Origin of the sequence: Micromonospora sp. NPDC047620, from assembly GCF_043205005.1 — a bacterium.
GTDB lineage: Bacteria > Actinomycetota > Actinomycetes > Mycobacteriales > Micromonosporaceae > Micromonospora.
Genome location: NZ_JBIDDG010000006.1, coordinates 112,825 through 170,495 on the forward strand (window position 1 = coordinate 112,825; position 57,671 = coordinate 170,495).

Annotated in this window: 47 protein-coding genes, 1 pseudogene and 1 riboswitch (2 of these 49 only partly in view); of the genes and pseudogenes, 22 read left to right on the forward strand and 26 right to left on the reverse strand. The window is 75.5% G+C overall.

Going from position 1 to position 57,671, the window contains the following annotated elements; all coding sequences use genetic code 11:
• Both ACGF5C_RS09150 and ACGF5C_RS09155 read right to left on the reverse strand, forming a co-directional pair.
• On the reverse strand, positions 1-991 hold the 5' portion of the coding sequence (locus ACGF5C_RS09150) for a restriction endonuclease (RefSeq protein WP_393298661.1). It extends 275 nt beyond the left edge of the window; 991 of the gene's 1,266 nt are visible here — the first part of the coding sequence; the start codon lies at positions 989-991; the stop codon falls past the left edge of the window.
• Positions 946-2,934 carry a DUF262 domain-containing protein gene (locus tag ACGF5C_RS09155; RefSeq protein WP_393298664.1) on the reverse strand — a complete coding sequence of 663 codons (1,989 nt, stop codon included), beginning with the start codon at positions 2,932-2,934 and terminating at the stop codon, positions 946-948. Before ACGF5C_RS09155 ends, ACGF5C_RS09150 begins: the two co-directional genes overlap by 46 nt.
• Before the next feature lie 307 nt (positions 2,935-3,241).
• Between ACGF5C_RS09155 and ACGF5C_RS09160 the strand changes: the two genes are divergently transcribed.
• From ACGF5C_RS09160 to ACGF5C_RS09175, 4 genes are read left to right on the forward strand one after another with little or no spacing between them, the layout of a single operon-like run.
• Positions 3,242-6,991 (forward strand): hypothetical protein, encoded by a 3,750-nt coding sequence (locus tag ACGF5C_RS09160; protein WP_393298667.1) that lies wholly within the window; start codon positions 3,242-3,244, stop codon positions 6,989-6,991.
• Positions 6,988-9,729, forward strand: coding sequence for a BREX-2 system phosphatase PglZ (pglZ, locus tag ACGF5C_RS09165; protein ID WP_393298670.1), 2,742 nt, complete (start codon positions 6,988-6,990; stop codon positions 9,727-9,729). The genes ACGF5C_RS09160 and pglZ overlap by 4 nt, the downstream gene beginning before the upstream one ends.
• Complete coding sequence (gene brxD / locus ACGF5C_RS09170) at positions 9,726-11,039, forward strand: BREX system ATP-binding protein BrxD (protein WP_393298673.1); 1,314 nt, start codon at positions 9,726-9,728, stop codon at positions 11,037-11,039. The genes pglZ and brxD overlap by 4 nt, the downstream gene beginning before the upstream one ends.
• Before the next feature lie 11 nt (positions 11,040-11,050).
• The gene (locus tag ACGF5C_RS09175) at positions 11,051-13,183 is read left to right on the forward strand and encodes a DEAD/DEAH box helicase (RefSeq protein WP_393298676.1); all 2,133 of its coding nucleotides are present in this window, start codon (positions 11,051-11,053) and stop codon (positions 13,181-13,183) included.
• Positions 13,184-13,211: 28 nt separating this feature from the next.
• Here the strand turns inward: ACGF5C_RS09175 and ACGF5C_RS09180 are convergent, their stop codons facing one another.
• From ACGF5C_RS09180 to ACGF5C_RS09275, 20 genes are all read right to left on the reverse strand, one after another.
• A complete protein-coding gene (locus ACGF5C_RS09180) occupies positions 13,212-13,940 on the reverse strand; it encodes an HD domain-containing protein (protein ID WP_393298679.1) in 729 nt (242 codons plus the stop codon).
• A gap of 88 nt (positions 13,941-14,028) precedes the next feature.
• Positions 14,029-14,802 carry a hypothetical protein gene (locus tag ACGF5C_RS09185; protein WP_393298682.1) on the reverse strand — a complete coding sequence of 258 codons (774 nt, stop codon included), beginning with the start codon at positions 14,800-14,802 and terminating at the stop codon, positions 14,029-14,031.
• A 16-nt stretch (positions 14,803-14,818) separates the two neighbouring features.
• The gene (locus ACGF5C_RS09190; protein ID WP_393298685.1) at positions 14,819-15,277 is read right to left on the reverse strand and encodes a hypothetical protein; all 459 of its coding nucleotides are present in this window, start codon (positions 15,275-15,277) and stop codon (positions 14,819-14,821) included.
• A gap of 76 nt (positions 15,278-15,353) precedes the next feature.
• Positions 15,354-16,283, reverse strand: coding sequence for a hypothetical protein (locus ACGF5C_RS09195; protein WP_393298688.1), 930 nt, complete (start codon positions 16,281-16,283; stop codon positions 15,354-15,356).
• Positions 16,280-16,795 carry a phage tail protein gene (locus ACGF5C_RS09200; RefSeq protein WP_393298691.1) on the reverse strand — a complete coding sequence of 172 codons (516 nt, stop codon included), beginning with the start codon at positions 16,793-16,795 and terminating at the stop codon, positions 16,280-16,282. Before ACGF5C_RS09200 ends, ACGF5C_RS09195 begins: the two co-directional genes overlap by 4 nt.
• Positions 16,776-19,466, reverse strand: coding sequence for a putative baseplate assembly protein (locus tag ACGF5C_RS09205; protein WP_393298694.1), 2,691 nt, complete (start codon positions 19,464-19,466; stop codon positions 16,776-16,778). The genes ACGF5C_RS09200 and ACGF5C_RS09205 overlap by 20 nt, the downstream gene beginning before the upstream one ends.
• Positions 19,463-19,963, reverse strand: coding sequence for a GPW/gp25 family protein (locus ACGF5C_RS09210; RefSeq protein WP_393298697.1), 501 nt, complete (start codon positions 19,961-19,963; stop codon positions 19,463-19,465). The genes ACGF5C_RS09205 and ACGF5C_RS09210 overlap by 4 nt, the downstream gene beginning before the upstream one ends.
• On the reverse strand, positions 19,960-20,298 hold the full coding sequence (locus ACGF5C_RS09215; protein WP_393298700.1) for a hypothetical protein: 339 nt from the start codon (positions 20,296-20,298) through the stop codon (positions 19,960-19,962). The genes ACGF5C_RS09210 and ACGF5C_RS09215 overlap by 4 nt, the downstream gene beginning before the upstream one ends.
• A complete protein-coding gene (locus ACGF5C_RS09220; protein ID WP_393298702.1) occupies positions 20,298-21,887 on the reverse strand; it encodes a contractile injection system protein, VgrG/Pvc8 family in 1,590 nt (529 codons plus the stop codon). The genes ACGF5C_RS09215 and ACGF5C_RS09220 overlap by 1 nt, the downstream gene beginning before the upstream one ends.
• Complete coding sequence (locus tag ACGF5C_RS09225; protein WP_393298705.1) at positions 21,884-22,627, reverse strand: hypothetical protein; 744 nt, start codon at positions 22,625-22,627, stop codon at positions 21,884-21,886. The genes ACGF5C_RS09220 and ACGF5C_RS09225 overlap by 4 nt, the downstream gene beginning before the upstream one ends.
• On the reverse strand, positions 22,627-22,926 hold the full coding sequence (locus ACGF5C_RS09230; protein ID WP_393298708.1) for a hypothetical protein: 300 nt from the start codon (positions 22,924-22,926) through the stop codon (positions 22,627-22,629). Before ACGF5C_RS09230 ends, ACGF5C_RS09225 begins: the two co-directional genes overlap by 1 nt.
• 1,492 nt (positions 22,927-24,418) lie before the next feature.
• Positions 24,419-24,901 (reverse strand): phage tail protein, encoded by a 483-nt coding sequence (locus tag ACGF5C_RS09235; RefSeq protein ID WP_350707380.1) that lies wholly within the window; start codon positions 24,899-24,901, stop codon positions 24,419-24,421.
• A gap of 1 nt (position 24,902) precedes the next feature.
• Positions 24,903-26,180 carry a phage tail sheath family protein gene (locus ACGF5C_RS09240; protein WP_393298711.1) on the reverse strand — a complete coding sequence of 426 codons (1,278 nt, stop codon included), beginning with the start codon at positions 26,178-26,180 and terminating at the stop codon, positions 24,903-24,905.
• Positions 26,181-26,235: 55 nt separating this feature from the next.
• Entirely contained in the window at positions 26,236-26,931 is a 696-nt protein-coding gene (locus ACGF5C_RS09245; protein ID WP_393298714.1) for a carboxypeptidase-like regulatory domain-containing protein, read from the reverse strand.
• On the reverse strand, positions 26,928-27,536 hold the full coding sequence (locus ACGF5C_RS09250) for a glycine zipper family protein (RefSeq protein WP_393298717.1): 609 nt from the start codon (positions 27,534-27,536) through the stop codon (positions 26,928-26,930). Before ACGF5C_RS09250 ends, ACGF5C_RS09245 begins: the two co-directional genes overlap by 4 nt.
• An 11-nt stretch (positions 27,537-27,547) precedes the next feature.
• Positions 27,548-27,892 (reverse strand): hypothetical protein, encoded by a 345-nt coding sequence (locus ACGF5C_RS09255; protein WP_393298720.1) that lies wholly within the window; start codon positions 27,890-27,892, stop codon positions 27,548-27,550.
• A 128-nt stretch (positions 27,893-28,020) separates the two neighbouring features.
• Positions 28,021-28,842 carry an LppM family (lipo)protein gene (locus ACGF5C_RS09260; RefSeq protein WP_393298723.1) on the reverse strand — a complete coding sequence of 274 codons (822 nt, stop codon included), beginning with the start codon at positions 28,840-28,842 and terminating at the stop codon, positions 28,021-28,023.
• Between the two features lie 145 nt (positions 28,843-28,987).
• The gene (locus ACGF5C_RS09265) at positions 28,988-29,917 is read right to left on the reverse strand and encodes an AraC family transcriptional regulator (RefSeq protein ID WP_393298725.1); all 930 of its coding nucleotides are present in this window, start codon (positions 29,915-29,917) and stop codon (positions 28,988-28,990) included.
• Positions 29,918-29,993: 76 nt separating this feature from the next.
• Entirely contained in the window at positions 29,994-30,698 is a 705-nt protein-coding gene (locus ACGF5C_RS09270) for an alpha/beta hydrolase (protein ID WP_393298728.1), read from the reverse strand.
• A 112-nt stretch (positions 30,699-30,810) separates the two neighbouring features.
• Positions 30,811-31,797 (reverse strand): LacI family DNA-binding transcriptional regulator, encoded by a 987-nt coding sequence (locus ACGF5C_RS09275; protein ID WP_393298731.1) that lies wholly within the window; start codon positions 31,795-31,797, stop codon positions 30,811-30,813.
• Positions 31,798-31,956: 159 nt separating this feature from the next.
• Between ACGF5C_RS09275 and ACGF5C_RS09280 the strand changes: the two genes are divergently transcribed.
• Entirely contained in the window at positions 31,957-33,162 is a 1,206-nt protein-coding gene (locus tag ACGF5C_RS09280; RefSeq protein WP_357460046.1) for an MFS transporter, read from the forward strand.
• A gap of 93 nt (positions 33,163-33,255) precedes the next feature.
• Positions 33,256-33,591, forward strand: coding sequence for a hypothetical protein (locus ACGF5C_RS09285; protein WP_357460044.1), 336 nt, complete (start codon positions 33,256-33,258; stop codon positions 33,589-33,591).
• A 19-nt stretch (positions 33,592-33,610) separates the two neighbouring features.
• On the opposite strand, the gene ACGF5C_RS09290 is transcribed toward ACGF5C_RS09285, so the two are convergent.
• Complete coding sequence (locus ACGF5C_RS09290; RefSeq protein WP_393298734.1) at positions 33,611-34,330, reverse strand: MBL fold metallo-hydrolase; 720 nt, start codon at positions 34,328-34,330, stop codon at positions 33,611-33,613.
• A gap of 187 nt (positions 34,331-34,517) precedes the next feature.
• Here ACGF5C_RS09290 and ACGF5C_RS09295 point away from each other — a divergent pair, with 187 nt between their 5' ends.
• Positions 34,518-35,768: an MFS transporter gene (locus ACGF5C_RS09295; protein WP_393298737.1), complete on the forward strand. Its 1,251-nt coding sequence runs from the start codon at positions 34,518-34,520 to the stop codon at positions 35,766-35,768.
• 90 nt (positions 35,769-35,858) lie between these two features.
• On the opposite strand, the gene ACGF5C_RS09300 is transcribed toward ACGF5C_RS09295, so the two are convergent.
• Complete coding sequence (locus tag ACGF5C_RS09300) at positions 35,859-37,307, reverse strand: serine hydrolase domain-containing protein (RefSeq protein WP_393298740.1); 1,449 nt, start codon at positions 37,305-37,307, stop codon at positions 35,859-35,861.
• A gap of 108 nt (positions 37,308-37,415) precedes the next feature.
• Here ACGF5C_RS09300 and ACGF5C_RS09305 point away from each other — a divergent pair, with 108 nt between their 5' ends.
• The 15 genes and pseudogenes from ACGF5C_RS09305 to cobA all read left to right on the forward strand — a co-directional run bounded on the left by ACGF5C_RS09305 (position 37,416) and on the right by cobA (position 57,289).
• Positions 37,416-38,567, forward strand: a complete 1,152-nt coding sequence (locus tag ACGF5C_RS09305; protein WP_393298743.1) for a sensor histidine kinase — start codon at positions 37,416-37,418, stop codon at positions 38,565-38,567.
• Positions 38,560-39,216 (forward strand): response regulator, encoded by a 657-nt coding sequence (locus ACGF5C_RS09310; protein ID WP_393298746.1) that lies wholly within the window; start codon positions 38,560-38,562, stop codon positions 39,214-39,216. The genes ACGF5C_RS09305 and ACGF5C_RS09310 overlap by 8 nt, the downstream gene beginning before the upstream one ends.
• 111 nt (positions 39,217-39,327) lie before the next feature.
• Positions 39,328-39,457: riboswitch (cobalamin riboswitch) on the forward strand.
• A gap of 366 nt (positions 39,458-39,823) precedes the next feature.
• Positions 39,824-43,492 (forward strand): cobaltochelatase subunit CobN, encoded by a 3,669-nt coding sequence (gene cobN, locus ACGF5C_RS09315; RefSeq protein ID WP_393298749.1) that lies wholly within the window; start codon positions 39,824-39,826, stop codon positions 43,490-43,492.
• A gap of 56 nt (positions 43,493-43,548) precedes the next feature.
• Positions 43,549-45,840, forward strand: a complete 2,292-nt coding sequence (locus ACGF5C_RS09320) for a VWA domain-containing protein (RefSeq protein WP_393298752.1) — start codon at positions 43,549-43,551, stop codon at positions 45,838-45,840.
• A complete protein-coding gene (gene cobO, locus ACGF5C_RS09325; protein ID WP_357460027.1) occupies positions 45,840-46,451 on the forward strand; it encodes a cob(I)yrinic acid a,c-diamide adenosyltransferase in 612 nt (203 codons plus the stop codon). Before ACGF5C_RS09320 ends, cobO begins: the two co-directional genes overlap by 1 nt.
• A complete protein-coding gene (locus tag ACGF5C_RS09330; RefSeq protein ID WP_393298756.1) occupies positions 46,448-47,815 on the forward strand; it encodes a cobyrinate a,c-diamide synthase in 1,368 nt (455 codons plus the stop codon). Before cobO ends, ACGF5C_RS09330 begins: the two co-directional genes overlap by 4 nt.
• Before the next feature lie 77 nt (positions 47,816-47,892).
• Entirely contained in the window at positions 47,893-48,678 is a 786-nt protein-coding gene (gene cobI, locus ACGF5C_RS09335; protein WP_393299149.1) for a precorrin-2 C(20)-methyltransferase, read from the forward strand.
• Positions 48,675-49,556 carry a precorrin-4 C(11)-methyltransferase gene (cobM, locus tag ACGF5C_RS09340; RefSeq protein WP_393298759.1) on the forward strand — a complete coding sequence of 294 codons (882 nt, stop codon included), beginning with the start codon at positions 48,675-48,677 and terminating at the stop codon, positions 49,554-49,556. The genes cobI and cobM overlap by 4 nt, the downstream gene beginning before the upstream one ends.
• Complete coding sequence (locus ACGF5C_RS09345) at positions 49,553-50,698, forward strand: cobalt-precorrin-5B (C(1))-methyltransferase (protein WP_393298762.1); 1,146 nt, start codon at positions 49,553-49,555, stop codon at positions 50,696-50,698. Before cobM ends, ACGF5C_RS09345 begins: the two co-directional genes overlap by 4 nt.
• Positions 50,695-51,927, forward strand: coding sequence for a precorrin-6y C5,15-methyltransferase (decarboxylating) subunit CbiE (gene cbiE / locus ACGF5C_RS09350; protein ID WP_393298764.1), 1,233 nt, complete (start codon positions 50,695-50,697; stop codon positions 51,925-51,927). Before ACGF5C_RS09345 ends, cbiE begins: the two co-directional genes overlap by 4 nt.
• Positions 51,924-53,726 (forward strand): precorrin-3B C(17)-methyltransferase, encoded by a 1,803-nt coding sequence (gene cobJ / locus ACGF5C_RS09355; protein ID WP_393298767.1) that lies wholly within the window; start codon positions 51,924-51,926, stop codon positions 53,724-53,726. The genes cbiE and cobJ overlap by 4 nt, the downstream gene beginning before the upstream one ends.
• Positions 53,714-53,937, forward strand: a pseudogene (locus ACGF5C_RS09360) (DUF362 domain-containing protein); the annotation flags it as partial. The gene cobJ and the pseudogene ACGF5C_RS09360, both read left to right, overlap by 13 nt.
• A 63-nt stretch (positions 53,938-54,000) precedes the next feature.
• The gene (locus ACGF5C_RS09365; protein WP_393299152.1) at positions 54,001-54,993 is read left to right on the forward strand and encodes a HoxN/HupN/NixA family nickel/cobalt transporter; all 993 of its coding nucleotides are present in this window, start codon (positions 54,001-54,003) and stop codon (positions 54,991-54,993) included.
• Entirely contained in the window at positions 54,990-55,583 is a 594-nt protein-coding gene (locus ACGF5C_RS09370; protein ID WP_393298770.1) for a precorrin-8X methylmutase, read from the forward strand. Before ACGF5C_RS09365 ends, ACGF5C_RS09370 begins: the two co-directional genes overlap by 4 nt.
• Positions 55,580-57,289 (forward strand): uroporphyrinogen-III C-methyltransferase, encoded by a 1,710-nt coding sequence (gene cobA, locus ACGF5C_RS09375; RefSeq protein ID WP_393298773.1) that lies wholly within the window; start codon positions 55,580-55,582, stop codon positions 57,287-57,289. The genes ACGF5C_RS09370 and cobA overlap by 4 nt, the downstream gene beginning before the upstream one ends.
• Here the strand turns inward: cobA and crcB are convergent.
• Both crcB and ACGF5C_RS09385 read right to left on the reverse strand, forming a co-directional pair.
• On the reverse strand, positions 57,259-57,621 hold the full coding sequence (gene crcB / locus ACGF5C_RS09380; protein ID WP_393298776.1) for a fluoride efflux transporter CrcB: 363 nt from the start codon (positions 57,619-57,621) through the stop codon (positions 57,259-57,261). The genes cobA and crcB overlap by 31 nt on opposite strands.
• Positions 57,618-57,671 carry the final stretch of a fluoride efflux transporter FluC gene (locus tag ACGF5C_RS09385; RefSeq protein WP_393298779.1) on the reverse strand. It continues 453 nt past the right edge of the window, so 54 of the gene's 507 nt are visible here — the last part of the coding sequence; its start codon lies off the right edge, out of view — the gene reads right to left on this strand; it ends in the stop codon at positions 57,618-57,620. The genes crcB and ACGF5C_RS09385 overlap by 4 nt, the downstream gene beginning before the upstream one ends.

The window sequence follows — 57,671 nt, forward strand, 5'->3', positions numbered from 1 at the left end:
GGACCAGACCGAATCCTTCGCGGATCTTGTCCGGGTTCTGGTAGACGAGGTGGCCCTGATCGCGCAACTGCTGATCGAGGGCTTCCACGAGCGTCTTCGTGCGGAGGTTAACCTGCTCGACCAGGCCGAGCGAGATCTGAAAAGCCATGAACGCTTTGGGCTTGTGGGCGGTGGGCTGCGCCACCAGCTTCAGCATCCGTGCCCGGATCTCCTGTCGGACCCAGTGGTCGAGGGCCGCGACGCTCTGCACCCAGGCTGCCCGGAACACGTCCGAGACCTCGAATGCCCCTACCTTGAGCTGGTCCAGGTGCTGGCCTGCGGTGGCGAGGCTACGTGCGTAGTCCAGGTTCCGGCGCAGGTTCGTGAACGGCCCGGAGCCGTCGTCGGAGCCGACTGGTGTGGCGGTGACGGGCTCGTCGGCGAGCACCGCCGCCGGTGTATTGAAGCCCAGAAGTCGCTCGAGTCGAGCAACGCTGTCGGCCTGGTTGATCCGGTAGACGGTCGTCAGCGACGGCAGGGCGAGTACCTCCCGCTCCACCGATGCCCGAGGGATGTCCGTGCGGGACCACCGGACCGACCGCGCGTGGCGAATTCCCGAGGGTAGGTCGGTCCGGTACTCGTAGGGTCCGGTCACCCGGCCGACAGCGACGTCAGGGCTGGTCCGTCGGAGGAAGAGCACGATGTCACCCTCGGACATCCTCGTTCGAAACGCGACCAGTTGGATGGCGTAGTTCTCCACCGCGCGTCGCTCGACCTCCGGGTAGGCGACCCGGACGCGTTCGCGGATCTCGGTGGCGGACGTGGCTCCCGTGAGATCTCCCGCAGCCGACCAGCCGACCGCGATAAGACTCTTGTCGAGGGCCAGTGCGTCGTAGCTGTCGTCCCGGCCGGCCCGTACAATCCATGCCTTCGTCATCAGATCTCCCGTTGAGAGGCGCGTGCCGGTCAGTCCGTGCTGGTGATGGGGAACTTGATCGGCTCCCCGTCCCACTGCTTCGCTTCGATCGAAGGCACCCCGGAGAGCGGCTGGGACGTCTCGAGCTCCCGGTCGAAGACGGTGCGCCACTCCTCAGGCGTTCCGGTGACCAGGAACGGGCCGATCTGCACCTGCAACGAATCCTCGATCATCTCGACCGGAACGGACTCACCGGCGATCGTCACGTCGCTGTCGATGCCCGCGACGCGCGCGGACTCGATGGCGCTGTCCAGCTCGGCCATGTTGGCCCAGCCCGCCCAGGAGATTCCGTCACCGGACGCCGTGAATACGATCCTGCCGCCGTCACGGAGGCTGCCATAGAGTGCCAGGTCAAGTGACAGCCCGGCGCTCGGGTCGGCGTTCTCGGACGGCCCCTCGTCGAGGAAGGACGGCCGGAAGCGGTCCAAGAGCGCGTTCATGGCGTCCGCGAGGAGTGCTCGGCGGTTGTTGAGGAACCGTTGGTAGCCGTCTGCGTTTCGCAACGACTCGTCGAGCGGCACGAGATGTGCCCGCAGCTCGTCCTCGCCCAGGGTGGGGAAGTACTCGGCCGGGCTCCGACCGTTGATCTTCTTGTTTGCCTGGGCGGAGATGAACACCAGGTTGGCGAGATCGTTGACCATGCCCTTGTCGAACCGACGATCGTCGAGGGTCGACGGCGGATGAACGTGGTGGTGCTCGAGCTTCGGCGCGTCCTCCGTGTCGGGCAGGATGTCGGAGCCGTACCACCAGTCGCGGGCACCACGAGCCATGGCCACGAGCAGGCTGAGGAAGAAGTAGGGACTCTCCTTCGTGCGCCCGCGCAGGGCACGCTCGGTCACTTCGGCGCGGGAGTTCTCGACGTTGAGGCCCTCGAGCAGCGCGCGGACCGGATCCGCCTGCCGGGCGGCACGAATGTCCTGGCTCAGCCGTGTGTCGGTGGAGCCGCTGTAGCGGGTCCGGATCGTGGCGAGCAGGAGCCAGTAGATGATTCCGTTCGAAGTCTCCTGGTCGACGGTGTCGTCGGTGCGCTCACCGAGAAGCACGACCAGCGGGATCAGCACGATCATCGAGGGCAACGGATCCGATCTGGTCAGCTTGAGGTGCGTCTGCAGCAGCGGAACCAGCCGGCGAAGACCGCGCTTGACCACCTCCCAGCCCCGTTCAAGCTCCGTGTCGCCGGTCTGCCGCAGCTTGCTGTGGGACCACACCGACAGGCCTCGGCCCAGGACAACACCCGCCAGCGCTCGGGACAGGAAGTTGACGTCGATGTGCCCGTAACCGTGGTGAAGCCAGTGCTCCGACTCGCTCTGCAGCTTGGTCAGCACCCCCGTCCACCGCGTCGACAGGGTCGCCATTGCCAGGTCGAGGGTGCCGAGACGACGGCCGCCGCTGTTGACCCGGACGAAGATCTCCGCAACCTCCTCGTACGGGAAGCCCTTGAGAACCTCCATGACGAACCGCCGGTTGCGCAGCTCCTTGATCTTGCTGAGCCGATCCTCGATCTCGTGGTCCTCAAGGGTGGAGCCCGCGTCGAGCAGCCGCTGGGTCAGGCGCAGCATGCTGGCTTTCGGATCGAGCACGTCCGCCACCTTGACCCATTTCGGGTCGCGCTGGGTGGCTGCGCTCTGGTTCTGGAACTTCTGGTTCTCCACGTGGAAGACGACCTGCGCCTCGGGGTGATCGGTGAACACCCGGTGCAGTGACGTGAGGCGTTGCTGGCCGTCGAGAAGAAACAGCGGCGGCTTCGACGGGGTCGGGTCCGGCCCGTTGACGGACATCTCCCGGGTCTCGGGGGCTTCGTCGGTTTCCCAGAACAGGAGTGAGCCGAACGGGTAGCCCCGGTATATGGAGTCCATCAGCTTGGCGACCTGTGTCGGCTTCCAGACATATTCACGCTGAATCTCGGGAAGCAGGATCTCGGCATCTGAGATCTCGTCGATCAGTTTCCCAATGGAACGTTCGATCCTGTCGACGTGCATCAACCAACCTCTTCGTTGCCGCTGGTGTCCGGGAATGCCGAGCAGGGCCCACACGTAGAAGGGCGGGGGTGACGCACGCTTCGACCCCTGCCGGGGGGCGAGGGATGGGTGCGACGCGGGTGGGCCCGACTGATGTCCTACCGCGTGGCGTATGGGCCTGTCCACCCCATGATCGGCTGTTCCTGTCTGCCATGCGCTGACTGAGTGCTTTATCCGGTTACACCGCACCCGGCCAAGGGGTCGAGCCTCTTGCTCAGGGTGCGCGCCTGCTCCAACGTGGCCGGCGCCGATCGGTACGGTAAGCAACATGTCTTCGCCCAGCCTCGCGCCGCTACTCCGGGAGTTCATCGACATCCCGGAGCGCACGAGCACGAGCGACTTCGTGCTCAAGCTCGCCGACAGCGTCGCTGACGCCGATGCCACCCTTCGTGACTACGTCGTCACGGATCGGCTGCTCGGCAACTTCGACGAGGCGCTCGGGCTGATCCGCTCCGCGGTCGAGGGGCACGCGTCGAAGGCCGCCTACTTGCACGGCTCCTTCGGCTCTGGTAAGTCGCACTTCATGGCAGTGCTGCACGCGTTGCTGCGCGGCGAGTCAGCCGCCCGGGGGCGGGACGAGTTCGCGCCGCTGGTCGCCAAGCACAGCGTCTGGCTGGACGGCCGCAAGTTCCTGCTGGTGCCCTACCACCTGCTAGACGCCCGCTCCCTGGAGCAGCGCGTGCTCGGCGGCTACGTCGACCGGGTCCGCGCGCTGCACCCCGGCGCGCCCATCCCGGCGGTGCACCGCACCGACGCGCTGCTGGACCAGGCCGCCTCGCTGCGGGAGAAGATCGGCGACAAGCAGTTCATCGACGGTCTGCCCGGCGGGGACGTCGAGGACGAGTGGGGCGAGAGCGAGACCTTCTGGACGCCCGAGCGGCTCGACCGGGCGTTCGCCGGCGCGTACAACGACGAGCTGCGCCGCAAGCTGGTCAACGACCTGCTGACCAGCTGGAACAAGGGCTTCTTCAGCAACGCGCGCGAGGACGCGGAGGCGTTCGTCTCGCTCGACTGGGGCCTGACCGAGATCAGCCGGCACGCCAAGGAGCTCGGCTACCACGGCCTGATCCTCTTCCTCGACGAGCTGATCCTCTGGCTGGCCAACTCGATCGGCGACCAGCAGTTCGTCTCCCGCGAGATCCAGAAGATCACCAACTTCGTGGAGGGCGGCGACACCCGCCGGCCCATTCCGGTGATCAGCTTCATCGCCCGGCAGCGCGATCTGCGCGAACTCGTCGGCGAGGAGGTGACGGGCGCCAACGAGCTGAGCTACCAGGACACCCTCAACCTGGCCAGCGGCCGGTTCGACGTGATCAAGCTGGAGGACCGCAACCTCCCGGAGATCGCCCGCCGCCGGCTGCTCAAACCCCGCGACACCACGGCCGGCGAGGCCATCGCCCGGGCCTTCGACGCCACCACGAAGGTACGCCGGGAGGTCTTCGACACCCTGCTCGGCACCGACTCGGGCAGCGGCGCCGACATCGACGCCTTCCGGTCGACGTACCCGTTCAGCCCGGCGTTCCTCTCCACACTCGTCCACGTCTCCAGCGCCCTGCAGCGCTCCCGCACCGCGTTGAAGCTGATGCGGCAGCTGCTCGTCGACCGCCGCGACACGCTGCGCCTCGGGCAGCTCGTGCCGCTCGGCGACCTCTACGACGTGATCAGCAGCGGCGGCGACCAGCCCTTCACCGAGAAGCTCAAGGCCGAGTTCGAGATGGCCCAGAAGCTCTATGACCTGAAGCTGCGCCCCTACCTCCTCGGCCAGTACGACCTCACCGACGACGACCTCGACGCGGCGCGCCGCGGCGACCCCCAGCCCGCCGAGACGACCGGCCGGATCCGAGCCTTCACCGGCGACGACCGGCTGATCAAGACGCTGCTGCTGGCGGCCCTCGCGCCCAGCGTGCCGGCGCTGCGGAACCTGACCGCCCGGCGGCTGTCCGCGCTCAACCACGGCAGCATCACCAGCCCGATCCCGGGCGGTGAGGTCGCCCAGGTCAGCCGCAAGCTCACCGACTGGGCGGGCCGGTTCGCCGAGATCCGCATCGGCGAGGGCGACGACCCGGTGGTCTCGTTGGAGCTGGTCGGCGTCGACGTCGACAGCGTGCTCGCCACCGCCAAGCACTACGACAACGAGGGTGCCCGCAAGCACCTCGTGCAGCGGCTGCTCTGGCAACAGCTCGGCGTGCCGTGGAGCGACTCGTTCTTCGCGGAGGCGGGTCTCACCTGGCGGGGGAGCCGCCGCACGATCGAGCTGGTCTACGGCAACGTCCGCGACCCGCACGACATCCGGGACGAGGCGTTCCATCCGAACGACCCCGCCGGCTGGCGAATGATCATCGACTATCCGTTCGACGACGGCAGCCACGGCCCGGCCGACGACCGGCAGCGGGTGCAGGAGCTGACCAGTCGGACGAGTTCCCGGACGGTCTGCTGGATCCCGGCAGCCCTCACGGTCGAGCGGCGCACCGAGCTGGGCAAGCTCGCCATCATCGACAAGCTGCTCGAAGGCCAGCGCTTCGACAGCCACGCCGAGCACCTCAACCCCGACGACCGGCGCCGCGCGCACGCCGCGCTGACCAACCAGCGCAGCGCCCTGATCGCCAAGATCCAGGCTGTGCTGCGCCAGGCGTACGGGCTGGCCGGCAAGCAGCCCACCGACGTGCAGCTCGGGTTCGACGACCACCTCCAGTCGCTCACCCGCGCCCTGGAGCCGAAGCTGCCCATGGGCGCCACCTTCAACGACGCGCTGCGCAGCCTCGGCGACCAGATGCTCAGCCAGCAGTTCCCCGCCCACCCGGACTTCGATCCCGACCGTAAGGGCGAGGCCGTACGCCTGCCCGAGGTCAAGGTCGTCCTCGACCACGTCCGGCGGGCGGTCGAGTCGCCCGAGGGACGCGTCGAGGTGGAGCGGGCCCACCGGCAGACGCTTCGCCGGATCGCCAACCCGCTCGGGCTCGGCACCATGCACGAGGCGGCGTTCGTCATCGAGGGGCAGTGGACCCAGCACTTCCAGCACAAGGCCGCCACCGAGGGCATCAAGGGTGAGCTGCGGGTGGCCGACCTGCTGCGCTGGATCGACGAGCCGCAGGCGCGCGGCCTCGACCCGATCGTGGCGCAGCTCGTCGTGGCCACCTTCGCCGAGCAGACCGACCGCGCCTTCTACCTCCACGGCAGCGAGGTCGTCCCGGCCCCCGAGGTCGGCAAGATCGCGGCGGATCACACCCTGCGCGAGGAGCGGCTGCCCAGTCAGGAGGACTGGGACGCCGCACGCGCCCGCTCCGCCGCCATCTTCGGCGTCCAGCCGATCGCCTTGCGGCGGGGACGGCTGGTGGCGATGTTCGGCCGCGACCTGACCACCCAGGCGAACCGGTATCGCGAGGCGGCACACGTGCTGGTCGCCCGACTCGACCAGCACGCGAAGTGGCTGGGAATCGACAAGGAGTCGGTCAGCGGTCGACTGGGCACCGCCCGCGCCGCCGCAGACCTGCTGGAGGGGCTGGCCAACGCGCGATCGGCGGTGGACACCGTGGAGCGCCTCGCCGGGGCCGAGCTGGGTGGGCCCGCCGACCGGACCGGGAAGAGCATCAAGAGCGCGGCCCAGGTGTCGGCCGACCTGGCTGGCGTTTCCTGGGACAACTTCGAGATCATCAGCGGTCTCGGAGCACCGTTCGCCACCGAGGCGACGGCGATCCTCACCGAGCTGCGCCGGGTCGGTCAGGCCGACGAGCTGACCGCCCCACTGTCCCCGGCCCTGCGCCGGGCACAGTCCGACGCGGTGACGCTCATCCGTCGAGTGACGCGCAGCCGTGAGCTGATCGATGACCGGTCTCGTGACGTCGTGATCCGCGATCCCGGTGACAAGGTCCAGCCGGGCGGCGGCGACACGGTCGTCGCCCCGAGGAGCGAGGTCGCCGTTCCGGCGGCCGACGTCGACCGGGCGGTCGAGAAGCTTCGCGCCTTCGCGGCGGGCCACCCGGACGCCACGATCGAGGTGAGCTGGAGAATCGTGTCGTGACTCAGGCACCCGCTCCGGCACAGGCGCTGCGGATCAGCCCGGCGGCGTTGCGCCAGAAGGTGGCGCAGCAGCTCGACCGGCACCGCAACGGTGACGCGTACCCGGTGATGGTGGTGCGCGCCGAACCGGCGTGGCCGCACGATCCGACGATGCTGCTGCCCGACGAGCGTCGGGCCCGGATCGCGCCGTGCGTTTCGCCCCTCGCCGTCTGGGAGCACCTCGTCGCCGACCGCGGCGACGAGGTGCTGGTGCTGCTCACCGACATTCCAGAGTCCGTGCTGCACCACGGCGTCCGGAGCCGGATCTTCCGGCAGCGGGTCATCACCGTCGAGCCATGGGACCTCGTCGTGGACGCGTTCGGCGCGCAGCTGCCGGACACCGCGCTGGAGCGGGAGTCGTGGGCCGGCGTGGCGTTGCTCGACGCGATGCCGACGGCGGGCTGGCCCAAGCTGGCCACCGCCGTGCTGAGCCGGGACGTCGCGCTGCGGCACCTGGCCGCCGTTCGTCTCGGCCTCGACCGGCGGGGTGAGGGACCGGACGACCTCGACGTCGCCGCGCTGCTGCGGTGGAGCGCCCAACCGGGCGCGGTGGAGGCGTACGAGCTGCTGCGCGACGAGGAGCAGGACGGGCTGGCCCGGTGGCTCGCGGAGCAGTTCGGTCGACCGGCGAAGGCGCTGTTCGCGCTGATCGCGGCCGGGCACGGAACGGAGGCCCTGCCGCTCGGTCTGGTCTGCGACGCGTTGTGGAGCACCGACAGCGCCGACGCGGTACGCGCCCAGGGCCGGGTCGACCAGTACTTCGGCAGCCTCAACGACGATGCGACCGTGCGGAGCTTCGCCGATGCGGCGGTGCAAGTGGCCACCGGCCTGCTCGTCGCGCCAAAAAAGGAACCGCGGCGGCAGGGCCACGCGGTGCTCGATCGCGCCGAGGAACTGCTCATCCAGTTCAATGCGGCCGGCAGCGCCGGGCACAGCCCGATCCTGCGCACCGGCTTCAACCAGCGGATCGGTGTTGCGGCCCGAGCCCTGCTCGCCGGGCTGCAGGACGCGGCAGACACCGCGCTGGAGCCGGCGGTCGAACACCTCGCCGAGCACCGGCTGGCGGAGGCGGAGACGGAGCGGATCACGCGGATCCGGATGGCGCAGCGCCTCGTCCGCTGGCTCGGCACCGACGTGGCGCCGCCCGAGAGCGTCGCGGACGGGGTGGATCGGCAGATCGCCGAGTGGGGCTGGGTCGACCTGGCGCTCAACCACGTCTGGGCCGGCGAGGACGCCCACCCGGAGCTGCAGGAGACGTTCCGGGAGATCCACGATCGTGCGCAGGCGCGTCGCCGGGAACTGGACGGCGCCTTCGCTCGTCGCCTCGGCGCCTGGGCGACTGCCGGGCCGGGCAACGACGGCGGTCTGCTCACGGTGGAGAACCTTCTCCCGCGCGTCGTCGAGCCGATGATCCGCGCCGACCGGCCGGTGCTGCTCGTCGTCCTCGACGGGATGAGTGCCGCCGTGGCGGTGCAGCTCGCCGACGAGCTGTCCCAGCACTGGGTCGAGTACGACCCGCTCGCCAGAGCTGGCGAGGGAAGTCGGCGGGGCGTCGTGGCGGCGCTGCCCACCCTGACCGCCGTCTCCCGCACGTCGCTCTTCGCCGGTGCGCTGCGCAGCGGCAACCAGGAGCACGAGAAGAAGATCTTCGCCGACGGCCACTGGGGCAAGGGCTCGCGGATCTTCCACAAGGGCCCGGCCCGGGGCCGCGCGGGCGAGGTGTTCGCCGGCGAGCTGGCGGCAGCGGTGGCCGGGCCGGCACCCGTGGTCGCCGTGGTGATCAACACGGTGGACGAGTCGCTGGCCCACGGCCGGGAGGGCGACGAGGCCGGGTGGCAGCTCGACGACATCGGCTTCCTGCGCAGCCTGCTCGACCAGGCGCGGTCCTCCGGTCGGGCGATCGTCGTCACCAGCGACCACGGGCACGTCCTGGAGCGGGGCGGTCAGCACGTCAAGGCCGCCGACGCCGCCTCGGCGCGGCACAGGACCGGCCCGGGCCCGGCTGGGCCGGGCGAGATCGAGCTGACCGGCCCGCGCGTCGTAGCCGACGGCAAGCGGATCATCGCGTTGTGGGACCCGCTGCTGCGGTACCGGCCCAGCAAGGCGGGCTACCACGGCGGAGCCTCGCTCGCCGAGGTCACCATTCCGCTGCTGGCCTTCCTGCTGCCGAACGTGACCGAGCCGCCGGTCGGCTGGGCACCCGTCGAGGCCCGCGAACCGGAGTGGTGGCGTGCCATCGCACCCGCCGCGTCACCGGCCGTTCCCGTGGCATCGGTGCCGGCACCCAAGCCACGCCGGAAGGCTCCGGCTGTCACCGGGGACGCGCTGTTCGACGTACCGGAGGCGACGACCGCGACCGTGGCGGCGCCGGCGGCCGGCGACGGCGACCTGGTGGCCGCGCTCCTCGCCACGGAGTTGTTCGAGGCACAGCACGGCCTGACGCCGCGCCGGGTGGATCAGCGGAAGATCGAGGCGGCGATGCGCGCGTTGGTCGACGCCAAGGGCGTGCTGCCGGCGGCGGTGCTGGCCCAGCGGGCCGGCGAGGTGCCGGCCCGCGCGACCGGATTCGTCAACGCCCTGCAGCGGATCTTCAACGTCGACAACTACCCGGTGCTCTCGCTGGCCGACAACGGCCGCACGGTCCGGCTGGACCTGCGGCTGCTGCGCGAGCAGTTCCGCCTGCCCGGGAGTGCCCCGTGAGCGGTGTCAGCCCGGCCCGGCGCCGAGAGGTCATCGACGCCCTACGGCGGGGCGCCGTGCCCTCCGCAGGCCTCGACCTGTTCGCGGTCGGGCTCCACCGGTTCGGCGCCGCGATCGGCGAGGATCTCGACACCGTCGCCGCCGGCGGCTCCGTCTTCAAGGCCGTCCGCGGCGAGTACGGCTCCGGCAAGACGTTCTTCACCCGGTGGATCGCCGAACGCGCCCGACGCGCCAACCTCGCCACCGCCGAGGTGCAGATCTCGGAGAACGAGACCCCGCTGCACAAGCTGGAGACCGTCTACCGGCGCCTGACCGAGCGGCTGAGCACCTCGACGTTCCCGCCGAGCGCGCTGCGGCCAATCGTCGACGGTTGGTTCTACGCCCTAGAGGAGGACGTCCTCGCAGCCGGAGACGTCGCGCCCGACGACGCCGACGCCCTCGACCGGGCGGTCGCCGCGCTGCTGGACCAGCGGCTCGCCGCCGTGAGCCGCAGCGCGCCCGCCTTCGCCGCCGCCCTGCGCGGCTACCGCCGGGCCACCCTGGACGGCGACCCGGCGACGGCCGACGCCGTGCTCGCCTGGCTCGGCGGCCAGCCGCACGTCGCCGCCGCCGCCCGCCGGGTGGCCGGCGTCAAGGGGGACCTGGACCACTTCGCCGCGCTGAGCTTCCTGCAGGGGCTGCTCGCCGTGCTGCGCGACAGCGGCCACCCCGGCCTGCTGCTCGTGCTCGACGAGGTGGAGACGCTGCAACGCGTCCGCTCCGACGCCCGGGACAAAGCCCTCAACGCCCTGCGGCAGCTCATCGACGAGGTGCACTCGGGTCGATTCCCCGGGCTGTACCTGGTCATCACGGGCACCCCGGCCTTCTACGAGGGGCCGCAGGGCGTCCAGCGGCTCGCACCGCTGGCGCAGCGGCTCGCCGTCGACTTCGCCACCGACGCCCGGTTCGACAACCCGCGTGCGGTGCAGATCCGACTGCCCGGCTTCACCGTCGACTCCCTGGTGGAGCTGGGCGGGCGGGTGCGCGACCTCTACGCCGACGGGTCGCTGGCCCCGGAACGGGTCCACCGACTGGTCGACGGCGGGTATCTCGGCGACCTGGCCCGCGCGGTTGCCGGCGGGCTGGGCGGCAAGGTCGGGGTGGTCCCGCGCCTGTTCCTCAAGAAGTTGGTGGGGGAGGTGCTCGACCGGGTGGACCAGTTCCCCGAGTTCGACCCCCGCCAGCACTACGCGCCGACCCTCACCGCCGCCGAGATGACCGACGTTGAGCGCAACGCGAGCAGCGCCGACGCGGTCGCGCTCGAGCTGTAGGGACGTTCGTCATGACGAGTGGTGCCGACCTGCTGCATCCGGTCGTGTTGCACCACGTGGTCAACACGTTGCAGTGGCCGGCGCTGCGGCCCCTGCAGGATGCCGCCGTGCGACCGCTCCTGGACGGCGAGGACGCCCTGCTTCTCGCGCCCACCGCTGGCGGCAAGACCGAGGCGGCGGTGTTCCCGCTGTTGTCGCGGATGGCGGAGGAGAACTGGTCGGGCACCTCCGTGCTCTACGTCTGCCCGCTGAAGGCACTGCTCAACAACCTCCTGCCCCGCCTCGAGACCTACACCGGCTGGCTGGGCCGCCGCGCCGCGCTCTGGCACGGCGACGTGACCATGGGCCGGCGCCGGACGATCCTCCGGGAGCGGCCGGAGGTCCTGCTCACGACGCCGGAGTCCCTGGAGTCGATGCTGGTCAGCACTGCGGTTGACCACGACGAGTTCTTCGGGCACCTGCGGGCGATCGTGGTCGACGAGGTGCACGCGTTCGCCGGCGACGACCGGGGCTGGCACCTGCTGGCCGTCCTGGAGCGCCTCTCCCGGGTGGCCGGTCGCCCGGTGCAGCGGGTCGGGCTGTCCGCGACGGTGGGAAATCCCGACGAGCTGCTGGGCTGGCTGCAGGGCTCCGGTCGCGGCCAGCGACCGGCGCGAGTGGTGGCGCCCGACATCGGCGCGCCGGCCGGCGCCACGACGGGGGCACCGGCTCCCGCCGGTGAGGTCGAGTTGGACTACGTCGGGTCCGTGCACAACGCGGCCAAGGTGATCGCGGCCCTGCATCGGGGCGAGAAGCGGCTGGTGTTCTGCGACTCGCGCGCCCTGGTGGAGGAACTCGGCCAGCGGCTGCGGGCGCTCGACGTGACGACGTTCCTCTCCCACGCCTCGCTGTCCGTCGACGAGCGTCGGCGGGCCGAGGAGGCGTTCGCGCAGGAGCGGGACTGCGTCATCGTCGCCACCAGCACCCTCGAACTGGGCATCGACGTGGGCGACCTCGACCGGGTCATCCAGATCGACGCCCCGCGCACCGTCGCCGCCTTCCTGCAGCGGATCGGCCGGACCGGGCGACGGCCCGGCAGCAGCCGGAACTGCCTCTTCCTCGCGCTGGACGGTGAGGGGCTGCTGCATGCCGCCGGGCTGCTCCACCTCTGGTCGCAGGGCTGGGTCGAGGCCGTCGTGCCGCCACCGGAGCCCCGACACATCGTGGCCCAGCAGATGCTCGCGCTGTCGCTGCAGCGGCACCGCGTCGGCGACCAGGTGTGGCCGGGGGAGTGGAACGGCCTGGCGCCCTTCGACAAGACTGCCGAGGTGATCGTGCGGCACCTCGTCGACCGCGGTTACCTCGACGTCGACTCCGGGATGCTCTTCATCGGGCCGGAGGCGGAGCTGCGGTTCGGTCGCCGGCACTTCATGGACATGCTGGCGGTGTTCACCGCCCCGCCCCAGTTCACCGTGCTCTCCGGTCGCACCGAGATCGGCCGGACCGATCCGGCGCTGCTCACCGCGAAGGTGCAGGGTCCCCGGTTGCTGCTGCTCGCCGGGCGCAGTTGGCGGGTCACCTACATCGACTGGAAGCGCCGGCGCTGCTTCGTGGAGCCCGCCGACGGCGGCGGCAAGGCGCTCTGGATGACCGGCGGGTCGCCGCAGGGGCTGTCGTACCGGATGGTCCGGTCGATCCGCGACGTGCTCCTCGGCGCCGACCCGCCGGTCGCCCTCACCGGCCGGGCCAGCACCAGGCTCGGCCAGTTGCGGGAGGAGGCCACGTCCCTCGTCCATCCAGGCGGCACGGTCGTCGCCCGCGACGCCGACGGCGAGATGAAGTGGTGGACGTGGGCCGGTTTCCGGGCCAACGCCACCCTGATTGCCACACTCAGCGAGATCGCGGACCCGACCCAGCGGTACGACGACGCCTCGATCCGGCTGCGACCCGACCTCGACCGACACATGGTGCGGGCGGCCATGGCCGACGCCGTCGAGCGGGTCTGCCTGCCGGACATCACCGAGAAGGCCCTCGCCGGGCTCAAGTTCAGCGCCGCCTTGCCCGAACGCCTGGCGGTGGCGACCCTGGCCGCGCGGCTGGCCGACCTGCCGGCGGCACGCACGGTGCTCGCCGAACCCACCCGGACTGTGTACTTGTCGGACTGACCTCGACCACATCGAGCTGCGGAATCGGTCAGTTCGGGTGGACCGGTTGGTCGAGGATGGCGCTGAAGCGCTCCTCGGCCAGGTCGAGCTGGTCGAGGATGTGCCGCTTCACCGGCGCCGACAGCGGGGTGTCCGGCCGGGTGACGAGGTCCCGGTAGACCGGCACCAGCGGCCGGTACTTCGCCGCCGACGAGGCCACCTTCGGTCCGACGGTGTGGATGACGCCCACCCCGTTGTCGGTGAAGTCGGAGATCTTGATGACCCGCGCCCACGGCTCCCGGGCCAGGCTGGCCGCCACGTGCTCCCGGTACTGCACGTGCTTGTCGCGCCCCGGGTCGTACGCCGGGTTGGTGACCGCGCCGACCAGGCGGGCCACGCGCGGGCCGAACCGCTCGGCCAGGACGGCCAGCGCGGCGGCGGTGGCGTCGTCGCCGGCGTGCTCGCCGGCCAGCTCGTCGGGGTGGTCCTCGACCGCGTCGTGCAGCAGGCCGGCCACGATCACGTCGACGTCGCGGACCTGGTAGTGGTGCATCATCCGGATCGCCACCCGCAGCAGGTGGTTCAGGTAGGGCTCGCGTACCCGCCGGTCGTCGCGGTGCAGCTCGGCGGCCAGGTCGAGGGCCTCGGTGAGCCGCTCCCGGGCGGCCTCGTCGAACGCGCGCAGCTCCAGCCGGAACCGGGCCAACAGGCCGGGCTCGCCGTGGATCTCGGTGATCGCGTGCATCGGCATGGTGGCCAGGTAGGCGGGAAATTCCATGCGCCACTTATAGCCGATCTTCACCATGTCGCGGGTCCCTGGCGTCGGCCACCCGACGCACCGCCCCGCGCACGAGCCGGCGGCGCGCTCAGGCCCGGACGTCGCCGGAGCGTTCGGCGGCGGCGCCGGTGACCCGGACCGCCTTGACGATGGCCGGGATCGAGCCGATCAGCAGCACCAGCGCCCAGACGAGGGCGACGACGGCGAAGACCAGCGCCCCGAGGTCGTCGACGACGCTGACCAGGATCACCGGCACCAGCCGGTGCAGGAACTCCAGCACGACGGTGCACAGCAGCGTGGTGAGGGCGAGCAGCACCAGGCCCTTGTTCTGCAAGAATCGGGGTTGGGCCGCCACGAGCAGCCCGGCCCAGGCGAGCTTGAGCAGCAGCACCAGCCCGAGCAGGACCGAGGCGTCGCCGACCGGGAAGAACCCCCACAGGGCCAGGTAGGCCAGCGTGCCGAACGGCGGCGCCAGGAACAGCGACACCATGACGGTCAGCTCGACGAAGGCGACCAGCAGCGCGACGAACGCCACGACGATCAGCACGATCGAGAAGACCAGCGTCGCGACGCCCTGCACCCGGCCCTGGACCCGGTCCGGCAACACCAGGCTCAGGCAGAACAGCCCGGTGGTCCAGACCGCGACTGCGTCGAGCAGCGCCAGGTAGCCGATGCCCCGGCCGGACGGCTCGCTGACCCCGGACACGCCGGCGACCTCCACGCCCAGCGCCCCGGCGCTGTCCCGCAGCGCCGCGCCGGCGTCGCCGCCGCCGACGAGCAGCCCGGCGCCGATCTCGACGCCGAGCGCCAGGCCGACGGCGAGCATCGCCAGCAGCAGGAACGGCTTGCGCAGCTCACCCATGTCGGGCCTCTCGTGGTCAGGACGTGGTGATCGTGACGGCGCAGGTGCCGACGCCGGGGCAGCTCAGCAGCACGTCGGTGGCGCGGTCGACGGCGATCCGGGCGACCGCCCCGGTGCCGTCGGCGGCCGGCGTGACCTCGTCGCGGACGGTGAACTCGGCCTCCCCGGGCGCCGGCGCCTCCACCGTGAACGGGGCCGCGCTGCGCAGGACCAGCGTCCGCAGCCCGCCCGGGTCGGCCACGCGCAGCACGCAGCCGCCCGCGAAGACCAGCCGGCCGGCCTCGGCGCAGTCGGCGCGCACCGTCGCCGGGTCCACCGCGGCGCGCTCGCCGCCGATCCGGCCGAGCCGCTCCACCAGCCCCGAGCGGGCGCCGGGGTCGCCCGTGTCGTCCCGGCCGGCGCCGACGGCGACCGCGAACAACGCCACCAGCAGCACGCCCAGCTCCGCGAGCAGCGCCTTCTGCCCGCCGCTCATGCCGGCACTCCGCTACGCTGCGTGCCGTCATGAGGCACCTTCGCGCTGAGCCTGATGATTCGCTCGCTATGCTCGCTCATCGGGCGTCGGCCGGCGCGAGGACCTCGGTGAACCGGATCGCGTCCACGCCGGCGAAGTAGCGGTCGGTGCCCTGGGTCTTGCCCACCACGACGAGCGTGACCCGATGGGGCCCCCGGGTCAGCGCGACCGTGCCGACGTCGACCCAGTCCGTCTTCGTCACCTCGGGGGTGAAGCCGAGGAACGCCCCGCCGACCTGGGCGCCGTCGATGGTGAAGACCGTGTTGGCGTAGTCGAACGAGGTGGTGCGGACGGCGGCGAACCGCCAGGTGCCGTCGGCCGGGATCTCCACCGTCACGCTCACCTGGTCGCCGATCGCGCGGCCCTGGAAGAACAGCTGCGCGCCCTCCGACCAGGTCACCCCGCAGCAGTCGGGCTGGACCTCCACCGCCACCGACGAGCCCATCGGCGGCCCCAGCACCGCGCCGGCCACCAGGCTCTCCGCCTCGACGGTGACCACCCGCGGCTCGCCCGGTGCCGGTTCGCCGTCGCGGGCCAGCAGCCAGACCACCGCCGCGCCGACGACGAGGACCAGCGCCGCCGCGGCGGCGATCCACGGCCAGGGCGTACGCCGGGGCGGGGCGACCGCCCGGACCTCGTAGGTGACCCGCCCGCTGGAGCGGGAACTCTCCTCCGGCGCGGTGTTCGCCGAGTACGCGAACCCGGTCATGTCGTAGCGCCGGGGCGCGGTGCCCGGCGGCACGGTCAGCCGGACCAGGAAGGAGACGGAGCCCTGCCCGGGCACCACCCGCTGCGGTTCGGTGACGGTGAACCAGGACCGCTGCGAGCCCTCGCCGGGCGCCACGTCGAAGACGACGGTGTCGGGGGCCGCGCCGGGGTTGGAGACGGTGAACGTCAGCTCGCCGGTGTTGCGGGCGTCCAGGGTGAACTGCTCGGCGGCGGCGACGACCGCCCACTCGGTGGTCATGGTGGCTCCTCTGCGACGACGATCTCGGCGGTGGTCGACGCGGGCTTCTCCGCCTCGACGATGCGGGTGATCACGGCGAGCTGCCCGGCCGCGGCCGGCGGCACCGTGACCACGACGTGGAACGGCCGGTCCCGGGGCTCGTCGATGGCGTAGCCGCCCGTCCCGGTGGCCACCTCCAGGGCCCTGCGCATGCCGTACGGGGTGCCGCGCCAGCGGGCCAGCAGCGCGCCGTGGGACACCAGGTCCCGCAGCCGGCCCAGCGGCAGCGGCGGCGGGGCGTCCGGCCGGGGCGAGGCGACCACGTGGTCCATCGCCACCCAGCGGGCCAGGTAGGTGACCATCCCGTCCGGGGCCCGGTACGGGTCGAACAGCGCGTCGACGTCGGCGAGCACCGCCTCGTCCGGGGCGTGCAGCGCCTCCATGACGTCCAGCAGCGCCCACAGCACGCTGCCCGGCACGCAGGCCCGCTGGTACGCCGCGGGCAGCAGCCGCTCAATCGCCGCGCGTCGCATCCTGCCGCACCACCTCGATGTCGTGCTCGCCGGAGCAGAGCAGCCACGTGTCGGGAACGGTCACCACGTCGGCGGTGGCCTGGTTGGCGCTGGCCGCCCAGTCGACCGCGTCGACGCTGCGGTGCACCCCGCGCTCGCCGCCGGCCAGGACCAGCCGGTCCGGGCCGCCGGTCGCGGCGACGGCGTCCACCGGCACGAACCGGGTGCGGTCCCGCAGCGGCAGCCCGCAGTTGACCATCACCGGCGCCCACTGCGGCGCGGCGGCGAGGGTGTCCAGCCGCAGCACCCCGCCGCTCTGCGTCGCCGCGACCGCGAGCGGCCCGGAGAACGCGAGGTCCCGGCAGGTGCCGCCGATCCAGCCGGACTGCACCGCCTGCCACTGCACGTCGGACTCGAACAGCCGGGCCCGCCGGCAGCCCTGCCCGGGCTTCTTCGGGTCCGGCTCGCCCGCGCCGCTCCACAGCAGGGTGGCCGGGCCGTCGTACTGGACGGCGAGGACGCGGTTGTCGACGTTGGCCAGCCCGACGTGGGCGAAGCTGCCGGGGCGGCCGGCCCGGGTGGACAGGTAGACCCCGAACCCGGCCTGCGCGGCCACCGCCACGCCCGGCGCGCCCCGCTCGGAGACGAACGCGCGGACGGCGTAGAAGCCCCGGTCGGCGTCGCCGGGGTCGACCAGGATCTGCAACGGCACCGCGCCCGGCAGCAGGGAGACCTCGTACAGGCCGGTGTCGGTGGCGACCAGCAGCGCGCCCGCGCCGTCCCGGTCGATCCAGGCCAGGTCGGTCACCCGCGAGTCCAGGTCGGTCAGCAGCGACCACGTCTCGCCGAGGTCGCTGCTCAGGTGCACCCGGGACCCGCCGCCGTCGCGGACGGTGGCGACGGCCACCGAGCCGGGCCGGGGCACGATGCCGGGGCGCACCGGGGCGGGGGCGGGCGTCACCCGCAGCACCGTCTCGCCGTCGGCGAACCGGCCGGCCGGCTCCCAGCCGGCGCCGGCGTTGGTGGAGCGGAACAGCACCGGCCCGCGCCCGGCGTACCAGGTGCGCGGCTGGTACTGGTCCACGGCGACGGTACGCACCTGGGCGTCGGGCGCCTCGTCGACGACGAAGCGGACCGACTCGACGTAGCGCACCCCCGGCTCGGCCTGCTCCAGCAGCCGGTACACGTTGGACGCGCGCAGCGGCTCGCCGAACGCCCAACCGGCCGGGTTGAGCGGGGTCGGCAGCGGGCTGAGCGTGGAGTGCAGCCGGTCGTGGACGCGCCGCCGGACCGCCTCGACGTCCTCCTCCCGGCGCACCACCACCCGGGCGCGGACCGACACCGCCTTGTAGCGGGCCCAGGTCGCCCGGCAGGAGGTGCCCAGGGCGCGGCGGTGCTCCAGGTCCGCCTCGACCCGGGCCCGGGCCTGGTCCACCTCGTGCTCCCGCAGCACCGCCACCGGCAGCCGCCCGCCCGGCCGGGCCGCCTCCGGCACGTACGGCACCAGCACCACCTCCACCTCGCCGGGCCGGGCGAAGCTGTAGACGGCGGCGCGGGTGAAGGCGCGCGCCCGGGCCACTGCCCCGGAGCCGGCGGCCAGCACCTCGAAGTCCCGCGCGGTGACCGCCCGCTGCTGGGCGAAGAACTCGTACGGGCCGCGCAGCAGCGCCGACTCCATGGACTCCATCTCCCGCCCGCCGGCCGCCGGCGCGGGGTTGTCGACGCGGACCCCGGGCAGCGGGTCGCGCAGGCTGGTCAGCGTGCCGGCCGCCACGTTGCCCGCCGGCCCGCCGCCGGCCCGGTACCACAGCCGCACCTGCCGCCCGGACGGCGGCACGGCGGCCACGGTGACGGGGCCACCCTCCGGCGCGGCGGTCGCGGCGACCGGGCCTCCCGGACCGGCCGTCGCGGCGACCGGTTCGGGCGCCGGGTCGGCGCCGGCGCCCGGAGGGGCATCCGCGGGGTCGGCCGGGTCGCGCAGGTCCAGGGCGGGGGCGAAGGTGACCGTCCCGGAGCAGCGGTCGACCAGGTAGACCTTCGCCTGCGGGCCGAGCCCCGCGAAGCTGTCCACCGGCCGCCAGATCTCGAACGTGCGGCCGTCGTGCTCCCGCGCGGCGGCGCCCAGCTCCACCGTCCCGGCCGGCACCTCGACGCCCAGCAGCAGGTCCAGCGGCTCGGCGGTGCGCGCCAGCGGCGCCCGGGCGGCGCGCAGCACCTGACCGGGCTGGCCGGTGCCGACCCCGAGCAGTTCCGCCTCCACCGGCTCGCAGTGGTGCATCCGGACGGTGACCTCGCCCTGCCCGGCCGGCAGCAGCGCCGGCTCGGTGGTGACGAAGACGACCGGCCGGGGGTCGGCCCCGCGCGCGGCGGCCACCCGGGTGCCGGCCGGGATCCGGACCGGCCCGCGGTCGCCGCCGGACCGGGTGAACCGGACGTCCGCCCAGGCCACCGTGGGGGCGTGCCGGGTCACCCCGAGCAGGTTGAGGAACGCCACGTACGCCTTCTCGGGCAACTGGTTGAGCCGGTAGATCATCACCTCGGTGAGGTGCGCGAACGCCTCCAGCAGCGCGATGCCCGGGTCGTGCGCGGACAGGTCGGTCCAGCCCGGGCAGGACTGCCGGATCCGCTCCCGGGCCTCGGTGACGAGGTCCAGGAAGGCGCGGTCGTCCAGGTGCGGCACGGGCAGGGTCATGACGCTTCTCCCTCCGGTGGCACCCGGATGGGCGGTGGCGGGCCGCCGGCCGGGCGGTGACCGGCGTCGGGGGCCTCCCGCTCCGGGTCGTCGGCGGGCAGCAGGTCGACGGAGAACACCAACTGCCCCGGCGCGAGGCTCGCCCGGATCCGGTAGTCGAGCCGGATCACCAGCCGCCACGGGTCGTCGGGGTCGGGGCCGGCGTCGACGTCGAGGACCTCCACCCGGGGCTCCCAGCGGGCGACGGCCGCCCGGACGTAGTGGATGGCCAGCCCGGCGGTGGTGTCGTCGTTCGGCGCGAAGACGAGGCGGTGCAGCCGGGAGCCGTACCCGGGACGCATCAGCCGCTCGCCCGGGGTCGTGGACAGCAGCAGGAACAACGCCTGGCGTACGGTCTCGTCGCCCTCGGTCATGGCGAGGCCGCCGGCGGCGGTCAGCGCGAGCCCGCCGCCCCGCCCGGGGTCGAAGCCGGCGCCGACGAACCGGAAGGCCCTCACCGGTCCGCCCCCAGGAAGCCCTGCCGGGGGTCGCGTACCCGGTGGTGCACCAGGCCGGGCGGGGTGCCGTCGGTGAACCCGTCGAGGTGGGACAGGACCACCCGCCGGCCGCCGACGCGCACCCAGTCGCTGTAGCCGACCCGCACCCGCAGGGTCTTCGCGCACGGCTTGATCGTCGGCCCGTAGTTCGGGCAGGCGGTGATCTCCCGGCCCTCCGGGTCGTCGTCCACCAGCACCGGCACGCCGGCGACGGTCACCCAGTCCTGCGAGGCCCGGTTGCCGACCCGCCCGTCGTGGTCGCACCTGATCACCGAGTCGCGGTGGATCCAGCGCATCAGCCGCCTCCTTCGTGGTGGGCGCGGGCCAGCGTCCGGGCCCGCTGCGCGGCGGTCGCCGGGTCCTCGGCCGCCTCCGCGTGCAGGAAGTCCACGCTGCGGGCGCGCACGACCATGGCCCGGCCGGGCGCGGAGAGCACCAGGTCGGTCGCGGCGTGCAGGGTCGCCAGTTCGGGGGTCAGCTCCAGCCAGCTGCCGCCCTCGGTGGCCAGCCGCAGGCTCCGCGCGGCGTCGTCGACCACGATCGACTGGCCGCGCGCCGTCCGCAGCGACCAGCGCCGCGCCCGCCCGTCGTCGACCCCCGCGTCGTACGCGCCGGCGGCGCCGAACAGCGCGCCGAGCACGATCCCGGACGCCGGTTCGCCCCCGGGCAGCACCACCAGCACGGCGTCCTCGGGGTCGGGCAGCGCCACGAGGCCCTTGCCGGGGCCGGCACCCGGGCAGAGCACGGCCAGCCACCCGGCGTCGAGCCCCCCGTACGCGGGCAACTCGACCCGGGCCCGGCCCAGTCCGTCGGGGTCGGCCACGTCGGTGACCCGGCCGAGGGTGACCACGGCCGGTGCGGGCGGCCCGGCCGGCGGTGCCGGGGGAGGGGCGGTGGTGAACCGGGTCGACTGGCCGGCGGCGTCGACGGTGTGCACCACCTCGGTCAGCACGTACGTCCCCTCGACGTCGGCGGGCACGCCGGTGAGCGCGATCCGCCGGCCGGGCCGCAGCGCGGGGTCGGCGTCGGCCACCCCCTCGGCGGTGACCAGGGCGGCGACCCGCGCGTCCAGCCGCGCCTGGGCGAGCGCGGCCAACTCGTCGTCGCCCCGCCCGGGCTGGTCGACGGCGGTCCGTACGCCGTCCGCGCCCACGTCGGCCGGGTCGGGGTCGGCGGCGATCCGCCGGCCGCTGCGGGCGGCGCCCACCTGCTGGCTGATCGGCTCGGCCCGCTGCGGGTGCCAGCCCAGTGCGCTGCTCTCCCCGCCGGCCGTGTCGAGGTTGGTCGACAGCCGCAGCGAGTGCAGCCCCCGGCCCAGCTCCAGGCCGACCGGCTCGCCGTGGCCCTCCAGGGTCAGCAGGCGCAGCCGGTCGCCGTCGGCGACCACGTGCAGGCCGGCCCGCCCGGTCACCTCCCGCAGCAGCTCCAGGTCGCTGTGCCGGTGCTGGGACAGCCGCTCCAGCCGGGGGCCGTCCGCCTCGGCGTGCACGGTCAGCCCGACGTCCCCGCACAGCTCGCGGGCCAGGTCGGCGGCGGTCACCGCCTCGAACACCCGCAGCCGCTGCCGCCGGCGCAGCCGGTGCAGCGCGTCGTACGCCCGCACCCGCAGCAGCGCCGCGCCGTCGGCCGCGTACTCGACCTCGACGCAGGTGACCTCGCCGGCGAAGAGGGCGTCGGGATGACCGTCCAGGCGCAGCTCCAGGCTCGCCCCGGTGCGCACCGGCGGGGTGAGCGCGGCGGAGCCGGGCGCGGTGGTCAGCGCCACCTCGCACTGCGTCGGCTGGTCGAGCCGGGCCGCCACCCGGGCCGACACCAGCCGGCGGGCCGCCCCGTCCGGCAGCGGAGCCCCGTCGAGCAGCACGGCGAGCGCGCACGGGGCGGTCACGGCGCATCCGCCGGGTGGGTGGCCGGGGCCGGCTGCGGCGGCACCGCCAGCGGCGTACCGGGTGGCACGGTGAGCGGGTCGGTGATCCGGTTGTGCTCGGCCAGCAGCCGCCACCGCAGCGGCGAGCCGAGCGCGTCGTGGGCGAGCAGGTCGAAGCGTACGCCCGAGTGGTCCGGCCCGGTCGCGCCGTCGCCGGCGGCCACCACGGCGCTGCCCGGCGCGGCGGCCGGGGTGCTCGCCGCGGCAAGTTCCTCCGCGAAGCCCTCCCGCGCCCGGTCGGCGTCCTCCGCGACCCGGACCAGCTTCAGCCGCAGCCAGGACCGGCGCGGCGAGCCGGTCGCGGTGAACGCGTCGAAGCGCTCGGCCACCGCGACGACGACGCCCGGCACGTTCCAGGTCTTGCCCCAGACCAGCCGCACCAGCGGCGGCCGGAGCCAGCCGTGCTCGGTGGCGGAGTTCTCGGCGAGCATCCACAGCGGGCGGGTGAGCGCCCGCACGTCGGTCGGCCGGACCTGACCCTCGGCGAAGTCCACGTCGAACAGCAGGTCCAGCACCAGTTCGGTGCGGCCCCCGCCGGTGAAGACCAGCGGGTCGTCGGCGAGCCCGGCCCCGGTGAGCTGCCCACCCGCGGCGCCCCGGTGGCGCACCCCGGCCAGCCGGGTCACCTGCACCGTCTCCGGGTTGAGCAGGCAGTCCACCCGCTCCCCGGTGGCGTCGATGAGGAAGGCGACCCGTTCCATCAGCCACCCGCCTGTTCCCGGTCCAGCCGGCGGACGCGCTCGTCGTCGAGGGCGGGCACGGGCACCGTCCACAGCGGCCGGTCGTCCGGCAGCGCCGGCCACGGTCCGCCGGCCCGCTCCGATCCGCCGGCCCGCTCCGATCCGCCGGCCCGCTCCGATCCGCCGGCGCGCGCCGGCCCCGCACCGTCGGCGTCGGGCAGCGCCGGCCAGGGCGCGGTCGCGTCCGGCTGCTGGTGCGGACGCCCGGGCGCGAGTCCCAGCCGGTCGGCGTCCGGGCATCCCGTCCCGCCGCCCGGCACCCCCGCCCCCGCCCCTGCGCCCGCCCCCGTCCCCGTTCGTGCTTCCGCTGCCGCTCCTGCTCCCGCCCCCGCTCCGGCCGTGCCGTGCCCGGCCGCTGGGTCCGCCCACGCCCCGCCCGGATCGCCCGGCCACGTCAACCCCGCCCCGGCGGAACCGCGCGACGGCGCCGGCCCGGTCCCGCCGGATCGGCCGGACCCCGCCGGCCACTCGCCACGCGGGCTGCCCGACGGCACCGACCACGCCCTCGCCGCCCCGTCGGACGACGCCGCCCCGGTTGCGTCTCCGGACGCCGCAGATCCGGGTACGAAACGGCTTCGCCAGCGCCCGTTCCGTACCCGGAACTCGGGCGACAGTTCGTCCGCGTCGCCTGGCCGGGCGGTGCGACGATGGGACGGAGCGGCGTGTGCAGCCGTCGTGAGGTCGGACGCGTCCGACCGCGGGTAGCCGGTCGGTGCCGCGTCCGTGGCGTTCGTCAGGGGCCGGTTCCCTGAGGCTTCCGCCGCGCCCGAGGCGTGCCGGACGAGCGTCACGCCCGCCGCGTCCGACGTCATCTCCCGGTCGGGTACCGCGCCCGTCCGGCCGTGGGCGTCTCGGTCGCCGGCCGACCACGGGCCCGTGCTGCCGGCGGCAGGGCTGGTGGCGGCTGTGTTGGCGGCGGCCGGTGTGCCGGGGCGCGTCACCGCCCCGGGCGGGGGAACCGCCGGCCGGAGCACGGGCCGGCCGGCCACCGCCGACGGCCGGCCGACCGGTCCGCCCCCCGGTCCACCTGCCCGGCCGCCGGCTGCCGACGGGTCGCCCGGCCAGCCTGCCCGGCTCGCCCGGCCGTCTCCGCCCGGCCAACCCTGCCCGCTCGACGGGGCGCCTCCGCCCGGCCAGAGGTCTCCGATCGCCCGTCGGCCGCCGCTCCACCAGCTGCCTTCCGCCGGCCGGGCGTCCTCGTCCCGGCGGCCCGACGTCGACGGGTACGAGGGGGCAACGGTAGCCCGCGTCGATCCCCACCCGGGTCCGACGGCGGGCGGTCGTGGATCGGCCGTCCAGGGCGGCCCGTCGCCCGCCGGGCCGTCAGCGGGGCGAGTCGCGCGGTGGCCCGCGCCGGCTGGGCGGCTCGCGGCGTGGTCCGGCCCACCGGGGCGGCTCGCGCCGTGGTCGGCGTCGCCGGGCGGCGGGGGAGCGGGGCCGGTCGGGCCGAGGTCCAGGTCGAGGTCGCGCAGCAGGCCGGGGGCGTGCGCGGACACCACCCGCAGCCAGTGCTCCGGGGGCTGGCCGGGCCGGCGTGCCGGCGCCTCCGTGCCCGTCGCCACGGCCGGCGATCGGCCGGGCGGGGACCAGTCATCGGGCGGGAACCGGTCCTCAGCCGGATACCCGTCCTCGGGCGGGTACCGGTCGTCGGGTGGGGACGGTGGGCCGGACGTGGCCGGCCCGGCGGAGTCGACCAGCCGGGCCAGTTCGTCGACCGCCGTGGCCGTCGCGCGCAGCCGGGCGGCCAGCCAGCTACGCGGTGGTCGGCGCGGCGGCACCGCCGGTCTCCAGTTCCAGGCTCTCGTACCGCAGGGTGAGCGCCGCGATCGCCAACTCCTGGCCGAGGGTGTTCAGGTGGGCGCCACGCCACCTCGTCGGCCAGGCGTTGATCAGGTTCCAGCGCAGCACCTCCGCCGTGCCGGCCGCGTCCAGCAGCACGATCGAGACGTTGCGCCGGCTCACCGTGCCCCGGGCCACCGCGTACGTCCAGTCCCACAGCTCCCGGGAGGCGGTGAGCCCGAAGTGCAGGGTCACCGGCGCGTACTCCACCTGGCCGGGGACCATCCGGATGCGGTCGTTGCCCTGTTCCCGGTACGGCACGCCGGGGATGGTCATCTCCAGGCCGCTGACCTCGGTGAAGTGGCCGTTGGTCACGCCGTTGACGAGGAGCTTGAAGTTGTAGGCCCGGTACGGGTCGACCGGGGCCCCCGGCTGCGGGGTGGCGGTGGTCGGCATGTCAGCCTCCGATCGTCTCGGTCTCGGCGCCACCGGCCCACTGGCTCAGCTTGAACACCACGAACTCCGCCGGCTTGACCACCGCGATGCCGATGTGGGCGACGACCATGCCCGCGTCGCGGACGTCCGCCGGGTTGGTCTCCTCGTCGCACTTGACGAAGAACGCCTCCTCGGGCGTACGCCCCAGCAGCGCGCCGTCGCGCCAGACGCGGGTGAGGAAGGCGCCGATGTCGCGGCGGATGGACCGCCAGAGGGTGAAGTCGTTCGGCTCGAAGACCATCCACCGGGTGCCGTTGGCGATCGCCTGCTCGATGGCGATGCAGAGCCGGCGGACGTTGAGGTAGCGCCACTCGCTGGCCTCGGCGGCGAGGGTGCGGGCGCCCCAGACCCGGATGCCCTCGCCCGGGAAGTAGCGGATCACGTTGACGCCCTTGGGGTTGAGCACGTCGTGTTCGGGCCGGGTGACCAGGTGGGCGAGGTCGACGGCGCCGCGTACGGGCTCGTTGGCCGGCGCCTTGTGCACCCCGCGCAGGGCGTCCGTGCGGGCCCAGATGCCGGCCATGTGCCCGCTCGGCGGGGTGAGCACCAGCTCGCCGCTGAGCGGGTCGCGTACCCGCAGCCAGGGATGGTAGAGGGCGCCGAAGTCGGACTGCCGGGGCCGGCACGCCGTCGGCGCCTCGTCCCCCGACCCGGACCCGCCGGAGCCCGCCGAGCCGGACCCCGGGCCGCCGGAGCCCGCCGAGCCGGACCCACCGGAGCCCTCGGCCGGCTTGGGCGGCTTGCCGGTGGACGGCGTCGCCACCCTGGTCAGCGCCGAGATGTCCGTGACCTCCGGGGGTGGGTCGCAGATCGCCACCATCGTGCGTGTCCGCTCCGCCATGCTGAGCAGCGCCTCGTGCGAGACCGGGTCGTGGAAGCCGGGCGCGGCCACGATGGAGACCTCGTCGACGGCCTCCAGCAGTTGCAGGCCGCCGCGCCGCTTCCCGGTGCCGGTGATCTCGCCTCCCGCGCCGACGTTGACGACCCAGCAGCGGCTGCCGCCGTTGTCGAGGAAGCCGAAGACGGCCCGGGCCAGCGGGGTGCTCTCCAGGCGGTCCCCGTTGGCGTAGAGCCGCAGGAACTCCGTCCAGTTGTTGACCGCGACGGCTCTGCCGAGCTGCGCGGTGGGGTCCGGGGCGACCCCGACGAAGGCGGCCGTGCTGGTGCTGGCCGGTCCGATCGGGCGGGCGCCGCCGGGAACCTCCTCGACGTAGATGCCGGGCGAGAAGTAGGTGGGCATCGGTCCTCCCGGTGCGGTTCGCGGCCGGCGGCGTGGGACGTCCGCCGGAACGGGGTCAGCGGGGCGGGGGCGCGCAGACGATGACGATGTCGGGCTCGGTCGGGTCGACCTCGGCGGTGAGGACCCGCCCCCGGCCGGTGAGCCGCAGCCGTACCGGACCGGGGTGGTCGGGGTCGTGCGGCACCCCGACGACGCGGAACCGGCCGGCGGGGTCGGTGGTGGTGGCGCACGCCGTGCCGACGACCTCGATCCGCACGGCCGCGAGGGGCTGCTGCTCGGGCCCGACCACCCGGCCGTCGAAGGCCAGCATCTCCAGTTGCCGCAGCCGCAGCGGCCGCAGCACCGGCGGCGCCGGCGGCGTCGGGTGGGTGACCTGGGCCGGCACGTCGATGAGCAGGGCCGGACGGGGGGCGGTGCCGAACGCCGCCCAGAGCCGCGGGTCGCCGGCCTCCAGCACGACGGCGCGCTCCCCGCCGGCGGTCGCGGCGGCGAGCACCCGGTCCAACCCGGGCAGCGCCGCCGGCCCGCCGGCGCAGAGCAGGTAGCGGATGGTGAAGCGGTACGGCTCGCGGCCGCCGCTGCCGCGGGTCTGCCGGGCCGGGCGCAGCTCCATCGGCCAGAGCGTGAGCCGGGCGGGGTCGTCGTCGGGGCGCGGCGGACCAACCGGGACGGCTTCCCCTGCCGCCCCGGCCAGCCAGCCGGCCAGCTCCGCGGTGGCCGTCTCGATCGGGCCGCGCCCCGGCGTGGTCATCGCGGCGGCGTCCCCTGGACGCGGTACGCGATGGCCTCGTTCCACACGTGCGGGTAGACGCCGATCTCGAAGTACCGGGTGAATCGGTTGATGGGTGCGTTGGTGTGGTCGTGGTAGAGCAGCCAGACCGGGGCGATGGTGAACAGCACGTAGTTGGCGAGCACCAGCGGGATGTAGAGCGGGCCGAGGATGCGCGCCTGGAGGATGTGCACGTCCTCGTGCCGTTGGATGCCTGGCCCGGAGCCGGCACAGACCGTGCCGATGGTGGTGGCGTACCGGGGGGAGACGCCCTCGACCACGTTGACCCGGCAGCTGTGCTGCGAGGTGGGCCGGTCCAGCGAGTGCCCGACGAGCACGTGCGCGGCCAGGTAGACCGCGCCGACGACGGTGTTGAGCAGGCTCCAGGTGTGGTCGACGACGAACAGGAGGACGCCCTTCGGGTCCGGGCCGTAGACCCGGGCCGAGGCGACCGCCCAGCCGAAGATCCCGCCGACGAGCAGGCCGGCGACCGCGCCGACCAGCAGCCCGACGGTGCCGCCGGCCAGTTGGCCGAGGACCGCGCCGGTGACCACGTGTGCGACGGTGCTGAGGATTCCGTAGATCATGACGGCTCACCTCATACCCAGGAGCGGAGGATGCGGGGCTCGCGTCCCTGCGCGAGCTGGGTCGGCGACGCCTGGGTCGCCTGCCGGTTGCCGGGCGGGAGCTGGTTGATGCCCAGCGCGGCGGAGAAGATGACCAGCCCGTTGAAGAACGCGATGATCCACTTCTCGGCGCCGGCGTCCGTGGCGAACGCCGCGGTGAGGTAGGACAGCGCGAGCGCGATGCCCAGCGCGATCCACTTGCGGGCCTTGTCGCCGCTCGGGCCGATCAGCCCGCCGACGACGTTGGTGGCGAGCAGCGTCGCGGCGCTCGCGCCGGTGAGGCTGCCCAGGGCGGCCCAGGTGAAGAGATCGTTCATCGCCGATCTCCCTTCGGTTGTGCGGTGGTGCGACCGGGGTGTGGTGGTGGTGAGGCCGGCGGCTCCGGGGAGTCTCCGACGGGCCCGGTCCGCCGCCGGCAGGCGGCGGGCGGGAGGGGATGGGGGCCTCAGGCGGGCCCCGGTGGGCGGGCCGCCGTCGGGTTGCCGGGCGTCTGGCCCGGCGCGGCCGGCGGGCCGGTCGCCTGGCCCGGCGCGACCGGGCCGCCGGCCGGCGGCGCCGGCCGGCGCGAACGCCGCAGCAGCAGGGCGACCATGACGGCGACGAGCAGCAGGAGCGCCGCCGCGCCGGCGACCAGCAGCCAGGGGAACCCGCCGCCGTCGTCGCCCGCCGCCGAAGAGGCCGACGGCCTCGGCGGGGCCTCCGCGACCGCCCTCAGTTCGGTCGGCTTCTCCTGGTTGCTGCCGACCTTCCAACTGACCGACCGGCCGTTGACCGTGCCGTTGGTGTCGAGGACCCGGCCGGGAAAGGTCACCGATATCTCGAACGACATCAACCGCATGAACGCCTGCTGATTCTGCGGATTCTGTTCCGCCACCTTCCCGCCGTATTTCTTCGGGTCGAGGGGAAGGGTGAAGCGGTAGAGATCGTCCTCCCGGACGAGCCGCACGCTCTCGCTGTTGAAATCGCGCAGCGGGGTGTTCCGATAGGTGATCTGGGAACCGAAGAGCTTGGCGTCCTCGTAGCGGGTCTCCTCGCCCGGCGGCAGGGCGGGAATGTTCTTCCGCAGCTCGGCGAAGCCGGCCTCGGCGGTGCGGTTGCCCGAGGTCAGCACGGTCTTCTGGGCGGTCAGCAGGAGCTGGCCGTCGACCGCGTCGTCGGCGTTGACGGTCAGCCCGAGATTCAGTTGCATGCAGCCGGTCAGCGCGGCCACCAGGACGAGACACGCCGCGGCGCGGAGTGTCCTGCCGCGAATGTGTCCCGTATCCATGGGCACAGTGTGTGTGATTCAGATCACAATCAGCAGTCAGCGATCAGTCACAACGAAGTCGCCGATCTTACCTGGCCGCTGTCCCCTTCGGCCGAGGTCGATAATCTCCGAAATCGATATCCTAAAGGGTTTGGCGCGTCCTCGATCACGCGGCGAGGCGGTGGTCGCGCGGCGTGATGCCGCGGACCCGACGGAACGCCGTGCTCAGCGCGAACGGGCTGCCGTAGCCGACCTTGCGGGCGACCGCGCCCAGGGTGGCGTCCGGCTCGCGGAGCAGGTCGGCGGCGAGCGCCAGCCGCCACCCGGTCAGGAACGTCATCGGCGGCTCGCCGACCAGCTCGGTGAACCGGCGGGCCAGCGCCGCCCGGGACACGCCCACCTCGGCCGCGAGGGAGGCGACCGTCCACGGCCGGGCCGGGTCGTTCTGGAGCAGCCGCAGCGCCGGGCCGACCACCGGGTCGGCGGCGGCGACGTACCAGGCGGGTGCGGCGCCGGGGCGGGCGAACCAGGTGCGCAGCGCGGCGATCAGCACCAGGTCGAGCAGCCGGTCCAGGACCGCCTCCTGGCCGGGCGCGTCCCGGGAGACCTCCTCGGCGAGCAGGGGCACCAGCGGGCTGCGCCACTCCTCGCCGCCCACCACCAGCAGTGGCGGCAGGGCGGTGAGCAGCCGTCGGCTCAGCTCCCCGGGAAGCTGGTACGTGCCGGTCAGCAGCACGGTGGCGCCGTCCGGGCTCGTGCCCCAGGTACGTACGCCCAACGACGTCGTCTCGGCCAGCGGCTCCCCGCGTAGCGTGGTGCACCGCTGCCCGGGGTGGATGACCACCTGCGGCGGGGTGGCCGGGTCGTCCGCCACGAGATAGCCGTCGGGCCCGCGCAGCACCGCCACGTCGCCCGGTCCCAGCGCGACGGGCGCGCCGTCGTCGGGCGCCACCCAGGCCGCGCCACGGACCAGGGCGACGACGGTCAGCGGGGCGCGGTCCTCGATGCGCAGCGCGAACGGGGGATCCAGCAGCGACCGGAGCAGGAAGGCGCCCCGGGCCCGCGGCCCGTCGAGCAGCCCGGTGAGCGGGTCCATCCCGCGAGCGTAGACGAGCGCGTATGGCGGCCGGCGGGGCCGCGCCGTCGGACGTCTCTGTTGCGGGTCGACCGGGTCATTCGGCGATCGTCAGCCAGTCGGCGGCGCGGTGGCGGATGTCGGCGGGTACCTCGTGCGGGCCCGGGAACTCGTCGTAGGTGACGTCGTAGCCGAGCGAACGCAGCCGGGGCACCAGGCGGCGGCTGCACACGTCGACCGGCAGGACCGGGTCGTCGGCGCCGTGCGAGACGTAGACGCGGGGCCGGCCGTGGGTGACCAGCGGCGCGGCGAAGCCGGGGGAGAAGGCCACCACCGCGTCGACCAGGTCGCCGTTGGTCAGGCCCAGGGAGAGGGCGTACGAGGCGCCGTCGGAGAACCCGCCGAACGCCACCTGCCCGACGGGGTAACCGGCGAAGGCCGTGGCCAGCAGCCCGTCGATCCGTCGGACGTCCACCCCGAAGCCCTCCACGATCAGGTCCCAGCTGCTCGACGCCGCCTGCGGGGCCACCAGCAGCAGTTGGTGCGCGTCGGCGACCGGCAGCAGCAGGTCCACGCCCTGCCGGGCCGAGCCGCCGGCCCCGTGGAGCAGCAGCACCAGCCGGTACGGCCGGCCGTCGACCGGCTCCGGGGCGTACACCATCGCCAGCGGCCCGCCGTCGGCGTCGGTCAGCGTCACCATGCCGGTGGCCGCCCGCGTGACGGGCGGCGCCGGACGCGCGGTGAGCCGGCCGTGCCGTGGGTTCTCCTCCGGCTGCCGGTGCGGCGCGGCGGGTTCGGCCACGGGATCACCGCTCCTCGTCCTCGGCGGGGGTGCGCCAGCGGTTACCCCGCTGCCCCGGGGTTAACCCTGCCGGGCCGCCTCCAGCGCGGCCGGCGGCCCCTGCCGGGCCGGCTCATCCGCTGACCCGGCGGACCAGCCGGGACGGGAACACCGTCGCCGGCGGCACCGGCCGTCCGGCCAGCACGGCGGTCGCCGCCGCCGTGGCGATCTGCCCCACCGGATGGGTCGCCGTGGTCAGCGCGGGGGTGGTCATCGCGGCGAGCGGGATGTCGTCGAACCCGGTGACGGCGACGTCCCCGGGCACCCGGACGCCGTCGCCGCGCAGCCCGTCGATCAGCCCCAGCGCGGTCGCGTCGCTGATCCCGACGATCGCGTCCGTGTCCGGCCAGCGCGCCAGCACCTCCCGGGCCGCCGCCCGGCCCCGGCCCGCGCTGAAGTCCCCCGGCACCAGCCGCACCGGCAGGCCCGCGTCGCGCACCACCCGGCGGTACGCGCCCACCGAGCGGCCGGCGCAGGGCAGCCAACGGGGGCCGGTCACCATCGCGATGCGGCGGCGGCCGGTGGCGTACAGGTGCCGGACCACGGCCTCCGTGCCGCCGCCGTTGTCCACGTCGAAGGCCGGCACGAGGGCGGAGCCGATGCCGATCGAGGCCACCCGCCCGCGCAGCGCCGCCGGGACCGCCCGGAGCACCGCCTCGGTGGTGTTGACCAGGATGATCCCGCCGACGCCGCCGTCCTCGGCCAGCCGGCGCAGCCCGGCCGGCTCCCGCGTCGAAAGCCAGTGCAGCGCGACCCCGAGCCCGTACGGCGCGCAGACCCGGGCGGCCGCGCCGACCACCCGGTCGACGTACGGGTCGTCGAGGACGGTCGGGGCGACGCCGGACACCGCGACCACCAGCCGCACACCGGTGCCCCGGACCAGCGCGCGGGCGGCCAGGTTCGGTGCGTACCCGAGCCGGTCGGCGGCGGCGGTGACCCGGTCGCGGGCGGTGGACGAGGCGTAGCCGGTGCCGGCGATCACCCGCGAGGCGGTGGCCCGGGAGACGCCCGCCGCCCGGGCGACGTCGTCGAGTGTGGGCGGTCGGCCAGCCGGCGTCATACCTGTCCTCCCCGTGGTCGCCGTCCCCGGCGCGGACGGTCGATGCGCATCATCTCCCTCGCGGGTCGGCGACGGTAAGAGGGTGGGAAGGCGTTGTCCTGGCAGCGCTCTCAGGTGTGGGATCGTGCGGCAGACCGCCCGAGGCGAGAGGACGCCACCGTGAGCCGCACCACCGCCCCGCCCGCCGCGCCGACCCCGGCCGTACCGCGGGCGGTGCTGGCCGCCCGCACCGGCGTGGCGGTCGTGTTCGCGCTCAACGGCCTGGCCGTCGCCTCCTGGTTCTCCCGGGTGCCCGCCGTCCGGGACGCGCTCGGGTTCAGCGCCGGCCGGCTCGGGCTGCTCCTGCTCGCCATGTCCGTCGGCGCGCTGCTCGCGATGCCCACCGCCGGCCTGGTGGCCCAGCGGCTCGGGACGGCCCGCACGGTGGCGCTGTCCACCCTGCTCGTCGCGGCCGGACTGACCGTGGCCGGGGCCGCCGGCCTCGCCGAGTCCCCGGTCGGGGTCGCGGTGGGCCTGTGCGCCCTCGGCTACGGCTCCGGCGCCTGCGACGTCGCGATGAACGTGGAGGGCGCGGCGGTCGAGCGGCGGCTGGGGCGTACGGTCATGCCCCGCTTCCACGCCGCGTGGAGCCTCGGTTCCGTGGCCGGCGCCGGGCTCGGCGCCGGGGCCGCCCGCCTCGGCGCGCCGGTCGCCGCCCACCTCGCGGCGGTGGCGGCGGTGGTGCTGCTCGGCACGCTGCTGGCCGTCCGGTCGTTCCTGCCGGCCGCCGGGTCCGGGACCGCACCGGCCGCCCGCCGGCGCGATCTGCTCGCCGCCTGGCGGGAGCCGCGCACCCTGCTCGTCGGCGTGCTGGTGCTGGTGGCGGCGTTCGTCGAGGGCAGCGCCAACGACTGGCTGGCTGTCGCCTTCATCGACGGACACGGCCTCAGCGAGGCGGCCGGGGCGGCCGTGTTCGGGGTCTTCGTCGTCGGCATGACCCTCGGCCGCACGGCGGGCACCGTCGCGCTGGACCGATGGGGGCGGGTGCCGGTGCTGTCCGGCGCGATCCTGCTCGCCACGGTCGGCGCGGCCGTGGCGGTGCTCGCCGGCTCCGGGCCGGTGGCGGTCGTCGGCGTCGCGCTCTGGGGAATCGGCGCGTCGCTCGGCTTCCCGGTGGGGATGAGCGCGGCGGCCGACGACGAGGACCGCGCGCCGGCGCGCGTCAGCGTGGTCGCCGTGATCGGCTACACGGCGTTCCTCGCCGGTCCGCCGCTGCTCGGCCTGCTCGGCGACCGCGTCGGCACGCTGCGCGCCCTGCTCGTGGTGCCGCTGTTGCTGCTGCCCACCCTCGCCCTGGTGCCGGCCACCCGCCCGCCGTCGCGCTGACACGGCATCCCCGCAGGGCACTCACACCCGGCTCGCAGCCGCCTCCCAGGAAGCGGTGCTGCACTGGGAGGACGCCGAGGAGAGGAGCGGGGGATGGGCTGGTTCAGTCGACGGTCGCGCGGCACCGACGCGGCCCCCACGAAGCTCGACCGCGAGGCGACCCGCGAGGACCTGGCCGCGCTGGAGGCGTTCGTCACCAGCCGCCGGGGCGTCGAGTTCTACCTGGAACCGGAGACCACGGCGACCGACACCACCGTGGTGGCGATCGCCCACGACGGCGAGTGGATTCGCCGCCGCACCGGCTCGCCGCGCGCCGCCGGGTCGATCGCCCGCAAGCACGCAGTGCCGCTGTACGAGGCCGCCCGCACCGGCTACCCGGAGCGGATGCGGGCCTGGAACCGGGCCCACCCGGAGCGCCGCGTCCGCTGAACGTGGCGCCGCCGCGGCGTCACCGCGCGGCGGCGACCGCAGCGCGTGCCTCGTCCAGCGTCATCGGCGGCTGGTGGCTCGCGACGTACCAGTGAACGTCGTCGGCCAGCAGTCGGCTTACCAGGGTGAGGTCGGGCCGGTCCTCGGGGGTGCGCAGGTGCGCCGGCGGCGGATAGAAGCAGTCGCCGAGCAGCAACACGCCCGAGTCCGGCACCGCCACCACCGTCGAGTCCGGCGCGTGGGCGCCCCCGACGTGCCGCACCCGCACGCCGACCGGCAGGTCCAACTCGTCGGTGAAGGTCCGGGTCGGCGGCAGCACCGCGAAGCCGTCCCACGAGTCGACCGCCAGCGCCCGGGCCCGGAAACTCGGGCCGAGCCGCGGATTCGCCCGCACCTGCTCCCGCAGGTACCGATGGCTCCACGGCCGGGCCGCCTCCGCACGCAGCAGCCGCTCGCCGGCGACGTGGCCGACGATCTCCACGCCGGGCCAGGCGCAGGCGCCCCACACGTGGTCCCAGTGGTGGTGCGTGTAGACCAGCCAGCGGGGCGGGGGCAACCCGGCGGCAGCCAGCGCGGACCGGATCTCCCGGGCGTGCGCGGGGCTCTGCCCTGCGTCGACCAGCACGCTGCCCCGATCGTCGGCGACCAGGGCGACGCCGGCCTGGACGGCTTCCGGGTCCGGATCACCCGGGCAGAGCCAGACCCGACCGGCGAGGTGCTGAAACGTTACGGTGGCCATGGCGCACAACCCTCCTGGACTCCGGACAACGCGTCGGACTGGCGCCCGATCGTAGGTGCTGGAGGCTCGGCGGCTGTCCCTAGGTCAGGAGCGCGCGTCCTGCCCGTCCGTGCCGGGCAGCTGTCGTCGGCCGCCCCTGCCCGGCGGCGCCATCCGGGGGGACGGGGCGGGCGGTAGGGTGTCCGGCATGGCTGACCGGTCGTCGGCCCTGGGCCGTCCCTTCTGGACATTCTGGAGCGCCGCCGCCTTGGCCAACCTGGGCGACGGCATTCGCGTGGCGGCGTTCCCGCTCCTCGCCGCCGCGCTGAGCGACGACCCGGTGGCGGTGGCCGCCGTGGCCGCGGCGCAGTTCCTGCCCTGGTTGGTCACCGGCCTGTTCGCCGGAGCGCTCGCCGACCGCAGGGCAGCCCGGGAGATCATCGCCGCCGCCGACGTGGGCCGGGTCCTGGTCCTGTCGACGTTGGCCCTGGCCGTCGCGACGGCCAGGGCGCCGATCGGCCTCGTTGTCGTCGCCGCGTTCCTGCTCGGCGTCGGCGAGACCCTGCGCGACACCGCCGCCCAGACCGCCGTGCCCCGGCTGGTGGACGACGCGCAGCTGGAGAAGGCCAACGGTCGTCTCGTGGCGGGCGAGATCGTGGGCAACGAGTTCGTCGGCCCGCCGGTCGGCGCGCTGCTGTTCGTCGCGGGCGCGGCACTGCCGTTCGCCGTCAACGGTGCCTCCCTCGCGTTGGCCGTCATGCTCGTGCTGTCCCTGCCGCTGACCCTCGCCCGCCCGGCCCCGGAGCGGTCGGGAGCCGGTGCCGGCGAGCCGTCCGGCGGCGCGGCCGTCCCCGCCCGGGACGGGGCGCTCGCCGGGCTGCGGTGGCTGGCCCGGCAGTCAGTCCTCCGTACGCTCGTGCTCGTCGGCGCGGCCGTCGCCGCCGCGGACAGCGCCTGGTTCGCGATCTTCGTGCTGTACGCGCGGGACAGCCTCGGCCTCGGCGCGCTCGGCTTCGGCCTGCTGCTGGCCACCGGCGCGGGCGGCGGCCTCGCCGGCTCCCTCGTCGCCGACCGGCTGATCGCCCGCTTCCGGCACCGGCACGTGCTGACGTGGTCGATGGCGGTCACCGCCGGAGCGCCGGCGCTCCTGGTCGTCGCGCCGCACCGGGTCGCCGCCGTGGTCGTTGTCGTCAGCACCAGCGCGGCGTTCGCCGTCCTCAACGTGGCCGCGCTGTCGCTGCGGCAGCGCCTCGTGCCCGGCGACCTGCTCGGCCGGGTGGTCGCCGCCTCCCGGGTCCTCACCTACGGCTGCACCGCGCTGGGGGCGCTCGCCGGTGGCGCGCTGGCCGCCGGCCTGGGCCTGGACGCGCCGTTCCTGCTCAGCGGCGCCGTCGCGGTGGCCGCGACCGTCGCCTGGAACGTCGCGTCCCGGCCCTCCGCGCCGGCCGACCCGGCCTGACGGAGGCGTTGGCCCTCACCGCCCCGGCGACCCGCGAGCGAGAGCCGCCGGGCGCGAGCAGTCGGCTCACCGGCAGGATCGTGCCTGTCGTCAGCCGCGCCCGTGACGTCCGAGTCGGACGAGCCGGGCCACGAGGACGGCGACGCAGCCGAGCGTCGCGGTGGCCAGCAGCACCATGAACGTCGGATAGATGTACGCCACCTGGATCCAGGCGACGTCGCGACCCCGGTAGAGCCAACCGACCACCCGGTGGATCGAGGCGAGCAGCACCAGCGGCGCGACCAGCGGAAGCAGCCGCACCAGCGTCCAGGGGCGTACCGCCCGGCCGGTGGCCCAGCGGCGTGACCGGAGCACGCCCCGGCCGGCGAGTGCGGCGGAGGCGACCGCCAGCACCAGCAGCACGGCGTCGACGACCACGAGCGGCGTGCCCGCCGAGGGCGCCGGCGTGCCCTCGATCAGCGCGACGAGCCGCTCGGCGAGGGCCGACGCGTGGCCGTACGCCAGTCCGGTGTTCGCCATGACCGCGACCCCGTGGCCGGACGCGGGCAGCAGCGCCTGGTACGACGTCGAGGTGAACAGGTCACCGCTGTGCGCGATCATCGGCGCCCCCGACCCGGTCGTCTCCACGAACCAGCCGAGGGCGTAGGAGCTGGAGACCGCGGACGGGCGGTGCAGCGTGGCGAGGCCCGCCGGGGAGACGACCGCCGCGCCGTCCGGACCGCGACCCTGGTTGCCCTGCGCGATCAGCCACGCCGCCATGTCGCGCGCCGAGCTGAGCACCCCGCCGGAGCCGTTGCCGAAGGCCGGCGGCTCGGGCAGGGCGACCGGCTCGCCGAGGATCACGAGGTGGCCGCGCGCGCTCGACGGCAGGTCAGCGGCCACGTCGAGGGTGCGACTGTCGGTCATGCCGAGCGGGGCGAAGACCCGCTTCCGCAGGTACTCGTCGAACGGCAGCCCGCTGACCACCTCGACGAGTCGCGCGGCCACCTGGAAGTTCGGGTTGTGGTACTCCCACCTCGTGCCGGGGGCGGCGGCCAACCGGGCCGTACGCATCCCCGCGACGGCCTCCCGCAGCGAACCCGGCTGCGGCCTGCTGAACGCGGGGAACGTCGTGTCCGACATCCCGGAGGTCTGGTCGAGCAGCTGCCGCACGGTGATCCGGGCCGCCCGGGGGTCGGCCATAGTGAACTCCGGCAGGTGCCGGTGGACCGGCCCGTCGAGTTCCACCCGGCCCGCCTCGACCAGCTGCATCACGGCGAGGGCGGTGAACGACTTGCTCACCGACGCCACGGCCATCGGGGTGTGTGCCGTGATCGGGTCACCGGCGGGGGTGTGGCCGTACCCGGCGGCGTGCACCACCTCGGTCCCCCGGGTGACGGCCACCGCGACGCCGGGCAGCCCGGTGGCGTCGCGGTACTGGCGGACGGCGGCGTCGACGGCGGCGGCGTCGATCCCGACCGGCGGCGCGGCCGGGGCTGCCGGGGCAGGCGACGCGGCGAGCGCCACCGTACCGGCCAGGACGAGGAGTCGCGTGATCATGGTCGGAGTCTCGGCCGGTCGGGGACCCCGCACATCGGATCGTGGTCCGAACCCGGGATCGGACCGTGGTCCGACGCCCGGCGGCCGGCCGGTGGATACGGTGGTCCGGTGGTCACCTCGGGGCGGCTCGGGCTGCGGCAGTTGACGGCGTTCGACGCGCTGGTGGGCGTCGCCCTCGTGCTCCTCACGGTGCTCCGGACGCCCGGTGCCCCGGTGCTCGCCTGTGGCCTGGCGGTGCTGTTCGGGGCCCCGCTCGCCGTCCGCCGGCGCTGGCCGGCGCCGGTGCTCGCCGTCGTGGTGCTGGCGGGGGCGGTGGCGGTCGCCGTCGGGGTGGCCGGCGACGCGGTGGTGTTCGCGGTCGCGTTCGCGCTCTATCCGGTCGCGCTGGCCACCTCCACCCGGGACGGCGTGGCGGCGCTCGTCGTGGTGCTGGCCGCCCTCACCGCCGCGGGGCTGGCGGGCGGCACGGTCCCCGGGCTGCCGATCGTTTCGAGCCGGGCGGGGGAGGAGTCGTTCGCCACCACGCCGGTCCCGGTCCTGCTCTACGCCGCGACCGTCGTCGCCGCTTCGTGGACGCTCGCCCGCGCGGTGAGCGCCCGTCGACGTCACGTCACCCAACTCGCCGCGTCGCGCGCCGACCAGGCGGTGGCCGAGGAACGGTTGCGCATCGCCCGGGACATCCACGACGTGGTCGGGCACAGCCTCAGCCTGATCGCCATGAAGGCGGCCGTCGCCAACCACCTCGCGGACAGCCATCCCGAGCAGGGCCGGGCCGCCCTGGGCGCGATCGAGCGGGTCAGCCGGAGCGCGCTCGACGACATCCGGGTCGTGCTCGGCGCCCTGCGCGACCCGGCCGACACCGCGCCGAGCTTCACCGAACTCGACCGGCTGGTGGAGGACGTCCGCGCCGCCGGCGTCACCGTCGACGTCGACCGGGCGGCCGACCTGTCGCGGGTGCCGGCGGCCGTGCAGGCCTCGGCGTACCGCATCGTGCAGGAGGCGCTGACCAACGTGCTGCGTCACGCCGGCCCGACCCGCTGCCGGCTCGCCGTGGCGGTCGAGCCCGGGATGCTGGCCGTCGCCGTCGTCGACGACGGGGGGTCGGGGCGCGCCGTCGGGCCGCCCGGCCACGGGCTGCGGGGCATGCGCGAGCGTGCCGTGATGCACGGCGGCACCCTGGCGACCGGCGTCGAGCCTGGTGGCGGCTTTGCCGTCCGCGCCCGGCTGCCGTTCACCCCGGCGGTGTCGGACGATGGGTGAGCCCGTACGCGTGCTCCTGGCCGACGACGACGTCCTGCTGCGCGGCACCCTCCGGCTGCTGGTCGACGCCACCCCGGGAATGACCGTGGTGGCCGAGGCGGGCACCGGGCGGGCGGCCGTCGAGCTCGCGAGGACGCACGCGCCCGAGGTGGTCCTGATGGACGTCCGGATGCCCGAGATGGACGGCATCGCCGCCACCGAGCAGGTCACCGCCGGCCGGGACGCGCCCCGGGTGCTCGTCCTCACCACCTTCGACCTCGACGACTACGTGTACCGGGCGCTGCGGGCCGGGGCGAGCGCCTTCCTGCTCAAGGACACGTCCCCCGTACGGCTGCTCGACGCGATCAGGGTGGTCGCCGCGGGCGAGGCGCTGCTGGCCCCCAGCGTCACCCGTCGGCTCATCGCCGAGTTCACCCGGATGCCGGCGGCCCGACGGGCGCCGGGACGGCTCGACGGGGTGACCCCACGGGAGCGGGAGGTGTTGACGTTGATCACCCGTGGGATGTCCAACACCGAGATCGAGCAGCACCTGCACCTCAGCCGGGGCACCGTCAAGACGCACATCGGCCGGTTGATGACGAAGCTGGCCGTCCGCGACCGGGCGCAACTGGTGATCGCGGGCTACGAGTCGGGGCTCGCCGACCGGTGAGGTGACGTCGACCGTCGTGAACGCCGCGCCGGCCCGGCGGGTCGGCGTCCGATCCCGCCGCGTTGACCCGGGGACCGGGGGTGTGGCAGCATTCGCGGCCTGACGGCAGTGAAGGAAGCCGGTGTGATTCCGGCGCGGTCCCGCCACTGTCACCGGGGAGCGATCCCCCCTCGTGAGTCACGGCCGTGCGTGCGCGGTTGGAAGACCGGGGGTGAGCGTCGATCCGGGAGCCAGGATACTTCGGCCGTCGGGAGTGACCCCAGGGCGTGGACACCCGAGGAGGACCCGATGACGCACCGCGTCTCCGCCATCGACGATCATCGTCGCACCGTGCCCGGCCGCGACAGCGCGCCGGCGAGCAGCCGCATCTCCGCAGCCCCGTCCGGCCGCCGCGCCGCGCGTCCGGCCGGCCGTGGTGTGCCCGCCCCCGGTCGCCCCGCAGCGGTCGGACGCGTCGCCCGTCCCTGACGCCCGCACCGCGCCGCCCGACCCCGCCGGTCCGCCGGTGAGCCGCTTCCCGGCCCGCCGTACCCGCTGAACCGCGCCCATCCCTCGTACCGCCCGATCGTCCTCGCGTCGATCCGGGTGTCACTCTCCGGAGCCGTCCGTGCGCATCCTGCTGCTGTCCACCGCCGACACCGACCTGCTCGCCGCCCGCGCCAGCGGCGCCGACTACCGCCTCGCCAACCCCGCCCGGGTCGCCGCCGACGCCGTGCCCGCGCTGCTCGACGGCGTGGGCCTCGCGGTCGTACGCCTGCTCGGCGGCCGGCAGGCGTGGCCGGACGGGCTCGCCACGGTGCTGGCCTCCGGCGTGCCCACGGTCGTGCTCAGCGGCGAGGCCCTGCCGGACGCGGAGCTGATGGCGGCCTCCACCGTCCCCGCCGGAGTGGCCACCCAGGCGCTGGCCTACCTGGTCGAGGGCGGCCCCGGGAACCTCGCCCAGCTCGCCCGGTTCCTCTCCGACACGGTGCTGCTCACCGGCGAGGGGTTCGCCCCGCCCGCGCCCACCCCGACGTACGGCGTCCACGGCGACCGTCCCGTGCGGCCCGACCGGCCGACCGTCGGGATCGTCTTCTACCGGGCGCACGCCCTCGCCGGCAACACCGGCTTCGTCGACGCCCTCGCCGACGCCGTCGACGCGGCCGGCGGCAACCCGCTGCCGATCTTCTGCGGTTCGTTGCGCGGCCTCACCGCCGGCGCGGGACCGCTCGGGCTCTTCGGCCGCTGCGACGCCCTGCTGGTCACCGTGCTCGCCGCCGGCGGCACGGTCGCCGCCGACGCCTCCGGCGGGGGCGACGAGGACGCCTGGGACGTGGGTGCGCTCGCCGCCCTCGACGTGCCGGTGATCCAGGCGCTCTGCCTCACCAGCACCCGCGAGCAGTGGGCCGGCAGCGACGCCGGACTGTCCCCGCTGGACGCCGCGATGCAGGTGGCCATCCCCGAGTTCGACGGCCGGATCGTCACCGTGCCATTCTCGTTCAAGCGGATCGACGCCGACGGACTCTCCAGCTACGTCGCCGACCCGGAGCGGGCCGCCCGGGTGGCCGGCATCGCCGTGCGGCACGCCCGGCTGCGGCACGTGCCCAACGCCGACAAGCGGCTCGCGGTCGTGCTCAGCTCCTACCCGACGAAGCACTCCCGGGTCGGCAACGCCGTCGGCCTGGACACCCCGGCCTCGGCGGTCCGGCTGCTCGCCGCCCTCGCCGAGGCCGGCTACCACCTCGGCGACGCCCCGGTGCCCGACGACGGGGACGCGCTCATCCACGCCCTCATCGCCGCCGGGGGACACGACGTCGAGTGGCTCACCCCGGAACAGCTCGCCGCCGCCGAGGCCCGGGTGCCCGGGGCGACGTACCGGCGCTGGTTCGACGAGGCGCCGGCGGAGCTGCGGGAGCGGATGCTCGCCCACTGGGGGGAGCCGCCCGGCGGGCTCTACACCGACGGCGGCGACATCGTGCTGGCCGGGCTGCGCTTCGGCAACGTGGTGCTGCTGATCCAGCCGCCGCGCGGCTTCGGCGAGAACCCGATCGCCATCTACCACGACCCGGACCTGCCGCCCAGCCACCACTACCTGGCCGCGTACCGCTGGCTGGCCGCGCCCGCCAGCGACGGCGGCTTCGGCGCGGACGCGGTGGTGCACCTGGGCAAGCACGGCACCCTGGAGTGGCTGCCCGGCAAGGGCCTCGGGCTGGCCGCCGACTGCGCCCCCGACGCCGTCCTCGGTGACCTGCCGCTGGTCTACCCGTTCATCGTCAACGACCCCGGCGAGGGCACCCAGGCCAAGCGCCGTGCGCACGCCGTCGTCGTCGACCACCTGGTGCCGCCGATGGCCCGCGCCGAGACGTACGGCGACCTGGCGAAGCTGGAGCAACTCCTCGACGAGTACGCCACCGTGCAGGCGCTCGACCCCGCCAAGGTGCCCACGGTGCAGGCGCAGATCTGGGCCCTGGTGCGCGCCGCGGAGCTGCACCACGACCTGCACGCCGAGGACATGCCGGCCGCCGAGGACTTCGACGACTTCGTGCTGCACCTCGACGGGTACCTCTGCGAGGTCAAGGATGTGCAGATCCGCGACGGCCTGCACATCCTCGCCGCCGCGCCCACCGGCGAGCCCCGGGTCAACCTCGTCCTCGCCGTGCTGCGCGCCCCGCAGGTCTGGGGCGGTGCCCGCGCCCTGCCCGGCCTGCGCCAGGCCCTCGCCGCCGCGTACGGGCTCGACGAGCAGGCGCTGCTCGCCGCGCCGGGCCAGCGGCTGGCGCTGCCCGAGGCGTTGACCGACACCGTCGACGGGCCGGCCGGCACCGCCGCCGACGCCGTCGACCTGATCGAGGCCCTCGCGCGCCGGCTGGTCCTCGGCATGGAGACCCTCGACTGGGACGCCGACAAGGTCGACGCCGTGGTCGAGGAGGTCACCGGCCGGGCCGTCCCGGACGCCGCCGCCGTGCTCCGCTTCGCCGCCACCGAGCTGGTGCCCCGGCTGGACCGCACGACCGACGAGATCGACCGGGTGGTGGGCGCGCTCGACGGCCGGTTCGTGCCGCCCGGCCCGTCCGGCTCGCCCACCCGGGGTCTGGTCAACGTGCTCCCCACCGGCCGGAACTTCTACTCCGTCGACCCCAAGGCGATCCCCAGCCGCAACGCCTGGGACGTCGGGGTGGCCCTGGCCGACTCGCTGCTCGCCCGGCACCTCGCCGACACCGGGGAGTACCCGCGCTCCGTCGGCCTGACCGTCTGGGGCACCAGCGCCATGCGCACCCAGGGCGACGACGTCGCCGAGGTGCTCGCGCTGCTCGGCTGCCGCCCCACCTGGGACGACCGCTCCCGCCGGGTCACCGGCGTCGAGGTGGTGCCGACGGCGGAGCTGGGTCGCCCCCGCGTCGACGTCACCGTGCGGATCTCCGGCTTCTTCCGGGACGCCTTCCCGCACGTGGTCGCGCTCATCGACGACGCGGTGCGGCTGGTCGCCGCCCTGGACGAGCCCGCCGAGCAGAACTTCGTCCGCGCGCACGTCGCCGCCGACCTCGCCGAGCACGGCGACGAGCGGCGGGCCACCGCCCGCGTCTTCGGCTCCAAGCCGGGCGCGTACGGGGCCGGGCTGCTGCCGCTGATCGACTCCCGTAACTGGCGCAGCGACGCCGACCTCGCCGAGGTGTACGCCGTCTGGGGCGGCTACGCCTACGGCCGGGGGCTGGACGGGCGGGAGGCGCGCGCCGACATGGAACGCTCCTTCGCCCGGATCGCGGTGGCGGTGAAGAACCAGGACACCCGCGAGCACGACATCGTCGACTCCGACGACTACTTCCAGTACCACGGCGGGATGGTGGCGATGGTCCGTCACCTGACCGGCGCCGCCCCGACCGCGTACGTGGGGGACTCGGCGATGCCGCACGACGTGCGTACCCGCACCCTCGGCGAGGAGACCCGGCGGGTGTTCCGCGCCCGGGTGGTCAACCCGAAGTGGATCGCCGCGATGCGCCGGCACGGCTACAAGGGCGCGTTCGAGCTGGCCGCCACCGTGGACTACCTGTTCGGCTACGACGCCACCGCCGGCGTCGTCGACGACTGGATGTACGAGCACCTGGCCGCCGCGTACGTCTTCGACGAGACCACCCGGGAGTTCCTGGAGCAGTCGAACCCGTGGGCGCTGCGCGGCATCACCGAGCGGCTCCTCGAGGCGGCCGACCGGGGCCTGTGGGCCGCGCCTGAGCCGACCACCCTGGACCGGCTCCGCGAGACGTACCTGGCCAGCGAGGGCGACCTGGAGGACCGGCAGTGAGCGCGAGGAGTGAGCCGGTTCTGCGAGCCCCGCAGTCGCGAACGGAAGGGGACACGGTGAGCGCGAGGAGTGAGCCGGTTCTGCGAGCCCCGCAGTCGCGAAGGGAAGGGGACACAATGACCACCTACCCGTTCAGCGCGGTGCTGGGCATGGACGACATGCGGCTCGCCCTGCTGCTCAACGCGGTTTCCCCGGCGATCGGCGGGGTGCTCGTCCGCGGCGAGAAGGGCACCGCCAAGTCGACGGCCGTGCGGGCCCTGGCCGCGCTGCTGCCGCCCGTGGACCGGGTGGCCGGCTGCCGCTTCGCCTGCGACCCCGCCGCCCCCGACCCGTCCTGCCCGGACGGCCCGCACCCCGACGCGCCGGCGGCCGAGCGGCGTCCCGCCCGGCTGGTGGAGCTGCCGGTCGGCGCGGCCGAGGACCGGGTGGTCGGCTCGCTCGACCTGGAGAAGGCGCTCGGCGAGGGCGTCCGCGCCTTCGAGCCGGGCCTGCTCGCCGCCGCCCACCGCGGCGTGCTCTACGTCGACGAGGTCAACCTGCTCCACGACCACCTGGTCGACCTGCTCCTCGACGCCGCGGCGATGGGCCGCTGCCACGTGGAGCGGGAGGGCGTCTCGGTCAGCCACGCGTCCCGGTTCCTGCTGGTCGGCACGATGAACCCGGAGGAGGGGGAGCTGCGCCCGCAGCTGCTGGACCGGTTCGGGCTGACCGTGGAGGTCGGGGCCAGCCGCGACCCGGCCGTACGCGTCGAGGTGGTCCGCCGCCGGCTCGCCGCCGACGCCGATCCGGCCGGCTTCGCCGCCCGCTGGGCCGACGCCGACGCGCAGGTCGCCCGCCGGGTCGCCGCCGCCCGGCAGCGGCTGGAGCGGGTGCTGCTGCCCGACGCCGCGCTGCGCCGGATCGCCGAGGTGTGCGCGGCGTTCGACGTGGACGGCATGCGCGCCGACATCGTCACCGCCCGTACCGCGCTGGCGCACGCCGCCTGGCACGGCCGGGACGTGGTCACGGTGGAGGACGTCCGGGTCGCCGCCCGGCTGGCGCTGCCGCACCGCCGCCGCCGGGACCCGTTCGACACGCCCGGACTGGACGAGAAGCGCCTCGACGAGGCCCTGGACCGGGCCGGCGACGACGATCCCGACGACCCGGGTGGCCCCGGCGGTCCCGGCGACGGCCCGTCCGGCGGGCCCGACGGTCCCGGCCCGCACGGCGGCCCTGACGGTCCCGGGCCGCACGGCGGCCCCGATGGTCCCGGCCCGCAGGGCGGCCCCGGCGGCACGCCGGACGACGGCGGGCCCGGCGGAACCCGGCCCGCCGGCCCGGACGAGCCGGGCCCCGGGCGCGGCGACGCCGCCGGTGGGGACGGCGGCGACGGCCCGGAGCCCGACAGCGGCGACCCGGCGCAGGGACGGTACGACGACCGCGCCCGTCCGGCCGACGGAGGCCCGGACGACGGCGGCGGGCCCGGGCCGACCGGCCCGGCGGACGTCCGGCCCGGCGCCGGTGGGCAGGCGGTGGCCGTACCCCGGCAGGGGCTCAAGGCGCGGCTGCTCACCGCGCCCGGGATCGGCGACGGGGTGCCCGGCCGGCGCTCCCGCGCCCGCACAGGGCGGGGCCGCACCACCGGGGCGCGGGTGCCGGCCGGCCGGGCCGGGGCGCTGCACCTGCCGGCGACCCTGCGGGCCGCCGCCCCGCACCAGGGCGCCCGCGGTCGCGTCGCCGGGCCGCTGCGGCTACGCCCCGACGACGTCCGCGAGGCCGTCCGCGAGGGACGCGAGGGGAACCTGGTGCTCTTCGTGGTCGACGCCAGCGGCTCGATGGGCGCCCGGGCGCGGATGGCCGCCGTCAAGGGCGCCGTGCTCGCCCTGCTCACCGACGCCTACCAGCGCCGGGACAAGGTCGCCGTGGTCGCCTTCCGGGGAGCCGCCGCGCAGACCCTGCTGCCGGCTACCTCCTCGGTGCTCGCAGCCTCGACTCGGCTGGCCGAGCTGCCCACCGGCGGGCGTACGCCGCTGGCCGAGGGGCTGCTCGCCGCCGCCGACCTGCTGCGGGTGGAGCGGCTACGCGATCCGCGTCGCCGCCCCCTGGTGCTGGTCGTCACCGACGGCCGAGCCACCGCCGGGGAGCGCCCGCTCGACCGGTCGGCCCGCGCGGCGGCCGTGCTCGCCGCCACCGGCGTCCCCTGTGTCGTCGTGGACTGCGAGAGCGGCCCCGTCCGCCTCGGCCTGGCCCGCCGCCTCGCCGCCCAACTCGGCGCCGACCACCACCGGCTCGACGAGGTCGCCACCGCCCCGCTCACCGATCTAGCCGCCACCGCCAGCGCCGGGGCGCAGAACAGGAGTGTTGCCTGATGCCGCAGGGAAAGCCGTCCCACGTGCCCGCCGACGGGTTGACCACGCGGCAGCGGCGCAACCGGCCGCTGCTGCTGGTCCACACCGGACAGATGAAGGGGAAGTCGACCGCCGCGTTCGGGCTGGCGCTGCGCGCCTGGACCGCCGGGCTGCCGATCGGGGTGTTCCAGTTCGTCAAGAGCGCCAAGTGGCGGGTGGGCGAGGAGAACGCCTTCCGCGCCCTCGGCGAGGTGCACGAGCGCACCGGGCAGGGCGCCCCGGTGGCCTGGCACAAGATGGGCGAGGGCTGGTCCTGGATCCAGCGTGGCGGCGAGGCCGACCACGCCGCCGACGCACTGGAGGGCTGGCGGCAGATCCAGCGCGACCTGGCCGCCGAGCGCTACGGCCTGTACGTGCTCGACGAGTTCACCTACCCGATGAAGTGGGGCTGGGTGGACGTCGACGAGGTGGTCGACACCCTCGCGAACCGCCCCGGGTTCCAACACGTCGTCGTCACCGGCCGCGACGCCGACCCGCGCCTGGTCGACGCCGCCGACCTGGTCGCCGAGCTGACGAAGGTCAAGCACCCGATGGACGCCGGCCAGAAGGGCCAGAAGGGCATCGAGTGGTGACGGTCGAGCCGGGCGTGCCGTGGGCGCTGCCCCGGGTGGTGGTCGCCGCACCCGCCAGCGGGCACGGCAAGACCACCGTCGCCACCGGGCTGCTCGCCGCGCTGCGCCGCCGTGGCCTGGCCGTCAGCCCGCACAAGGTCGGCCCGGACTACATCGACCCCGGCTACCACGCGCTCGCCGCCGGTCGCCCCGGCCGCAACCTCGACCCGTGGCTGGTCGGCGAGGAGCGGATCGCGCCGCTGCTGCGGCACGGCGCCGCCACCCCGACGCCCGCCGACATCGCCGTGGTCGAGGGGGTGATGGGGCTGCACGACGGCGCGGTCGGCCGCCGCGGGTACGCCTCCACCGCGCACGTCGCCCGGCTCGTCGACGCGCCGGTGCTGCTGGTGCTGGACACCACCGCGCAGGGCCGTTCCGCCGCCGCGCTCGCCCTGGGCATGGCCGCGTTCGACCCCGGCGTGCGGATCGGCGGGGTGATCCTCAACCGGGTCGGCTCCCCCCGGCACGAGTCCTTGCTGCGCGACGCCCTCGCCGAGGTGGGCGTGCCGGTGCTCGGGGCGGTCAGCCGCGCCGCCGAGGTCGCCGCCCCGGCGCGCCACCTCGGGCTGGTGCCCGTCGCCGAGCGGGCGCCGGAGTCGCTGGCCATCGTGGCCGCCCTCGCCGACCTCGTGGCGTCCACCGTGGACCTCGACGCGGTGCTCGACCTGGCCCGCACCGCCGGGCCGCTGACCGCGCCCGCCTGGGACCCGGCTGCCGCCGTCGGCGGCCCCGCCGGCGGCGAGCGCCCGGTGGTCGCGGTCGCCGGCGGGCCGGCCTTCACCTTCTCCTACGCCGAGACCGCCGAGCTGCTCGCCGCCGCCGGCGCCGCCGTCGTCCCCTTCGACCCGCTGCGCGACGCCGGCCTGCCCGCCGGCACCCGCGCGGTGGTCGTCGGCGGCGGCTTCCCCGAGGCGTACGCGCCGCAGCTCGCCGACAACACCACGCTCCGCGCCGAGCTGGCCGGCTTCGACGGCCCGGTCGTCGCCGAGTGCGCCGGGCTGCTCTACCTCGGCCGGTCCCTCGACGGCGTGCCCATGTGCGGCCGGCTCGACCTCACCGCCCGGATGACCGACCGGCTCACCCTCGGCTACCGGGACGCCGTCGCCGTCACCGGCTCCCCGCTGCACCGCCCCGGCGACCCGGTACGCGGCCACGAGTTCCACCGCACCGCCACCGACCCGGGGCACGGCGACCGGCCGGCGTGGCGCTGGGACGGCGCCGACCACGGCTTCGTCGCCGGCCGGGTGCACGCCTCCTACCTGCACACCCACTGGGCCGGGCACCCGCACGCCGCCCGCCGCCTGGTCGAGGCGGCGAGCCGGTGACCGCGCAGGAGGGCGGTAAGCCGGTGAGCGCGCACGAGAGCGGCGAGCGGGTGACCGGGCACGGCGGCGGCGAGCCGGTGAGCGCGCGCGGCGGGACGCCGGCCGGGGACGGCTGCACCGCGACGCTGACCGGGGTCGGGGTCGGTCCCGGCGACCCGGAACTGCTCACCCTCCGGGCGGTCCGGGTGCTGACCGAGGCCGACGTCGTGTTCGTACCGGTGCTGGACCGCCTCGCCGCGGACGGCGACGCGCCTCCCGGGCGGGCCGAGACCACCGTGGCCGCGCACGTCGCTCCGGCCCGGCTGCGCCGGCTGCCGTTCGCCCTGGACGACCGGGGCGGGGTCACCGCGCGCCGGGAACGGGCGTGGGACGAGGCCGCGCGGGCCGTGGTGGACGCGGTCGACGGCGGCGCCCGCGCCGTCGCCTTCGCCACCATCGGCGACCCGAACGTCTACTCCACCTTCGGCTACCTGGCGCAGACCGTCCGCGCCCGCCGTCCGGCGGTCGAGGTGCGCACGGTCCCCGGGATCACCGCCATGCAGGACCTGGCGGCGCGCAGCGGCGTCCCGCTCTGCGAGGGGCGGGAGCCGCTGACCCTGCTGCCGGCCACCGCCGGGCTGGCGCTCTTCGCCGACGCGCTCGCCGGCCCCGGCACCGTCGTGGCCTACAAGGGCTGGCGTCGGCACGCCGAGCTGGTCGCCGAGCTGCGCCGGCAGGGCCGCCTGGGCGACGCCGTGCTGGGCCGGGGCCTCGGGCTGCCCGACGAGCGGATCGGCCCCGTCGCCGACGCCGCCGACGACCTGCCGTACCTGTCGACGCTGCTGGTCCCGGCCCGCCGGGACCGTCGGGGAGGAAAACTGTGACCACCGCGCCGATCGCGGACCGCGCCGACGACGGCGGGCCGACCAGCACGGGCAGGGTGTGGTTCGTCGGGGCCGGCCCCGGCGCGGCCGACCTGCTGACCCTGCGCGCCGCCCGGGTGATCGGCGCGGCCGACGTGGTGGTCTGGGCGGCCAGCCTGGTGCACGCCGACGTGCTCGCCCACGCCCGCCCCGACGCGGAGATCGTCGACTCGTCGCGGCTGCCGATCGAGGGGGTGCTGCCGCTCTACGAACGGGCCGCCGCCGAGGGGCTGACCGTGGCGCGGATCCACTCCGGCGACCCGGCATTGTGGGGCGCGGTGCAGGAGCAGCTCGACCTGTGCCGGGCGCTCGGGCTGGCCGTCGAGATCGTCCCGGGCGTCTCGTCGTTCACCGCCGTCGCGGCGATCGTCGGCCGGGAACTCACCATCCCCGAGGTCGCCCAGTCGGTGATCCTGACCCGGCTGGAGGGCGGCAAGACCCCGATGCCGCCGGGCGAGCGGGTCCGCGAGTTCGCCCGGCACGGCACCACCATGGCGCTGTTCCTCTCCGCCGCCCGCTCCGGGCAGGCGCAGGCCGAGCTGTTGGCCGGCGGCTACCCGCCCGACACCCCGGTCGTGGTGGCGTACCAGGCGACCTGGCCGGACGAGCTGGTGGTGCGGTGCGCCCTCGGCGACCTGGAGGCCACGGTCAAGGAGCACAAGCTCTGGAAGCACACCCTCTTCCTGGTCGGCCCGGCGCTCGCCGCCGCCGGCACCCGCTCGCACCTCTACCACCCCGGGCACTTCCACACGTTCCGGCGGGCCGAGCCGGCGGCCCGCGCCGACCTGCGCCGCGCCCGGCGCGCCGGCGGGACGGCGGGGGACGGGCACGCCGGATGACGTACGCCGAGCCGCCGCTGCGCGAGCCGGACCTGCCGCGTACGGCGAAGGTCCGGCCCACCGCGCTGCGCACGGGCTGGACCACCGGCGCCTGCGCGACGGCGGCGGCGAAGGCGGCGGTGACCGCCCTGGTCACCGGCGTGCCGCAGCGGGAGGTGGAGATCGGGCTGCCGGCCGGCCGCCGGGTCCGCTTCCCGGTCGCCCGCTGCGAGGTCCACGCCGGCACGTCGGCGGAGGCCGTGGTGGTCAAGGACGCCGGCGACGACCCCGACGTCACGCACGGCGCCGAGCTGACCGTCACCGTCGGCTGGCGGGACGTGCCCGGGCTGCGGCTCGACGGCGGGCCGGGCGTCGGCACGGTCACGAGGCCGGGACTCGGGCTGCCCGTCGGCGGGCCGGCGATCAACGAGACCCCGCGCCGGATGATCGGCCAGGCCGTCGCCGAGGTGGTCGACCTGGCCGAGGTGGGTGTACGCGTGGTGGTCAGCGTGCCGCGCGGCGAGATCATGGCCCGCAAGACCACCAACCGGCGGCTCGGCATCCTCGGCGGCATCTCCATCCTCGGCACCACCGGCATCGTCCGGCCGTTCTCCACCGCCTCCTGGCGGGCCAGCGTGGTGCAGGCGGTGCACGTGATGGCCGCCCAGGGGGAGCGGACGGTGGTGCTGTGCACCGGCGGGCGCACCGAGCGGGCCGCCCGAGCGCTGCTGCCGGAGCTGCCCGAGGTGTGCTTCGTCGAGGTCGGCGACTTCACCGGCGCGGCGGTCACCGCCGCCGTCGGCGACCGGATGACCGGGGTGGTCTTCGTCGGGATGGCCGGCAAGCTGGCGAAGCTCGCCGCCGGCATCCTGATGACCCACTACACCCGGTCCAAGGTGGACCTGTCCCTGCTCGGCGACGTCACCGCCGAGGCGGGCGGCGACCCCGACCTGGTGGCGGCGGTCGCCGCGGCGAACACCGGGCGGCACGCGTACGAGCTGTGGGAGGCCGCCGGGTTGCTCGGCGCCGCCGGTGACCTGCTCTGCCGGCGGGTACGCCAGGTGCTGCTCCGGTTCGCCGGGAACGCGGTCACCGTCGACGTGGCGATGGTGGACTTCGCGGGCGACCAGGTCGTCGCCTCGTCGGGCCGGTGGGCGGCATGACCGGCAGCCCGCCCGCCGGGGGCACCGGGCCGGCCGTGACCGTGGTGGGGATCGACGCCGGAGGGGGCCCGCCGCACCCCGCCGCCGCGCCCGCGCTCGCCGGGGCCCGGCTGGTGGTGGGCGCGGCCCGGCACCTGGCCGCCGTACGCCTGCCGGTCGGCGCCGACACCGTCGCCCTCGGGCCGCTCGCGCCGGCGCTGGACCGGCTGGCCGCCGCCGTCGCCGCCGGAACGGACGCGGTCGTGCTGGCCAGCGGGGATCCCGGGCTGTTCGGCGTCGTCCGGCGGCTGCGGGCGGCCCGGCTGCCGCTGCGGGTGCTGCCGGCCGTGTCCAGCGTGGCCGCCGCGTTCGCCCGCGCCGGGCTGCCCTGGGACGGCGCGGCCGTGGTCACCGCCCACGGCCGGGACCCGCGACCGGCGCTGAACGCCTGCCGGGCGCTGCCCGCCGTCGCGGTGCTCACCGCCCCCGGCGCCGGGGCCGCCGAGCTGGGCGCCGGCCTCGTCGGCTGGGCCCGCCGGCTGGTCGTCGCCGAGCACCTCGGCACCGACGCCGAACGGCTCACCGAGACCACCCCCGAGCAGGCCGCCGCCCGCGACTGGGCCGACCCGCACGTGCTGCTCAGCCTCGCCGGCGAGCCGGGCACGGCCGGGATGCGGTCGGACAACCAGCCGGCCGCCGCGCCGGCCGGCGGGTGGGCGCTGCCCGAGTCCGCCTACGCGCACCGCGACTCGATGATCACCAAGTCGGAGGTACGCGCCCTCGCCGTGGCCCGGCTGCGCCCCCGTCTCGGCCGGCTGGTCTGGGACGTCGGCGCGGGCAGCGGCTCGGTCGGCATCGAGTGCGCACTGCTCGGCGCGGCCGTGGTCGCCGTCGACCGCGACCCGGCGGCGCCGGTCGGCGCCAACGCCGCCCGGCACGGCGTCGACGTCAAGGTGGTGGTCGGCGCCGCCCCCGGGGCGCTGCACGGCCTGCCCCAACCGGACGCCGTCTTCGTCGGGGGTGGCGGCACCGACGTGCTCGCCGCCGTGGCGCACCGCCGGCCGGACCGGGTGGTGGTGACCCTCGCCGCCCTCGACCGGGTCGCCCCGGCGGTCGGGCTGCTGCGCGCCGGCGGCTACACCGTGGAGGGCGTCCAGCTCTCCGCCGCCCGCCTCGCCGACCTGCCCGGCGGATCCATCCGACTCGCGGCCACCAACCCGGTGGTCGTCCTCACCGGGGAGCGCCCGTGAACCACCCGCCCACCGCCACGGACCAGCCGACCCGGATCGGCCTGGTCGCCGCCACCGCCGCCGGGCGGCGGCACGCCCGCACCCTCGCCGACGCCTGGCCGCACGCCCGCCTGGTCACGGCGGACACCGTCGCGGACGCGCTGCGCGCCGCCTGGGCCGAATGCGACGCGGTGGTGGCGTTCCTGGCCACCGGGGCGGTGGTGCGCATCCTCGCGCCGCTGCTCGGAGACAAGCACACCGACCCGGCCGTGGTGGTGGTCGACGAGGCGGCCCGGCACGCGGTCGCGCTGCTCGGCGGGCACGCCGGGGGCGCCAACGACCTCGCCGGGCGGGTCGGCGCGGTGCTCGACGCGCGGCCGGTGGTCACCACCGCCACCGACGCCGCCGGCCTGCCCGGGCTGGACACGCTCGGCTGGCCCGTCGAGGGCGCCGTCGCCGCCGTCAGCCGCGCCATCCTCGACGGCGAGCCGGTCACCCTCGTCGCCGACGCCGCCTGGCCGCTGCCCGCCCTGCCCGACAACGTGCGCCCCGCCCCGACGCCTGTCGCGCCCGCCGACCCGGCCCCGCCGGCCGGCCCGGCCGGGTCCGGTGTGCCGGTCGGCCCGGCCGGGCCCGGGGAGGCGGCCGGCGGCGGGTACCGGCTGCTGGTCACCGACCGGGTGGTGCCGCTCGACGACCGGACGGCCGTGCTGCGGCCCCCGTCGCTGGTCGCCGGGGTGGGGGCCAGCCGGGGCGTGCCCGCCGCCGAGGTGCGCGGCCTGCTGGACCGGGTGCTCGCCGAGGCCGGCCTCAGCCCGGCCAGCCTGCGGCACCTGGCCAGCGCCGACATCAAGGCCGACGAGGCGGGCATCCGGGCGACCGCCGACGCGCTCGGCGTACCCCTGGTGACGCATCCGGCGGCGGAGCTGGCGGCGGTCGACGTGCCGCACCCCAGCGAGGTGGTCCGCGCCGCCGTCGGCACCCCCAGCGTCGCCGAGGCGGCGGCGCTGCTCGGCGGCGACGCCGCGCTGCTGGTGCCGAAGACCGCGACGGCGATGGCCACCGCGGCGGTCGCCCGGCACGCCCCGCGCGGCCGGCTGGCGATCGTCGGCCTCGGGCCCGGCGCGCCCGACCTGCGCACCGCCCGCGCGGTGGCCGAGCTGCGCCGCGCCGCCGTGGTCGTCGGCCTCGACCAGTACGTCGACCAGGTCCGCGACCTGCTCCGCCCCGGCACCCGGGTGCTCGCCAGCGGCCTGGGCGCCGAGGAGGAACGGGCCCGTGCCGCCGTCGCCGAGGCCGTGGCCGGTCACGCCGTCGCGCTGGTCGGCTCCGGCGACGCCGGCGTGTACGCGATGGCCAGCCCCGCCCTCGAGTACGCCGACGAGCGGATCGACGTGGTCGGGGTGCCCGGGGTGACGGCCGCCCTCGCCGCCGGCGCCCTGCTCGGCGCGCCGCTCGGCCACGACCACGCCTACCTGAGCCTGTCCGACCTGCACACCCCGTGGGAGGTCATCGCGCGCCGGGTCGCCGCCGCGGCCGAGGGCGACTTCGTGGCGCTGCTCTACAACCCGCGCAGCCGCGCCCGCGACTGGCAGCTCGGCGCGGCGCTGGCGGTCTTCGCCGCGCACCGGCCGCCGGACACCCCGGTCGGGGTGGTGCGCAACGCCAGCCGACCCGACGAGCGGGTGCACCTGGCCACCCTGGCCGACCTCGACCCGGCGCTGGTCGACATGTACAGCGTCGTGGTGGTGGGCAGCAGCCAGACCCGGGTGGTCGCCGGCCGGATGGTCACCCCTCGGGGGTACCGGTGGCGGCGGTGACCATCGGCGCCTGCCAGGGCTGCGGCGCCTGCCTGCTCACCTGCCCGACGCACGCCATCCGACCGGTGCCCGGCGGCCTAGCCGTCCGCGCGGACCGCTGCACCGGCTGCCTGGAGTGCCTGGAGATCTGCCCGGTGGACGCCATCCGCGCCACCGGCACCGACGAACGTGGAGGAAGCCGATGAGTCCGACCGCGGTCAGCGCCGCACCCCCGGCCGGCCGGTGGAGCCGCGCCGAGCGGGTACGCCTCGGCGGCATCGTGCTCGCCGTCGCCGTGCTGCACGTCGCCGGCTGGAGTCTCTACCTGTACTGGAACAACCAGCCCGCCGCGGCCGGCGGCCTCGCCGGGGCCGGCACGCTGGCGTACCTGCTCGGGGTGCGGCACGCCTTCGACGCCGACCACATCGCGGCGATCGACGACACCACCCGGCTGATGCTGCTGCGCGGTCGCCGCCCGGTCGGCGTCGGCTTCTTCTTCGCCCTCGGGCACAGCGGGGTGGTGCTGCTGCTGGCGCTGGTCGTCGGCCTCGCCTCGGCCAACCTCGCCGGCCCCGGGCTGGCCGAGGCCCGCGAGGTGGGCGCGACCGTCGCGATCCTCACCGCCACGCTGTTCCTCGCCCTGGTCGCGGTGCTCAACGCGGCGGTGCTGGCCGGCCTGGCGCGGCTGTGGCGGCGGCTGCGCCACGGCGACCTGGACGAGCGCGAACTGGACCTGCACCTGCTCAACCGGGGGCTGGTGCAACGGGTGCTCGGTTCCCGGGCCCGCGCGCTGGTGCGCTCCTCCTGGCACATGGCGCCGGTCGGGTTCCTCTTCGGCCTCGGCCTGGAGACCGCCAGCGAGGTGACCCTGCTCGCCCTGTCGGCGAGTACCGCCGCCGCCGGCGGGCTGCCCGTGCTCGCCCTGCTCACCCTGCCGCTGCTCTTCGCCGCCGGGATGTCCGCCATGGACACCGCCGACAGCCTGCTGATGAGCCGCGCCTACTCGTGGGCGTACCGGCACCCGGCCCGGCGGCTCTACTACAACCTGGCCACCACGGCGGTGACGGTGCTGGTCGGCGGTCTGGTCGCCAGCGTCTACGCCGCCGGGCTGCTGGTCGACCACCTCGGGCTGTCGGCGCTGTCCCGGTACGCGGGGATCGCCGACCACTTCGAGCAGCTCGGGTACGCCGTCGTGGCGCTCTTCGTGCTCGCCTGGGCCGGCGCGGTGGCGCTGTGGAAGCTGCGCCGCTACGACGAGCGCTACGGTGCCGGGGCGGTGCGGCCGTGAGCCGGGTCGTGCACCCCATCGAGCGGGAGTCGTACCGGATCCTGCGCTCCCGGGTGGACCTCGCGCACCTGCCGCCGCTGACCCGGGCCGTCACCGAGCGGGTGGTGCACGCCAGCGCCGACCTCGACTACGTCACCGACCTGGTCTGCGACGAGGCGGCCCTGGCCGGCGGGCTGGCCGCCCTGCGCGCGGGCGCGCCGGTGGTCACCGACGTCGCGATGGTGGCCGCCGGCATCACCGGTCGGCAGACCGTCTGCCCGGTCGCCGAGCCGGCCGCCGCCGACCTGGCCCGCGCGGCCGGGATCACCCGGTCGGCGGCGGCGGTGCGGCTCGCCCTGGAGCGGGTCGGCCCCGGCGCGGTGTGGGTGGTCGGCTGCGCACCGACCGCGCTGGAGGAACTGATCACCCTGGACGCCCGGCCGGCGCTGGTCGTCGGGCTGCCGGTGGGCTTCGTGGGCGCCGCCGAGTCGAAGGCGGCGCTGCGGGCCAGCGGCCTACCCGGGGTGTCCAACCGGGGCGAGAAGGGCGGCTCGGCGGTCGCCGCCGCCGCCCTCAACGCCCTGCTGTACGTGGAGGAGGAGGAGCAGTGACCGCTCTGGTCATCGTCGGGCACGGCACGCGCAGCGCGGCCGGGGTCGACCAGTTCGTGGCGTTCGTGGAGCGGGTCCGCCGGCGCGCCGCCGGCGCCGTCGGCGACGTCGAGGGCGGCTTCATCGAGCTGTCCCGGCCGCCGCTGACCGACGCGGTGGGCGCGCTCGTCGACCGGGGACACCGGTCGCTGGTGGCGCTGCCGCTGGTGTTGACCGCCGCCGGCCACGGCAAGGGCGACATCCCCGCCGCGCTGGCCCGCGAGCGGCAGCGCCACCCCGGGCTCAGCTACGTCTACGGCCGGCCGCTGGGGCCGCACCCGCTGCTGCACACCGCCATCGAGCAGCGCATCGACGCCGCGCTGGCCGGCGCCGACCGGGCCGGCACCTGGGTGGCGCTGATCGGGCGCGGCTCCACCGACCCGGACGCCAACGCCGAGGTGGCCAAGGTGGCCCGACTGCTCTGGGAGGGGCGCGGCTACGCCGGCGTCGAGCCGGGCTTCATCTCGCTGGCCGAGCCGTCGGTGCCGGCGGTGCTGGACCGGCTGCGCCGGCTCGGCGCGCGGCGGATCGTCGTCGCGCCGTACTTCCTCTTCGCCGGCGTGCTGCCGGACCGGATCGTCGCCCAGTCGGCCGACTTCGCCGCCGCCCACCCCGACCTGGACGTGCGGGTGGCCGACCTGATCGGCGACTGCGACGCCCTCGCCGACCTCGTCCTCGAACGGCACGCCGAGGCGCGCCGCGGCGACATCCGGATGAACTGCGACACCTGCGCGTACCGGGTGCTGATGCCGGGCTTCGCCGACAAGGTGGGCCGGCCGCAGACCCCGCACGACCACCCCGACGACCCGGTCGACGGCCACGGCCACCACCATCACGGGGACCACCACCACGGTGGCCATCACCATCACCACCACCACGACCAGCGGCCCGGCCTGCGCCCGGGACAGGTCGCGGTGGTGGGCGGCGGCCCCGGCCCCGACGACCTGATCACCGTACGGGGGAAGGCCCTGCTGGACAGCGCCGACGTGGTGGTCGCCGACCGGCTCGCCCCGCGCGGGCTGCTCACCGGGCTGCGCCCGGACGTGGTGGTGGTCGACGCCGCCAAGGTGCCGCGCGGGCCGTCGATGCCGCAGGACACCATCAACGACACCCTGATCGCGTACGCCCGCGCGGGCAAGCGGGTGGTCCGGCTCAAGGGCGGCGACCCGTACGTCTTCGGCCGGGGCCACGAGGAGGTCCAGGCGTGCGCCGCCGCCGGGGTCGAGACCGTGCTGGTCCCCGGGGTGAGCAGCGCGGTGGCCGCGCCGGCCCTGGCCGGCGTCCCGGTCACCCACCGGGGCGTCGCCCACGACGTCACCGTCGTCTCCGGGCACCTGCCGCCGGGGCACCCCGACTCCCTGGTGGACTGGGTGGCGCTGGGCCGGTCCCGGGGCACCGTGGTGCTGCTGATGGCGGTGGACACCATCGCCAAGATCGCGGCGGTGCTGGTGGAGCACGGCCGCGCCCCGGACACCCCCGTGCTCGTCGTGGCCGACGGCGGCCAGCCGGGGCAGCGCACCTGGTCGGCCCGGCTGGACGAGGTGGGCGGGCTGGCCGCGCGCGAGGACGTCCGGCCGCCGGCGGTGTTCGTGCTCGGACCGGTGGTGCGGCTGCGGGAGACCGGCACGGTGGCCGGTCAGCCGGTGGCCGCGCGGGCGAGGGCGTAGCCGGCGGTGGCCGCGGCGAGGCCGGCGGCGACGCTGAGGGCCACGTTGGCCAGCGCGGCGTGTCGCCGGCCCGCCCGGGCCAGCCGCAGCGTCTCGTAGCTCAGGGTGGACCACGTGGTCAGCGCCCCGCAGAAGCCGGTGCCGACCAGCGCCGTGAGTGCGGGGTCCGCCGGCAGGCCGGTGACCGTGCCGAGCAGCAGCGACCCGAGTACGTTGACCGTCAGCGTGCCCCACGGGAACCCGGTGCCGAAGCGGGCCTGCACGGCCCGGTCGGTGAGGTAGCGCAGCGGGGCGCCGAGCGCCGCGCCGAGCGCCACGAGCAGGGCGGTCACCGGCCGCTCCGGGCGAGCAGCCGCCCGGCGGCGGCCTCGCCGGCCCAGAC

Coding starts and splice junctions, on each gene's coding strand:
- ACGF5C_RS09155 (WP_393298664.1), bottom strand. CDS start 2,934: ATGCACGTCGACAGGATCGAACGTTCCATTGGGAAACTGATCGACGAG.
- ACGF5C_RS09160 (WP_393298667.1), top strand. CDS start 3,242: ATGTCTTCGCCCAGCCTCGCGCCGCTACTCCGGGAGTTCATCGACATC.
- ACGF5C_RS09175 (WP_393298676.1), top strand. CDS start 11,051: ATGACGAGTGGTGCCGACCTGCTGCATCCGGTCGTGTTGCACCACGTG.
- ACGF5C_RS09180 (WP_393298679.1), bottom strand. CDS start 13,940: ATGGAATTTCCCGCCTACCTGGCCACCATGCCGATGCACGCGATCACC.
- ACGF5C_RS09185 (WP_393298682.1), bottom strand. CDS start 14,802: ATGGGTGAGCTGCGCAAGCCGTTCCTGCTGCTGGCGATGCTCGCCGTC.
- ACGF5C_RS09190 (WP_393298685.1), bottom strand. CDS start 15,277: ATGAGCGGCGGGCAGAAGGCGCTGCTCGCGGAGCTGGGCGTGCTGCTG.
- ACGF5C_RS09195 (WP_393298688.1), bottom strand. CDS start 16,283: ATGACCACCGAGTGGGCGGTCGTCGCCGCCGCCGAGCAGTTCACCCTG.
- ACGF5C_RS09200 (WP_393298691.1), bottom strand. CDS start 16,795: ATGCGACGCGCGGCGATTGAGCGGCTGCTGCCCGCGGCGTACCAGCGG.
- ACGF5C_RS09205 (WP_393298694.1), bottom strand. CDS start 19,466: ATGACCCTGCCCGTGCCGCACCTGGACGACCGCGCCTTCCTGGACCTC.
- ACGF5C_RS09215 (WP_393298700.1), bottom strand. CDS start 20,298: ATGCGCTGGATCCACCGCGACTCGGTGATCAGGTGCGACCACGACGGG.
- ACGF5C_RS09225 (WP_393298705.1), bottom strand. CDS start 22,627: ATGGAACGGGTCGCCTTCCTCATCGACGCCACCGGGGAGCGGGTGGAC.
- ACGF5C_RS09235 (WP_350707380.1), bottom strand. CDS start 24,901: ATGCCGACCACCGCCACCCCGCAGCCGGGGGCCCCGGTCGACCCGTAC.
- ACGF5C_RS09240 (WP_393298711.1), bottom strand. CDS start 26,180: ATGCCCACCTACTTCTCGCCCGGCATCTACGTCGAGGAGGTTCCCGGC.
- ACGF5C_RS09245 (WP_393298714.1), bottom strand. CDS start 26,931: ATGACCACGCCGGGGCGCGGCCCGATCGAGACGGCCACCGCGGAGCTG.
- ACGF5C_RS09250 (WP_393298717.1), bottom strand. CDS start 27,536: ATGATCTACGGAATCCTCAGCACCGTCGCACACGTGGTCACCGGCGCG.
- ACGF5C_RS09255 (WP_393298720.1), bottom strand. CDS start 27,892: ATGAACGATCTCTTCACCTGGGCCGCCCTGGGCAGCCTCACCGGCGCG.
- ACGF5C_RS09260 (WP_393298723.1), bottom strand. CDS start 28,842: ATGGATACGGGACACATTCGCGGCAGGACACTCCGCGCCGCGGCGTGT.
- ACGF5C_RS09265 (WP_393298725.1), bottom strand. CDS start 29,917: ATGGACCCGCTCACCGGGCTGCTCGACGGGCCGCGGGCCCGGGGCGCC.
- ACGF5C_RS09275 (WP_393298731.1), bottom strand. CDS start 31,797: ATGACGCCGGCTGGCCGACCGCCCACACTCGACGACGTCGCCCGGGCG.
- ACGF5C_RS09285 (WP_357460044.1), top strand. CDS start 33,256: ATGGGCTGGTTCAGTCGACGGTCGCGCGGCACCGACGCGGCCCCCACG.
- ACGF5C_RS09290 (WP_393298734.1), bottom strand. CDS start 34,330: ATGGCCACCGTAACGTTTCAGCACCTCGCCGGTCGGGTCTGGCTCTGC.
- ACGF5C_RS09295 (WP_393298737.1), top strand. CDS start 34,518: ATGGCTGACCGGTCGTCGGCCCTGGGCCGTCCCTTCTGGACATTCTGG.
- ACGF5C_RS09300 (WP_393298740.1), bottom strand. CDS start 37,307: ATGATCACGCGACTCCTCGTCCTGGCCGGTACGGTGGCGCTCGCCGCG.
- ACGF5C_RS09310 (WP_393298746.1), top strand. CDS start 38,560: ATGGGTGAGCCCGTACGCGTGCTCCTGGCCGACGACGACGTCCTGCTG.
- cobO (WP_357460027.1), top strand. CDS start 45,840: ATGCCGCAGGGAAAGCCGTCCCACGTGCCCGCCGACGGGTTGACCACG.
- ACGF5C_RS09345 (WP_393298762.1), top strand. CDS start 49,553: ATGACGTACGCCGAGCCGCCGCTGCGCGAGCCGGACCTGCCGCGTACG.
- cbiE (WP_393298764.1), top strand. CDS start 50,695: ATGACCGGCAGCCCGCCCGCCGGGGGCACCGGGCCGGCCGTGACCGTG.